Genomic DNA, 55,920 nt, shown 5'->3' with positions numbered 1-55,920 from the left:
GATACACGCTCTGACCCGCTTGTCGCAGCGGCCTGTGGTTGCCGAGTTCCCACAATATGGCTTTGCTTTGGAGCATGCCGGTCGGATCGTCGGCGTCGTGCTCACCCTTTATGCTCGCTATCACGGGTCGGAGAGCGAGGAAATTCGCTGCAATCTTTCAAGCTGGTCAGTCGATGCAGATTTCCGTCCCTATGGCGCCATGTTGGTTGCGGCGGTTCTCAAGCGGAAGGACGTGACCTACACGAACATTTCGCCTGCACAAGCGACATTGAAAGCCAACCGGGCGCTCGGCTTTCGGCTCTTCTCCAGCGGACAATTTACCTTCTTGCCGGCTTTAAGTTCGGCGCAGCGGTCATGTCGCGTGGTCGAAGTGCGTCCCGATCTCCCGGAATTGGCGATGCTGCCCGAGAGTGAGAGATACATACTGTCGGAACACGCCGCGCTGGGCTGCCTGTCGTTGATCTGCATTTGCGACGGAGTAGCGTTCCCCCTGGTGTTGATGCCGCGCCGAATGTTGCACGGTGTTATCCGATGCCACCAAGTCATCTATTGCCGCTCGCTTGCGGATTTGGGCCGCTGCGCCGGCGCGATGGGGCGCTTTCTCTTGCGAAGCGGAATCCTGGTTTGCTTTGTCGACGCCAAGGAGCGGATTCCAGGCTTGGTGGGATGGTACCGCCCCAACAAGGGGCTGAAATACTTCAAAGGTCCCAGACCACCCGCACCTGGAGATCTGACGTTCACCGAACTTGTGATCTTCGGTCCCTGAATCTGCGCTCGCAGATACGCCAAGCCAGGGGCAAAGTGCGCCACCAACGAGCGTTTCTGATCGATAAGCGATGATTTTCATGCCGATCAGCGAAGCGGTCCATGCCACAATCTCGCCCGGTTCCGACCACAATCGGTTAATACGGTGATAAACAATTCCTGCGCACAAAAAGGATTGGGGTAGGGCGTCGCCGGCGTTTCTGGAGTGGGTGCTTTGGCATCGCTGACGTTCATGCTGCGGTGCCTTCGTCGATGCTATAGGGGACAATCAAAATATGCAGACCACGGCGCGCCCGCGTCTTCGTCGCGCTTCCGCTTTCGCGCTGTTTGCCTTGTCGGCAGCCTTTCTTGCAGCATGTGCCGGGCCGCAGCAAAGGGCGATGGTCAACAAGAAACCTCGCTCCAAGGAATATTTTTCCGAAGCCGAATACGGCGTGAAAGCCAGCCCGCGCGTCATGTTCAAGACGTCTCGCGGACGCGACCAGCTCGGCAAGCCCTATCAGGTGCGCGGCAAGTGGTATTATCCGAAGGAAGACAAGCGTTACGCCAAGGTTGGCCTCGCATCCTGGTACGGTGAGGCCTTCCACGGCCGGTTGACGGCCAACGGCGAAGTCTACGACATGGCAGATCTGACGGCGGCGCATCCGACCATGCCGCTGCCGAGCTATGCGCGGGTCACCAACATGAAGACCGGCAGCTCGGTGATCGTGCGCGTCAACGACCGCGGGCCCTATCATGATGGACGCATCATCGATGTGTCGAAGCGCGCTGCTGAAATGCTCGACTATGCCAATGTCGGTACGGCCGAGGTGAAGGTTGAATATGTCGGCCGTGCGCCGCTCGAAGGCAATGACGGGCAGTATCTGGTGGCTTCGTATCGTCCAGGCAACAGGGCGCCGGATCCGTCGGACGGTCTGCCCAGCGGCGTCATGGTCGCGATGAATGGGCCGTCGCCAAGCCTGCCGGTGAGCGCTGCTGCCGTGCCATTCCCCGGTCAGCTGACGAATTCCGGGCAGGGATCCGATGCACGGCCTGTCATGGCGGTGCAAGCATCTGCTTCGGGAGACATTGTACTGCCCGATTTCGGCCCGATCGTGCCGGAGCGTCCGGAGATCAACCTGCCGGCGCAATCGCCGTTCACCATGGCGTCGCTGTCTTACGCCGACGAGCGCGTGCAGCGCGCCTCCAACGCGTTTGCCGGGCTGGATCGCACCGGCATGTCGTCCGCCGAGCTTCTTCAATCGTGGAAGCGGCAAGCCCCTCCAGCCGGGTCGCCCACCGCCTATGTCGCGGCGGGTTCATTCGAGAATGCCGCCGAAGCGGAGCGTGTGGCTGCCCAGCTTTCCAGCTTCGGCAAGACCGAAATCCAGCGCTCGGAACTTGAAGGCAAGGACTGGTACTCGGTCAACCTCTTTGCCAACGGTCGTGGCAGCCTGGACGAGATGCTGCAGGCAGCGTGGTCGCATGGTGCGCCGGATGCGCTTGCGGTACGCAACTGAGTTCGGGGCTGCCTGGTTTTTTCGCGCGCGATTGATCCGCCAGGCAAAAGCCTGATAGCTTCTGCCAACTTGCAAAAGCGCCGGCTCACTGGTCGAACCTGATGAAATCTTTTCACCCTTTCACCGGGCTTGTGGCGCTCGGCCTGCTGCTGCTCTCGCTTGCGCAGGCCTCAGCTCAGCTTTTCGAGACCAAGGCCGCCCAGGCCTTCATGATCGATGCCGAAACCGGAACCGTGCTGTTTTCCAAGGACGCCGACAGGTTGATCCCGCCGGCCTCGCTGGCCAAGCTGATGACGATGGAAGTGGCTTTCGACGCCATCAAATCAGGGCGCATGACGCTCGATGATACCTTCGTGGTGAGCGAGAACGCCTGGCGCAAAGGCGGCGCTCCTTCGGGGACATCGACCATGTTCGCCAAGCTCAAGTCGACGATCCGGCTGGAAGACCTGATCCAGGGCGTGACCGTGCAGGCGGCCAATGACGGCTGTATCGTCATCGCTGAAGGGATGGCCGGGTCCGAAGCAAACTTCGCGGCGCAGATGACCGAGCGTGCCCACCAGATCGGCTTGCAGAAATCGACTTTCGTCAATTCCACCGGTCTGCCGGCCGATGGGCAGCAAACGAGCGTTCGCGAACTCGCGCTTCTGGCGCTGCATATCTGGCGCAACTACCCGGATCTCTACCGCTATTACGGCCAGAAGGATTTTACCTGGAACAAGATTTCCCAGAGGAACCGCAATCCGCTACTGGCCATGGACATAGGCGCCGACGGGCTCGCGGTCGGTGCCAGCGAGCAATCCGGGTTCGGCATTGTCGGCTCGGTCAGCCACAACGGCACAAGGGTGATCGCGGCGATGAGCGGCCTGGCAAACGACCGTGAGCGGGCTGAGGAAGCGCGAAAGCTGCTCGATTGGGGCGTTCGCTCCTTCGAGAAGACTGAAGTATTCGCCAAGGACGAAGTGGTTGGCGAAGCCCAGGTCTTTGGCGGTGCCAAGTCCGGTGTCGCGTTAAAGGCAAAAGGACCGGTGCAGATCTTCCTGCCGATCACCAACCGCGACAAGCTCACCGCCAGGATCGTCTATGACGGACCGGTGGCAGCGCCGGTGGAGGAGGGGCAGCCGGTGGGTACGCTGCGCGTCTGGATCGGCGATACACTGAGCCAGGAGACGCCGCTGTTTGCCGCCGAGTCGATCGGTGTCGGTTCGCTGCCGCGGCGCGCGCTCGACGCCGCCAAGGAACTGGCCGTCGGCTGGCTGCGTTAGCACCGTCGCGGTGGACCTTTTTTCCCGCCGGGACTATACGGTCCCCGAAGTATGGACAAAGGCCTTGGCGCGCGGATTTTTCATCACTTTTGAAGGCGGCGAAGGAGCAGGCAAGTCGACGCAGATCGAGCGGCTGGCAAAGAAGATGCGCGCCAAGAAATACGATGTGCTGGTGACACGTGAGCCGGGTGGCTCGCCGGGCGCGGAGGCGGTCAGGCATGTCCTGCTTTCAGGCGCAGCCGAGCCGTTCGGCCCCAAGATGGAAGCTCTGCTTTTCGCCGCTGCGCGTTCCGACCATGTCGAACAGGTCATCCGGCCGGCAGTCGAGCGCGGTTCGGTCGTACTTTGCGATCGTTTCATGGATTCCTCGCGCGTCTACCAGGGCGTCACCGGCGGCCTCGACCCGGCATTCATGGACGCATTGGAGAAGGTCGCCATCAACGGCATGGTGCCGGACATGACACTGATCTTCGACATCGACCCCGCCGAGGGCCTGAGGCGCGCTACCGCCCGGCGGGGCAGCAGTGACGGACCGGACCGCTTCGAGAAAGAAACATTGGCCATCCACCAACGCCGGCGCGAGGCGTTTCTCGCGATCGCCTCAGCTGAACCCGAACGCTGCGTTGTCGTCGATGCCTCAGCCGACCTAGATGCGGTGGAGGATGTCGTTACCGCCGCGGTCTTCGCGGCTCTCGAGAGGATGATGCCGGCGCAAAGAAGGCAGGCGGCGCCAGCATGATTTTCGAACGCATCGCGCCCGAACAGCACGACACGCTGGACGGGGTGCCCGAGCCATCCGAGACGCCGCGTCTTGTCGGTCACCTGCAGGCGGCCAACATGCTCGCCACCGCTTACCGCTCGGGAAAGCTGCCGCACGCACTGATCTTTGCCGGACCGGTTGGCATCGGCAAGGCGACGCTGGCCTTTCACCTGGCGCATCATCTGTTGAAGCACCCGGCCTTCGAGCAGGCGCCGGAAAGCCTTGCCGTTCCAGATCCGGCTTCGTCGCTGTTTCGACAGATCGCCACCGGCGCGCATCCTTCGGTGCTGCATCTTACACGCCCGGTGAACGACAAGACCAAGAGCTTCAAGACAGTGGTCACGGTCGACGAAATCCGCAAGGTCAGCCGTTTTCTGTCGCTGACGTCGCATGACGGCAGCTACCGGGTGGTTATCGTCGATCCCGCCGACGACATGAACACCAATGCTGCCAATGCCTTGCTGAAGAATCTTGAAGAGCCACCCGCGCGCACCTTATTCATCCTCATCGTCCATGCGCCGGGCAGTCTGCTACCGACGATCAGGTCGCGCTGCCAGATGGTGCGGTTGGCGCCGCTCGATGCCGAGAGCTTGATGACGGTTCTGGAGGGCATCGAGCCGCCGCCACCGGAGGATCCTGCGGCGCGCGCGGCGCTGGCGGAGCGGTCTGGGGGCAGCGCGCGCAATGCGATCCTGTTGACGCAGTATGGCGGGCTCGAAATCGCCGCCACCCTCGACGCTCTGGTGATGTCCAAGAAGTTAGATGTCGCGGGCGCCTACCGTCTTGCCGAGGCGGTCGCCGGCCGCGACCAGGCGATCCCGTTCGAGATATTCAATCGCCGCGCGCTTGATCTGCTGTCGGCCGGCGCCAGCCAGGCCGCGCTCGCCAGCGATCTCGCGCGAGCCAAAACGCTGTCGGATACTTGGCACGCGGCTTTGAACGCTATATCTGAAACCGAGACCTACAACCTCGACAAAAAGCAGCACGCCCTGACCATGATCGACCGCCTGAATTCTGCAATGCGAATGTGACGGCCGCTGGCGTGGCTTTTGAAGCCCCTGAGTATTGATTCCCAATCAATCGCAGGAACTTCGAAGCCACCACATTGGCGTCGGATGGCAATTGCCGTTTCGATGCGATATCTCACCGCGACATCTTTCATTCAGACATTCATGACGGCTCATCCATGGCACGCGAAAAATACTACGTCACGACGCCGATTTTCTATCCGAACGGCAAGCCGCATATCGGCCATGCCTACAATGTCATCGCCAGCGACACGCTGGCCCGCTTCCAGCGGCTCGATGGCAAGGACGTCTTCTTCGTCTCGGGAACCGACGAGCACGGTTTGAAGATGCAGCAGACGGCGGACGCCGAAGGCCTGACGCCGAAAGCGCTTGCCGATCGCAACTCGGCGATCTTCCGCTCGATGCTCGAAGCGACCGGTTGCTCGAACGACGTTTTCATCCGCACCACCGAAGAGCGTCATTACAAGGCCTGCCAGGCGATCTGGACGCGCATGGCTGAGAATGGCGACATCTACCTCGACCGCTACAGTGGCTGGTATTCGGTGCGGCAGGAAGCCTATTTCGACGAGGCCGAAACCAAGGTCGGTGACGACGGCGTGCGCCGCGAACCGCTCGGCTCGCCTGTCGAATGGACCGAGGAAGAGAGCTATTTCTTCCGCCTTTCCGCCTATCAGGACAGACTGCTCGCGCTCTATGAGAACAGCCCCGAGTTCGTCGGACCGGCGGAGCGGCGCAATGAAATCATCAGCTTTGTCAAATCCGGCCTGAAGGATCTGTCGATCTCGCGCACCACATTCAAATGGGGCGTGCCGGTGCCCGGCGATGAGAAGCATGTGATGTATGTCTGGGTCGATGCCCTAACCAATTACATCACCGCCGCCGGTTATCCGGATCCGACCAATGAGAGATGGTCTTTCTGGCCGGCGAACGTCCACGTCATCGGCAAGGATATCATCCGCTTCCACGCGGTCTACTGGCCGGCATTCCTGATGTCGGCCGGCATCGAATTGCCGAAGCGCGTGTTTGCGCATGGTTTTCTGTTCAACCGTGGCGAGAAGATGTCGAAGTCGGTCGGCAATGTCGTCGACCCGTTCGCGATGATCGAGCACTACGGCCTCGACCAAGTGCGCTATTTCTTCATGCGCGAAGTGCCGTTCGGCCAGGACGGCAGCTACAGCCATGATGCGATCGTCAACCGCACCAATGCCGACCTTGCCAATGGCCTCGGCAATCTGGCGCAGCGCTCGCTGAAGATGGTCGCCAAGAACTGCAGCGGCGCGGTGCCAAAGCGCGGCGAACTGACCGAAGCCGACAGCGCCATCCTCGACCAAGCGGTGGGGGCACTCGCCGTCGCGCGAAAGGCGATGGCGGATCAGGGCATCCATTTGGCGCTGGCGGCGATCTTCGGAGTGGTGGCCGAAGCTGACCGCTATTTCGCCTCTCAGCAACCCTGGGCGCTAAGCAAAAGCGATCCAGAGCGTATGAAGACAGTTCTGTGGACGACGATCGAAGTCGTCCGGCGCGTGACGCTGCTCTGCCAGCCCTTTGTTCCGGGGTCGGCTGCTAAGCTGCTCGACCTGCTGGCGGTGCCGGCAGACAACCGTGACTTTGCGCATGTCCACGCCGACTATGCGCTGGTGCCTGGCACGGCATTGCCCGCGCCGGAGGCGGTCTTTCCGCGTTACGAAAAGCAGGACGCGAACGCCTGATGCTGGTCGACAGTCACTGCCATCTCGACTTTCCGGATTTCGCCGAAGAGCGGGCGGCCATCGTCGCCCGCGCCCTAGCGGCCGGCATCGGCCGAATGGTGACGATCTCGACGAGGGTGAAGCGATTTAACCAAGTGCTTGAGATTGCAGAGACTTTCGATGATGTCTATTGCTCGGTCGGCACCCATCCGCATAATGCGGCCGAAGAGCTTGACGTCACTGTCGATGATCTGGTGCGGCTCTCTGCTCATCGCAAAGTGGTGGCGATCGGCGAGGCCGGGCTCGACTATTTCTACGACCATGCGCCGCGCGACGCACAGGCGCGGGGCTTTCGCACCCACATCGCCGCGGCGCGCGTGACCGGTCTGCCGCTGGTCATCCATTCGCGCGACGCCGACGATGACATGGCTGATATCCTCGAAGAAGAAACAGGGAAGGGCGCCTTCCCCTTCATCCTGCACTGTTTTTCGTCGGGACGCCGGCTGGCCGAGATCGGCGTGGCGCTCGGCGGGTACGTCTCGTTTTCCGGAATCCTGACCTTCAAGAACTCCGCCGAGCTGCGCGCCGTCGCCGCCGATGTGCCGCGCGACCGTCTGCTGGTCGAAACCGACGCGCCATACCTGGCGCCGATCCCGTTTCGCGGCAAGCGCAATGAGCCCGCCTATGTCGCGCATACAGCCAAGGTGCTGGCCGAGACGATCGGCGTCAGCGATGCCGAGATCGCTGACATCACCACGGATAACTTCATCCGGCTGTTCGGGAAAATGCCGCGCCCGAGCGCGACGGGCGCCTGACGCATGAGCGACCGGTTACGTCTTACCGTCCTCGGCTGCGGCTCATCGCCGGGCACGCCACGCATCACCGGCGACTGGGGCAATTGCGATCCCGCAAATCCCCGGAACCGGCGCACGCGCACCGCAGCGCTTGTCGAGCGGATCGCGGCGAATGGCGCCCGGACCACGGTCGTCATCGACACCGGCCCGGATTTCCGCGAGCAGATGCTGCTGGCATCCGTCAAGCGCATCGATGCGGTGGTCTATACACATCCGCATGCCGACCATATCCACGGCATCGACGATCTGCGCGGCTTCGTGCTCGAGCAGCGCCACCGGATCGACATCCATGCGGATCAGGCTACCATGCTGCGCCTACGCGAGGCGTTCCGCTACTGTTTCGAAACACCGCAAGGCAGTTCGTATCCGCCGATCGTCAACGCCCATATCATCGACCACCACAGGCCGGTGGTGATCGCAGGCGAGGGCGGCGCCCTCACCCTCGAACCGCTGCTGCAGCTCCATGGCGACATCACCTCGCTGGGTTTCCGCATCGGCGGGCTGGCCTATTGCCCTGACGTCAGCGACTTTCCGGAGGCGACCGCCAAGCGTTTGCGCGGGCTGGACATGCTGGTCATCGACGCGCTGCAATACACCGTCCATCCGAGCCATCTGTCGCTTGGCCAGGCGCTTGGCTGGATCGAAGGACTGGCGCCGAAGAACGCGGTGCTGACGCATATGCATGTTCCGCTCGACTACGCCACGGTAATGGCCGAGACGCCGGCCAACGTCGAGCCTGCTTATGACGGCATGACGATCGAAATCCCTTACGAATCAGCGTGAAGGGCGAGGTTTTTACGGCTGGGTTCGCGGGTTTGGATCTCGCGGAGTGCTATCTTCACGCCACATCCAATCGGCTACGCCAGTTCCATAATCTATCTTATGCGACTAAAGGCTATAGCATCCGTTGGCGGCGAGATTAGACCGTTCACTCTTAGACATTCGCAACAGCGCTGTGGGGGCAACGGGCATGCTAGGATTGCGAATCATGAAGACGCTTCCGCTGCTTGCAGGTCTTGCCCTCACCCTCGCCTGCGCGCTCACCGATGCGCGAGCTCAGGATGTCAGTCGTACGCCAGGCGAGAACGACCTGGCTTTCGCCAAACGTGTTGTTGGGTTCGCCGACAATGCTGATCCGCACACCACAGCCGTGAGCTGGAACGGCCTCCAGACACTCTTCGTCGATTACCAGACCGCCGAGGAATATCCGGAACGCCCGCTCGTCGCGCTGCAACGGCTAGCTGACAACAGATATCGCGCAATCCAGGTCACGCTCGGTGAACAAGAGGGCGACACACCGGACATCGCGCTCGGCCTCGCCAACGCCGACCACGACCCGGCAAAGGAACTGATCGTGATACTTTCCTGGGCTCAGATGCACTACGATGTCGAAGGGACGCTCTACGAAGTTCGCATCTTCGATGGCCCCAAGCCAGGCCAGAAGGCGCTGACTCAATTGAAAGCGAGCCGGAAGTTCGACGCCACATGCGACTGCCATTGGCGCGACGGCACAACGAAGCACTTCCGCTTCAAGACGATCGCAGCGGTCAAGGCTGAACTGAAGCGCCTGGGTTATTAGCCGCCGGCGAGGGCTCGCTTCCCGGATGTTGCCCTCGCCATCTCGCCTATGCTTACCCGCAATCGTCCCCAGCGCCGGTACAGGCACAGTCTGGGTCGCTCATCAGAACTCCATATCACCGAAGTCACCGCCATTGTCGGAGCTGGCATCGCCTGCCTGATCGGCTTCGTCCGGCTGCGGCGTCGGCTGTTCAGCTGCCTTCGCTTCGCTGCCGCCAAACACGCCGGCGATCGCGTTGCCGAGCAGCACGCCGCCCGCCACGCCCATCGCGGTCTGCGCGGCGCCGGCAAGAAAACCGCCGCCTGCCCGCTGTGGCGTGTCCTGCGGCCCTTCAGTTGCAACGGAGGCGGTGCGCCCTACCCGCGGAACCGAGCCTGAGCGCCTGCCGTCGCTGCGGCCGAAGAAGCCGCTGAGCGGTCCACCGCCGGCCGGCTGCCGCGCCTGCTCCTCCAGTTCTTCTATGCGCGCCTGAGCTGCGTTCAGGGCCTGCTCCTGCACCACGATCGTCTGGGCCATGTAATATGGCGCCCCAGGCTGCTGGGTGATCTGGTCCTGGATGAAGCGCTCTGCTTCGGCATCGCGCGGGGGCGCCTGGCGCTCGGCGCTTGCCAACTTCTCGAAGAGCTGTCCGATCGCTTGCTGATCGTTTCTGTCCATGATGTCCAACTCCGGTCTTGGTTCAACGCCGGCTATTCGCGCTCGCCGGTGAAGTTCAACAGCAGTTGGAAGATGTTGATGAAGTTCAGATAGAGCGAGAATGCACCGAAGACAGCGAGTTTCTGCTGTGATTCCGCGCCGAAGTTTTCCGCATACTGCTCTTTGATCGTCTGGGTATCCCAGGCGGTGAGGCCTATGAAGACGGCGATGCCGATCACAGAGATCGCGAATTGGAGCGCGGTCGAGCCCAGGAAGATATTGACGATGCTGGCGATCACCACGCCGATCAGGCCCATGATCAGGAACGACGAAAACTGCGTCAGGTCGCGTTTGGTCGTGTACCCGTAAAGGCTGGTCGCGCCGAACATGGTGGCGGCGATGAAGAAGGTGCGTGCGATGCTGGTGCCGGTAAAGACCAGGAACACGGAAGCCAGCGACAGGCCCATGACCGCGCAGAATGCCCAGAACATCGCCTGGGCGCCGGCTGCCGACATCGCCTGCATCCGAAACGAGAACAAGAGCACAAAGGCCAGCGGGGCCAGCATCACCACCCATTTCAGCGGTGTGGAGAAGATCGGCACGTAAAGAGCGGGCGTGGAAGCCACCACGAACGCGATCACGCCCGTAACGACGAGGCCAAGGCCCATATAGTTATAGACGCGCAGCATGTGCCGGCGCAGGCCTTCATCGTAGACGGCTCCGGCTCGGGCTCCGGCCCCGATATATCCGAGATTGTTCATGTGGTTCTCCTTCTTGCAGGTCGATCAGTAAAGCGTTTTGGCGAGCGCTTCGGCCGTGCGATCGAGACCGCCGACATCGCTGCGTCCGACGACCGCGTAGGCGACCTCGCCGATCTGGAAATAAGCCGAGGAAACTTCGCCCGAGGGAACGACGGTCGGCTTGACGACGTCGAATGTTCCGGGCCTGATCGCGAACAACGAGACCAGCCCCATCTCTTTCGTCTCGACAGCCATCTCGACGCTCGGTCCGAATTGCGATGGATAGATCTGCACGTCACGGACCGTCCAGTCCGCCGGCAGCGATGGCATCACGATCGCCGTCGCGGCGCGGATTTCGTCGGCATTGTAGCCGGGTGCTTCGGGTTGCGACGACATCGCCTCGCGCACGAGCGTCGTGCGGTGCGCCCGGACCGCGTCCTCCACATAGGCCGGCGGATGGGTCGAAGCGACGACTTCCGTCACCGATATCGGTCCGATGAGCCCGTTCGCAAGCCAGCCGGCAGCGACGAAGACAGCAACTGCCGCAGCTCGCTGCAAAGCACCAAGGACGCGGCCGCGCGCCAATCCCCGCTCCAGCCGCCGTGCAGCATCGGCCGTCGCGGGCCGCGCCATGCCTTTCGATCCGGCAAGCGCCACGCGCAATTCGTCACGCATCCGTAAGTCGGACATCACCCGCGCGGCCGCGTCCGGGCGGGCCGAAAGGAACGCCTCGACCTCGATGCGACGAGCCACGTCCAGCTGATCGTCGACATAGGCGTCGAGATCGGTGTCGGTGACGGGATCGCGCAGTTGGTTCATGATCCACCTCCGACGATCTTCAGATGGCCTTTCGCGCGTGCCGGCACCGCGTCCTCCATCTCGCGCAGGGTCGCACGCGCCCTGCCGATGCGCGACATCAGCGTGCCAAGCGGCACGCCACTCACCTCAGCGGCCAGGCTGTAGCTAAGCCCCTCGATGGCGACGAGATGCAACGCCGAACGCTGCTCCTCCGGCAATTCGAAAAACGCTTCGCGCACCTGCGCCAGACGGACCGAATGTTCCTGCGGCGCCGGGACATTCGCCTCGGCGAGATAGCCGGCCTGTTCGATGCGCATTGCTTCGGATTTGCGGGACCGCAGACCGTCGATGAATGCATTATGGACGATCGACAGCAGCCATACGCGAAGGTTTCCGCCGGAGCGGAAGCTGCCGCGTCGCTCATAGGCACGCACCAGCGCATCATGCACCAGATCCTCTGCATCGGCGCTGTCGCGCGTCAGCGAGCGTGCATAGCGGCGCAGCGAACCGAGCTGTCCCAGAATATCGAAGCGTGGCATCGGCCGTTTCATGTCCTGTTTACGGAGCAGGTCGGGATGTTAATCCCGCTCTCCCCGAAATTTTCTTACGGCTCGCCGCGTTCTCGTCCTGGGAGATATCGGGCCCGCTCTCGCCCGCCAGATAGTATCGGCCGCCTTCGAGGCAAACCGGCGCCGAGTTGGCGCATATGAAACTGCTGGCAAAGCACGGCCGGTTTGCGTATCACTCCGCCGCCAACGGAACCTTATCGATGTTCGAAAATCTCCAGCCCGCGCCTGCCGACAAGATCCTGGCCTTGATCGGCCTCTATCGCGCCGACCCGCGTCCCGACAAGGTCGATCTTGGGGTCGGCGTCTATAAGGATCGCGACGGCAAGACGCCGGTGATGCGCGCGGTGCGCGAAGCCGAAAAGCGGCTGCTGCAGGGCCAGGATACCAAGACCTATCTCGGCCTTGCCGGCGATACCGCCTTCAACGCGGCGATGGCCAGGCTGGTGTTCGGCCCAGCCGCCGACATGACGCGCATTCGTGCGGCGCAGGCGCCAGGCGGCTCCGGCGCGCTGCGGCTGGTAGCAGAGCTGCTGAAAAGGACCCGCACCGACGCGATGGTCTGGCTGTCGGATCCGACCTGGCCGAACCACATGCCGGTGATGCGCGCCGCTGGCCTGCAGACACGCGAATATCCCTATTTCGACGCTGCTTCTGGTGCGGTTCGCTTCGACGACATGCTGAATGCATTGAGAACCGCGAATCCTGGCGACGTCGTATTGTTGCATGGCTGCTGCCATAACCCGACAGGCGCCAATCTAGACATCTCGCAATGGGCTGCCATTGCCGATCTTGTCGTTGAGCGCGGCCTGCTGCCCTTTGTCGACATCGCCTATCAGGGCTTTGGCGAGGGACTTGATGCGGATGCCGCCGGCTTGCGCCTTCTGGCGGCAAAAGTTCCGGAAATGGTCGTTGCCTCCAGCTGCTCGAAGAACTTTGCCGTCTATCGCGACCGAGTCGGTGCAGCGCTGATCATGGCGAAAGGTGGCGCGCAGGCGGATTTGGCGATGGGCCAGATGCTGTCGGCGGCGCGCGCCATGTATTCGATGCCGCCGGACCACGGCGCGGCGGCGGTGCGCATCGTGCTTGAAGACCCCGCATTGCGTTCCGACTGGGAGGCAGAGCTTGAAGAGATGCGGCTGCGCATGCTGCGGCTGCGCGTCCAGTTCGCCGAGGCGCTGCGGCGGCAGTCCAACTCCGACCGTTTCGATTTCGTCGCCAGCCATCGCGGCATGTTTTCCCGGCTTGGCCTGTCGGAAGCGCAAGTCGAGCGGCTGCGCGCCGAGCATGCCATCTATATGGTCGGCGACAGCCGCATCAACGTTGCCGGCCTGCCCGAGGACGGCATGGATGCGCTCGCCAAGGCGATAGTCTCCGTGCTCGACTGATGCTTTTGCTAACTAGGATCTTCCGGAAACCGGCTTCCACTTTCGTATCATGGTCTGGCGGCCCGTCTGTGGACAAGGCGCCCTCACCGGCTGAAGCCGTTGGCCGCACAGCCGTGTACAGGATAGCGTTTCCCAGATGAAACCCTCGAAAGACATTTCCCGACTGATCGAGATCATGGCAGCGCTGCGGGCGCCGGAAACCGGCTGCCCGTGGGATATCGAGCAGGACTTTTCGACAATCGCGCCGTACACGATCGAGGAAGCCTACGAAGTGGCGGACGCCATTGCGCGTGGCGATCTGGACGATCTGCGGGATGAACTCGGCGATCTCCTGCTGCAAGTGGTCTACCACGCGCAAATGGCCGAGGAGGCCGGCGAATTTTCATTCGGCGATGTGGTCCTGGCCATCACCACAAAAATGATCCGCCGCCACCCCCATGTCTTCGGCGACGACAAGGCGCGCAGCGCCGGCATGGCCAAGGGCATGTGGGAAAAGATCAAGGCAGAGGAAAAGGCGGAGAAGCGCAGTGCGCGCCTCGCCCGTGGGCTCGACCCGGAAGACCATGGCAAGGGCTTTCTCGACAGCGTGCCGGTCGCCCTGCCCGCGCTGACCCGGGCGCTCAAGCTGCAGGAAAAGGCCGCCCGCGTCGGCTTCGACTGGAGCGAGGCGGCGCCGATCCTCGACAAGATCGAGGAGGAGATCGGCGAACTACGCGAGGCGCTGGCCAAAGGCGACACTGCGCCGATCAAGGACGAGTTCGGCGACATGCTGTTTGCGGTCGTCAATCTCGGCCGGCACCTCAAAATTGATTCCGAAGCGGCACTCAGCGGCACCAACGAAAAATTCCGGTCGCGCTTCCACTATGTCGAGCGGACGCTGCAAGCGTCGGGAAACAGCCTCGAAGAGGCGACGCTGGACGAGATGGAAGCGCTCTGGCAGCAGGCAAAAAGCGCGAAGTAAACGCCTCTACCCGTTGTTTTGACGGCGCAATCGGCTTTCGATCTCCTGCCGAGCGCTGTGTGTAGCCTTGAGCGCGACGGTTACGCTGCCATCCTCATTGTCGTCGCGCGAGATGATGTCGCCGTTGCGGTAAAGCCAGTCGACGACGCCGAGTTGGTCGGGCTTGAGTGTGACGGTGAAGGTCTCCAGTTCGCCCGACATCATCGTCTCGATGATCGCCTTCAGCGCATCGATGCCCTCGCCGGTTACCGCCGATATGGCGATCGGCGGTGCCTTCTTGCCGTCAGCACCATCGGCAAGCAGCCGCGCCCGGTTGCCCTCGTCGAGCCGGTCGATCTTGTTCCATACTTCGATGACGCGCTTGCTATCGCGGGCATCGACGCCGAGATCGGCAAGGATGCGCTCGACATCTTCGGCCTGCGCGGCCGTATCGGGATCGGAGATGTCGCGCAGATGAATGACGAGGTCTGCCTCGACCACTTCCTCCAGCGTCGCCCTGAAGGCCGCGACCAGATGCGTTGGCAGGTCGGAAATGAAGCCGACCGTATCGGAAAGGATGATCGGCGTGCCGTGCGGCAGACGCACGCGGCGCAGCGTCGGGTCGAGCGTGGCAAACAGCATGTCTTCGGCCAGCACCCCTGCTCCGGTCAGCCGGTTGAACAGAGTCGACTTGCCGGCATTGGTGTAGCCGACGATCGCCACTACCGGAAATGGCACCTTCTTGCGCTTGGCGCGGTGCAGGTCGCGGGTGCGGCGCACAGTTTCGAGCTCGTGCTTCAGCTTGGTGATCTTGTCCTGCAGCACACGCCGATCCGACTCGATCTGGGTCTCGCCAGGGCCGCCGAGAAAGCCGGCGCCGCCACGCTGGCGCTCGAGGTGGGTCCAGCTCCGCACAAGGCGGCCTTTCTGGTAGTTGAGATGGGCAAGATCGACCTGCAGCGTGCCTTCCTTGGTGCGGGCGCGCTCGCCGAAAATCTCCAGGATCAGCCCGGTGCGGTCGAGCACCTTGGCGTTCAACTCTTTTTCGAGGTTGCGCTGCTGTACCGGGGTCAGCGGATGATCGACAATGACCACTTCCGCGTGGCCCTCTTTGACGATCTCAGCGAACTCCGCCACCTTGCCGCTGCCGAGCAAGGTCGCCGGGCGTGGATCGTTGACGGTCACCACCGCCGTGTGGACCAGGTCGAGGTCGATGGCGCTGGCGAGGCCGACGGCCTCGTCGCGACGAGCCTCGGCGGAACGGGTCAGGCGGGGGCGGTTGGTGTCGTCGTCGCCACGCGGCTGCCGGGTAAGCACCGGCACGATTACCACCGCCCGGGTCGGGCCGTTGGCCTCTGTCCCGGTCTGATGTGCTGGTTTTCCGCGAACGCGGCGGTCCGCGTCTTTCTCACGTGCCAATCAGGCGCCCTGGCTTTCCTCACCATCGAACATCTGAACCGGCTGGCTCGGCATGATCGTGGAAATAGCGTGCTTGTAGACAAGCTGGGAATGGCCGTCGCGACGCAGCAGAACGCAGAAATTGTCGAACGAAGTGACCACGCCGGTCAGCTTCACGCCGTTGATGAGAAAGATGGTGAGTGGATTTTTGCTCTTGCGAACTGAATTCAGGAACAGGTCCTGAAGATTTTGCGATCGTTCCGCCATTGTTCTTGTCTTTCGCCGATCCCCTTCGGTTTGCAGGCCAATGCGCCAAATTAGCCGGCACATGTCAAGCACGCAAACACCATCTTGCCGTCAGTAACGACAAGCAGAACGAGATATATTGATGTTCATTCCATCTGTGCGGTTATCAGGCTGGACTTTTTTCCGCAACGTCAAAAAAGGCCTGCCGTAATGAAACTGTTATCGAGCCCGGGTGGCCGTTGGCGACGGGAGCGCCATCGATCGCCACCACCGGCATGGCAATCGTGGTCGCGGAGCTGATGAAAACCTCGCGCGCGGCCTTGGCTTCGGCCACCGAAAAACCGCGCTCCTCGATCGTCAGGCCGAGCTTGGCGGCCACGTCGAACAGCGTCGTACGGGTGATGCCGCGCAGGATGCCGTGCTCGGCCGGCCGCGTCACCAGCACGCCATCCCCGGTGATGATCCAGGCGTTCGACGATCCACCTTCCTTGACGGTGCCGTCGACATCGACGAACCAGGCCTCCTGAGCGCCGGCTTCCTTGGCTTTCTGCTTGGCCAGCACGTTCGGCAGCAGGCCGACCGACTTGATATCGACCCGATCCCACCGGTTCTCCGGCACTGTGATAACCCGGATCCCGCTCTCGGCCCGCTTCGCGGCAGCTGCAGGATCGGCTTTTCTGGCAGTCACCACCAGCGCCGGCTTCGTCTCCGCCGGCGGGAAGAAAAACTCGCGGCTGGCGACGCCGCGTGTCACCTGGACATAGACCAGGCCGTCGACGACATGGTTGCGGCGCACCACCTCGCGCATGACGAGCGGCAGCACGCCGCGCGTGATCGGCCAATCGATCGAGAGTTCGGCAAGTGAGCGGTTCAATCGGGCGAGATGGCGGGGCATGTCGACGATGAAGCCTCGTGCCACCTCGCAGACCTCGTAGACGCCGTCGGCGAATTGATAGCCACGGTCCTCGATATGCACGGAAGCTTCGGCGTGAGCGACGTAGCGCCCGTTCACATACGCAATGCGCGGCATGGCTAACCCCTGAAAGAAGTCCAGCTTTCTTATGCGATTCCAAGACCGCCGTAACCGATAATTGCGTGGGCCACGACTGGTTTGGCTGTCAGACGCCCAGCGACTTCAGCTTGCGGTGCAATGCAGAGCGTTCCATGCCGATAAACTCTGCCGTCTTCGAGATATTGCCGCCAAAACGGTTGATCTGGGCGATCAGATAGTCCTTCTCGAATTGTTCGCGCGCTTCCCGCAGCGGCAGCGCCATTATGTGCTGATCGGATTTGTTTGGAGTGCGCGGCATGACGTCGCCGATCTCGGCAGGCAGGAGATCGGCGGTGATCGGCGCATCGACATCGTCGCCGCGCGCCAGGATCATCAGCCGCTCGACATTGTTGCGCAACTGGCGAACGTTGCCCGGCCAGTTATGCGCCTGCAGCACCGCCAGCGCGTCGTCGCCGATGCGGCGCGGCTTGATGCCGGCCTGGCGAGCGATCTGCTTCATGAAATTGTCGACCAGATAAGGAATGTCCTCGCGACGCTCGGCCAGTCCCGGCACCATGACCGGAACCACGGCCAGGCGATGATAAAGGTCCTCACGGAAACGGCCGTCGGCGATCATGGCTTCCAGGTTCTGCGAGGTCGACGAGACGATGCGCACGTCGACCTTGACCCGCTTGGTGCCCCCTACCCGCTCGAACTGCTGTTCGACCAGCACGCGCAGGATCTTGTTTTGCGTCTCACGCGGCATGTCGGCCACTTCATCGATGTAGAGAATGCCGCGATGGGCTTCCTCCAGCGCGCCGACCTTGCGTTCGACGCCGTTCGATTCGGTGCCGAACAACTCGATCTCCATACGCTCAGGCGTGATGTTGGCGGCGCTCAGCGTCACAAACGGTGCACTCTTGCGCGCCGACAGTGCGTGGATGGCGCGCGCCGCCAGTTCCTTGCCCGAGCCGGAGGGGCCGATAATCATGACGCGGCTGTTGGTCGGCGCGACGCGCTCGATGGTCTGGCGCAATTGGCTCATTGCCGACGACATGCCGATGAGGTCGAAAGTCTCGCCGCTGCGCAGCTTGAGATCCGAAACCTCGCGTCTCAATTTGGAGGTTTCGAGCGCCCGTTCGGCAATGAGGATCAGCCTGTCGGCCTTGAATGGCTTTTCGATGAAATCATAGGCGCCGCGGCGGATGGCCGAGACTGCCGTTTCGATGTTGCCGTGGCCCGAGATCATTACCACCGGCAGGTTCGGGTGCATCGTCTTGATCTCGTCCAGCAAGGCCAGGCCATCGAGCCGCGAGCCCTGCAGCCAGATGTCGAGGAAGATCAGCCTGGGTGCCCGGTCGGCGACCGCCGCCAGCGCGCTGTCGGCATCAAACGCCGTGCGTGTTTCGTGACCTTCGTCGCTCAGGATGCCGGCGACGAGTTCGCGGATGTCTTCCTCGTCATCGACGATGAGAATATCAGACGCCATTACCGACCTTTTCAGTTTCTTTTTCGTGTTCCGTCTTGCCCTCGCCGCGTACCGGAACGGTGGCGGCAACCGGCAGGATGATGCTGATCATTGCACCCCGCCCATCGTGGAAGTCCGCTGGTGCATCGTGCAATTCGAGTCGCCCGCCATGGTCCTCCACGATCTTCTTGACGATAGCGAGGCCAAGCCCGGTGCCTTTCTCGCGTGTCGTCATGTAAGGCTCGAGCAAGCGCTGCCGGTTCTCGCGCGGCAAGCCCCTGCCGTTGTCGATGACGTCGATTCGAATCGCGCCATTCTGACGCCCGGCTTGAATCCGGATTATGCCGTGCGGACGATCCTCTGCATCAAGTCCGTCGATGGCTTCGGCAGCATTCTTGATGACGTTGCCGAAAGCCTGCGCCATCAGCCGGCTGTCGAACGTGCCTTTGAGCGGCTCATTGCCGAAGACGCGCTCGAAGGTGATGTCGGCCCGGCTCACTTCGACCAGGAACGAGGCTTCGCGCAACGAATCGCGCAGATCGATGGCCTTCATTTCCGGTTTCGGCATGCGGGCGAACGCCGAGAACTCGTCGACCATGCGGCCGATGTCCTCCACTTGCCGGATGATGGTGTCGGTGCATTGATCGAAAACCTCACGGTCCTCGGTGATGACTTTGCCGTAACGCCGCTTGATACGCTCGGCCGAAAGCTGGATCGGCGTCAGTGGATTCTTGATCTCGTGGGCGATGCGTCGCGCCACGTCGGCCCATGCGGAGGAACGCTGTGCCTGGACCAGATCGGTAATGTCATCGACTGTAACGACGTAGGATTTATCCTCCGAACCGTCGTCGCCGGCTTCGATCGTGATCTGTACGTTGAAGGTCCGTTCAGTGCCGGCACGATAGAAGGTGACCTGTTCGCGATAGACCGGCTTGCCCGACTTGCGGCCGATCTCGAAGACGCGGCCGACATGCGGCAGCACGGCCGAAAGGTTCTGCCCAAGCGCTGCCGTGGCGGATATGGCCAGCATCGTTTCCGCCGAACGGTTGACGATGGTGACGATGCCATATGGATCGACGCCGATGACCCCGGCGGTGACGCCGGCAAGCACCGCCTCCGAAAAGCGCCGCCGCTCGTCGATCAAATCCTTGGCCGACAGGATCTCGTTGCGCTGCGATTTCAGCTCCATCAGCATCTTGTTGAAGGTGTCGCCGAGCGAGGCGACGTCACCGTCGGAGGGGCGGACAGGCACGGCTACGTCGAGATTGCCGGTGGCGACCTCATCGGCCGCGCCGATGAGCTGACGAATCGGCCGCACCAGGCGGTCGGCCACCGCAATGCCGGTCCAGATGGCAGACAGGATGATGATCAGCGTCAGCGACAGATAGGGAAGCGCGAAAGCCACTTGCGAGGTGCGGCGATTGTCTTCGAGACCGCGATATTCGGCGGTGTTGGATTTGACGATCTGCCGTGCCTTGATCACCTCGGGATCGACGAGGCGGATGGTGTAGAGATAGAGCCCGTCGATCTCGCGCAGCTTGACGATCGCACCCATGATGTTGCGGGTGCGCGGCTCTATCAGCACCGGCTTGCCGTCGGCAGCGCTTGCCACGGCGCCCTCAGGCGGCTCCGGCATGGCAAAGTCCGCGTCGGTCTTGGCGCTCATAACGAAGGAACCATCGGGCTTGATGAGTGCTGCGTGCGCCAGCGAGCGTCCCACCGCCTCCTTGTTCATGAGATCGAGGAACCCGGTGCGATCGAGACCGTAGAGCGTGCGCGAAGCGTCGAGGTCGTAAGCCATCGACAACGTCGTGCCCTGAAGATTTCGCGCGTTTTCCTGCACATAGGCGTCGGCGATCGACAACGACGAATTGACGATCGTCTTGGTGCGGATCTCGAACCAGCGGTCGAGGCCGATGTCGAGCGTGATCGACGCGATGATCGCCACCATGATCGCGGGGATGGCGGCGACCAGCGCAAACATCGCGACTATGCGGACATGCAGGCGCGACGCAGCCTTGCCGTGCCGGCGTGCCATCAGGATGCGATGCACCTCGCGGCCGACCAGCAAGATCAGAAACAGGACGAACGCCGCATTAAGCGCAATCAGCGCCAGCGTCGTCCTCGCGTCGGGCGTGATCGGCGTCGCGCCGACCAGAATGGCGAAGGAGATCGCCGCCGTCACCAGCGCACCGGCAACGGCGATCACGCCCGGCAGCGCAAGCAGCCGGCGACCGTCTCGCGCGCCGGTATTGCTGAAAAGCGATTTGCTCAGTGTCGGTGCGTGCAGGGCCATGTCGCCGTCTAGAGCCAGTGATTGCGTCGGATGTATGCAACGCATTGTGGCGATTATGCAACAAGTGTGGCCGAGACGGAAATCTTTCGGCAATCGATCCCCTGGAAAGCGCTCTTAAAGGGATCGTCTAGACCTGCCTGGACGACTTGTAGACGTTGACGCCGAGTTCGCGAATCTTCTTGCGCAGCGTGTTGCGGTTGAGCCCCAGCAATTCCGCAGCCTTGATCTGGTTACCGCGCGTTGCGGTCATCGAGGCGAGGACCAGCGGATATTCGACCTCGGAGAGGATTCGCTGATAGAGCCCGGCCGGGGGCAAGTCGCCGGCAAACGAGGCAAAATAGCGTTGCAGGAAATGCTCCACCGCCTGGCCGATGGAAAGGTCGTCGGGAATGAGGTTGCCGCCACCTGGAACGACAGGCCTTTCGCCGGTCTTCAACTCCGCCTCGATGATCTCCGCGGAGATCTCGTCCTGCGAATACAGTGCGGCCAGCCTGCGGATGAGATTTTCGAGTTCGCGCACATTACCGGGCCATGGGTAGCGCTTCATCAGCTCGATGCCGCCGGTGGAAATGCGCTTGGTCTGCAAGCCTTCACTGACGCCGAGCTTGAAGAAGTGGCGGACGAGGTCCGGAATGTCCTCCGAGCGCTCGCGCAGCGCCGGCAGCCTAAGCGGCACAACGTTCAAGCGGTAGAACAGGTCCTCGCGGAAAAGCCCCTGATTGATCAGCGTGCGCAGGTCCTTGTTGGTGGCAGCCACGATGCGCACGTCGGTCTTGATCGGCGTGCGGCCGCCGACCGTGGTGTATTCGCCCTGCTGCAGCACACGCAGCAGCCGCGTCTGCGCTTCCATCGGCATGTCGCCGATCTCGTCGAGGAAGAGCGTGCCGCCTTCGGCCTGCTCGAAACGGCCAGTGGAGCGGTTCTGTGCGCCAGTAAAGGCGCCCTTCTCGTGCCCGAATAGTTCCGATTCGATCAGGTCGCGTGGGATCGCCGCCATGTTGATGGCGACGAAGGGGCCACCACGACGACGGCCATATTCATGCAGCGCGCGCGCCACCAGTTCCTTGCCGGTACCCGATTCGCCCGAGATCATCACCGTCAGGTCGGTCTGCATCATGCGCGCCAGCATGCGGTAGATGTCCTGCATGGCCGCCGAGCGGCCGACCAGCGGCATCGTTTCAGGCGGCTCGTCGGCACGCGTATCGATCTTGGGCCGCCGCGGCTCGGAAAGCGCGCGGTTGACGATGTTGAGCAGTTCCGTCAGGTCGAACGGTTTCGGCAGATATTCATAGGCTCCGGTTTCGGAGGCCCGGATCGCGGTCATGAACGTGTTCTGCGCACTCATGACGATGACCGGCAGTTCCGGTCGCGCCTTCTTGATGCGCGGCAGCATGTCGAAGGCGTTCTCGTCGGGCATGACAACGTCGGTGATGACCAGATCGCCCTCGCCCGCCGCCACCCAGCGCCACAGCGTCGAGGCATTGGAGGTGACGCGCACGTCGTGACCGACGCGCGAAAGCGCCTGGTTGAGGACTGTGCGGATGGCCGCATCGTCGTCAGCGACGAGAATATTGCCGCGAACGGTCATTTGCGGTCTCCTTCACCGTCGTCGTCGGTGCCAAACTGGGTTTCTTTCCATGCCGGCATCAGGATACGGAAGGTGGTCCCGCGCGGCGTCGATTCGCATTCAATGATGCCGCCATGCTCGCCGACGATCTTTGCGACCAGCGCCAGACCGAGACCGGAGCCGTTCGGCTTGGTGGTGATGAAGGGATCGAACAGGATCGGCAGGATATCTTCGGAGACACCCGAACCGTTGTCACGCACGCAGAATTCCAATGGCAGCGACACGCGGTCCTGCGTTCCGGGCACAGAAACGCGAATGCCCGGGCGGAAGGCGGTCGACAGCATGATCTCGCCCTGTGGATCGCTGCCGATCGCCTCGGCGGCATTTTTTACCAGATTGAGGAAGACCTGGATGAGCTGGTCGCGATTGGCAAAAACCGGAGGCAATGATGGATCATAATCCTCCAATATCTTGATCCGCTTGGCAAAACCGTTCTTGGCGATTGCCTTGACATGGTCGAGCACGACATGGATGTTGACAGGGTAGCGGTCGATCGGCCGCTCGTCCGAAAACACCTCCATGCGGTCGACCAGCGAGACAATGCGGTCGGTCTCGTCGGTGATCAGCCTGGTCAGTGCGCGATCCTCGTCGGACGCCGACAGTTCAAGCAGCTGCGCGGCACCACGAATGCCGGACAGCGGGTTCTTGATCTCATGGGCAAGCATCGCGGCAAGGCCGGTAACCGAGCGCGCCGCACCGCGATGCGTCATCTGCCGGTCGATCTTGTCGGCCATTGAGCGTTCCTGGAACATTACCACGACGGAGCCTGGAAATTCCGTCACAGGCGCGACGTAGAGATCGACCACCTTCTCGATGCCGAGCCGCGGCGACGACACGTCCACCCGGTATTCGTTGACTGGCGCCCGGCGCTCGCGCACCTGGTCGACAAGCGTCAGCAGCGGGCTGCCGAAAGGAATGAGCTTGTGCAGCGTGTTGCGGGCGAGCATCGTGGCGCTCGAACGGAAAAAATCCTCGGCATCGGCATTGGCGAAGGTGATGAAGCCTTGCGGATCGACCATGATCACCGGCCGACGAATGGTGTTGAGCACAATATGCGCGGCGTCCGCCATATCCGTGCTCTGTGTGACGGTGGCGTTCATGCCGCACTCCGCAGGTTCGCTGCTTCGGGAGCGCTTGAAAATACGTCGCGCAGCAAGGAAATGACGCGCCCAGGCTCGAAAGACGTGAGTATGGCCTTGCGCCGGTCGTCGCTTGTGGCGGCGTGGCGGTCGAGATACCAGCCGAGATGCTTGCGCGCCTGGCGCAATCCGCTTTCCACGCCATAGAGCGTCAGCATGTCTTCGTAATGGGCAATGACGTAATCGGTCAGCGCTTGCGGGCTTTCCGGCATGCCGGATACTGGCTCGGCCAGCGCGGCCGCTACAATGCTGCCGGCGGTCCACGGCGCGCCATAGTGCGCACGGCCGATCATCACCGCGTCGGCGCCGGATTGGTCAAGGATCGACGCAGCCTCTGCCGGCGAGCCGACATCGCCATTGGCAACCACAGGGATCGAGACGGCCTGCTTGACGCGTGCGATGGCACGCCAGTCGGCCGTGCCCTGATAGAACTGGCAACGTGTGCGGCCATGCACCGTCACCATCATCACCCCGGCCTGCTCGGCGCGTCGCGCCAGCATCGGCGCGTTGAGCGCGCCTTCGTCCCAGCCGAGCCGCATTTTGACCGTGACCGGCACGTCGACCGCGCCGACTACCGCTTCGATCAGCGACAGCGCGTGGTCGAGGTCTCGCATCAGTGCCGAACCGGCATAGCCGCCCGTCACCTTTTTGGCCGGACAGCCCATGTTGATGTCGATGATGTCGGCGCCTTCGCCGACCGCGATTCGCGCGCCCTCGGCCATGTGCATCGCCTCGCGGCCGGCAAGCTGGACCATGTGGACAGGCAGCCCGGAATGACGGATGCGCAGGCCCGAGCCAGCCCTGCCCTTTGCAAGCTCGCCGCTCGCCACCATTTCCGATACGACCAGCCCGGCGCCATGCGCATGGGCGCGTTGCCGGAACGGTTCGTCGGTGATGCCCGACATGGGCGCGAGAAATACGCGATTGCGGATTCTCACGCCACCCACATCCAGCGGCGAAGCCAATTTGGTCACATCAGGCATGCACAAAAACCAAGCACCTTCGGTTGCTGCACATTCTCTAGCCAGAACGGCGGCAATGTGCAACGCGCAATGTCGTGACATTAAGGCGCATTTGGGAAAAATACGGATCGCCGCACCGCATCAATCCTGGGTCTTCCAAAAGCGATACCACTTTTCGGGATCATGCGTTAAGCGTCTCGGCATGAGAGATGCGAGCGAAAAGCAAGCTGCGGACGACAAGGTCGCCGTGGTCATCGTTGCTGCCGGCCGCGGCGCGCGCGCCGGACAGGCCAAGGGGCCGAAGCAGTACCAGCAAATCGGCGGCGGCGCCGTTATCGCACGCACGCTCGGCGCCTTTCTGACGCATCCGAAGATTGGACCTGTCGTCGTTGCTATCCATGCCGACGACGGCGCGCTTTTCCGCCGTGCGGCCGGTGCGAACGCCGACCGTGTCGTCGCGGTGACCGGCGGTACGTCACGGCAGGAGTCCGTCCGCCTTGGACTGCTGGCGTTGAGAAGCAATGCGCCGGGCCGGGTCTTGATCCATGATGCGGCCCGGCCGTTTGTCGATGCGGAACTGATAGACCGCACGATCGCCGCCATTGGCGAGCGCCAGGGGGCACTGCCTGCCTTGCCGGTTGCCGATACGCTCAAGCGCGAAACGGCCGAAGGCATGATCGGCGAAACCGTGTCCAGGGCCGGGCTTCATGCCGCACAGACACCGCAAGGCTTTCCGTTCTGGCCGATCCTGGCTGCGCACGAAAAGGCTCATCATCTGGGCAAAGCGGATTTCACCGACGATGCGGCAATCGCCGAATGGGCGCATATTCCGGTGAAGATCGTTCCCGGCTCGCCGGACAACGTCAAACTGACCTGGGCACGGGATATTGCAATGGCGGATCAGCGGCTTTCCAGCGCCCCGCGTTTTCCCGACATCCGAACCGGCAATGGCTATGACGTCCATGCGTTCGTGCCCGGCGACCATGTCACACTGTGCGGTGTAGCTATTCCGCACGGCAAGAAGTTGTCCGGCCATTCGGATGCCGATGTCGGTCTCCATGCCTTGACCGACGCCCTGCTGGCCACCTGCGGCGCCGGTGACATCGGCACGCATTTCCCGCCCTCCGACCCGCAGTGGAAAGGGGCCGCTTCACGCATCTTCGTCGAACACGCGGTGAAGCTGGTGCGCGCGCGCGGCGGACGCATCGCCAACGCCGATATCACCCTGATCTGCGAGGCGCCGCGCGTCGGCCCGCATCGCGAGGCCATGACCGAAGCGCTTTCGGCAATGCTGCGAATTTCGCGCGATCGCATCTCGATCAAGGCGACAACCAATGAGAAGCTCGGCTTCGTCGGCCGTGAGGAAGGCATAGCGGCCATCGCGACTGCCAGCGTTGTGTTTCCAGGGGATGTCCCTGAATGAGCAATAGCGGTCTCGCAGATGCCCTGCTTAAGGCCTGCCAGCAGCGCGGCATGATGCTGGCGACGGCGGAGAGCTGCACCGGCGGCATGATCATCGCCGCGCTGACCGACATCGCCGGCTCTTCCGCGGTGGTCGATCGCGGCTTCATCACCTATTCCAACCAGGCCAAGACCGAGATGCTCGGCGTCTCGGCCGCTACGCTCGAGGCGCACGGCGCGGTCTCGCGCGAGACTGCGGTGGAGATGGCGGCCGGAGCCTTGGCGCATTCGCCGGCCGGGCTCGCCCTGGCGGTGACCGGCATCGCCGGTCCGGACGGCGGCTCTCCGGAAAAACCTGTCGGCCTGGTCTGGTTCGGCGTTGCCGTGGCTGGCCGGCCGGTAGTCAGCGAATGCCAGCTGTTCGCCGACAAGGGCCGCGATTACATCCGCAGGGAGACGGTCCGTCATGCGCTTGAACTGGGTCTGCGCGCGCTCGCTGCGGATCAGGCCGTCGATGGCGCGCCGTAGATGATTTCGGCCCGTTTCTCGAACGCCTCGGAGAACATGCGGAAGGCGCGGTCGAACATGGTTCCCATCAACGCACCCAAAATGCGGCTCTTGAACTCGTAGTCGATAAAGAAGCAGACGTTGCAACCGCCGCCGTCCGCCGGGTCGAAGCGCCAGACATTGCTCAGATATTTGAACGGGCCGTCGATGTATTTGACATCGATGGCGTTCTCGTCCGGCTTCAGCAGCACCTGCGTGGTAAAGGTCTCGCGGATCGCCTTGTAGCCGATGCTCATGTCGGCGATGAGCAAGGTGCGCCCGTCGCGTTCCTTGCGTGAGCGAACCGTCAGTGCCTCGCAAAGCGGCAGGAATTGCGGATAGGATTCGACATCGGCGACCAGAGCGAACATCTGCTCCGGCGTATGCGCAACGCGGCGATGAGCTTCGAATTGTGGCATGAAACCAGTGTGTTAGGCGGACTTCCTGAGAAACGCTTCGCGCGCCGCGCGCAACCTGGCAAAGTCGTCCCCGGCATGGTGCGACGAGCGCGTCAGCGGGCTCGACGCTACCAGCAGGAAGCCCTTGGTCCTGCCGATCGTCTCAAAGGACTTGAATTCCTCCGGCGTGACGAAGCGGATCACCGGATGGTGCTTCTTCGACGGCTGCAGATATTGGCCGATGGTCATGAAGTCGACATTGGCCGAACGCAAATCGTCCATCAGCTGCAGGATTTCGTTCCGCTCCTCGCCAAGGCCGACCATGATGCCGGACTTGGTGAAGATCGAGGGGTCGAGTTCCTTGACCCGCTGCAAGAGCCTGATCGAGTGGAAATAGCGCGCACCCGGCCGAACAGTCAGATAGTTCGACGGCACGGTCTCGAGATTATGGTTGAAAACGTCCGGCTTGGCCGCCACGACGATCTCCAGCGCACCGTCCTTGCGCAGGAAGTCGGGCGTCAGGATTTCGATCGTCGTCGATGGGGTCGCTGCCCTGATCGCACGGATGACATCGGCAAAATGCTGGGCCCCGCCGTCGGCGAGATCGTCGCGATCGACGGAAGTGATGACGACATGGCTCAAGCCCATTTGCTTGACCGCATGCGCGACGCGCGCCGGCTCGTCGGGATCGAGTGCGGTCGGGATGCCGGTGGCGACATTGCAAAAGGCGCAGGCCCGCGTGCAGATCTCGCCCATGATCATGAAGGTGGCGTGCTTCTTCTCCCAGCACTCGCCGATATTGGGGCAGCCCGCCTCTTCGCAAACCGTCACCAGTTTGTGAGACTTCACGATTTCGCGCGTCTCGGCATAGCCTTTCGACATCGGCGCCTTGACGCGGATCCAGTCAGGCTTGCGCAGTACGTCCTGATCCGGCTTGTGCGCCTTTTCGGGATGCCGCAGGCGCGGCGCATTGGCAATCGTGTCGAGGACGGTGACCATGTGAAACCCGGCTCATTGGCAAGCGCTTGTCCAGCGCTCGCTCTACCCACGTCATCTAGGACTTTTCGGCGAAAAGAAAAAGGCCGCGATCACGCATGCCGCGGTGGCCTTTTTCGCATAGCAAGTGCCGACAGAGGTTAGCGGCGCACCAGTCGTCCGACCGCAATCAGAATGCAGGCACCGATGAAGCCGGTGATCAGATAGGCTATCCAGCCGACGCCGAAGACGCCGATGTTCAGGGCCTGCAAGATGGCATTCAACACGATTGCGCCGACAATGCCGAGAACGATGTTCATGAGGATGCCGGTATTGCTCTTCATGACCATCTCGGCGAGCCATCCCGCCAGGCCGCCGATGATGATGGCTGCAACCCAGCCCACGCCGTTCATTTCCATATGCCCTCTCCTTGTATGACGGATGATGCCTGCGAAACGAATTGCTCTGCCGTCGAGTTCCTTTGTGTCTTCTGTGTGAGACTCGCCCAACTAATTTATCATGCATTCAGTGCGCGGCCATAGGCGTCGAGTACACTCTCCTTCATCATCTCCGACAGCGTCGGGTGCGGGAAGATCGTGTGCATCAGCTCTTCCTCGGTCGTCTCCAGATTCATCGCCACGACGAAGCCCTGGATCAGTTCGGTTACTTCTGCGCCGACCATGTGGGCACCCAGCAACTGGCCGGTCTTCTTGTCGAAAATGGTCTTGACGAAGCCTTGGTCCTCGCCCAGCGCAATCGCCTTGCCGTTTGCGGCGAACTGGAAGCGGCCGACGCGGATGTCCTTGCCATCGGCTTTCGCTTTGGCTTCCGTCAGTCCGACCGAGGCGACTTGCGGATTGCAATAGGTGCAGCCCGGGATCTTCAGCTTGTCGATGGCATGCACGCCGGGGAAATTGGCGATCTTTTCCACACAGACCACGCCCTCATGCTCGGCCTTGTGGGCGAGCATCGGCGGTCCGGCAACGTCGCCGATGGCGTAGACGCCCGGCACATTGGTCTTGCCGTAGCCGTCGACAACGACGCAACCGCGGTCCGTCTTCACGCCGAGCGTCTCGAGGCCGAGGTTTTCGATGTTACCCTGTACGCCGACGGCCGAGATCATACGATCGGCGGTGATCTTCTCGACCTTGCCGTCCTTCATCTCGACATGCGCGGTGACCGAGTTAGTGCCCTTCTCGACCTTGGTCACCTTGGCTTCTAGGATGATCTTCATGCCCTGCTTCTCGAACTGCTTCTGCGCGAATTTCGAGACCTCGGCGTCCTCGACCGGCATCACAGCCGGCAGCAGTTCGACCACCGTCACCTCGGCGCCCATGGTGCGGTAGAACGAGGCGAACTCGATGCCGATGGCGCCCGAGCCCATCACCAGCAGCGATTTCGGCATCTCTTTCGGCACCATCGCCTCGAAATAGGTCCAGATCAACTTGCCGTCCGGCTCGATGCCGGGCAATGCGCGCGGCCTGGCTCCGGTCGCCAGGATGATGTGCTTGGCGCTGTAGGTGCCCTCGCCCTTGACGCCCTTGGGCGCCGGCGGCTGCGGCTCCATCGGCTTCTTCGACGATTTCGACACGACGATCTCGCCAGGTTTGGTCAGCTTGGCTTCGCCCCAGATGACGTCGACCTTGTTCTTCTTCATCAGGAAGCCGACGCCGCCGTTGAGCCGCAGCGAGACCTTTCGCGAGCGATCGACGACGGCGGCTGTGTCGACGCTGACCTTGCCATCGATCTTCAGGCCGTAGTCCTTCAGATGATCCGAATAGTGCATGATCTCGGCGGAGCGCAGCAGCGCTTTGGTCGGAATGCAGCCCCAGTTGAGGCAGATGCCGCCCAAGTGCTCGCGCTCGACGATCGCCGTCTTGAAGCCAAGCTGGGCCGAACGCACTGCAGTGACATAACCGCCGGGGCCGGAGCCGATGATGATGACGTCGTAGTTCTCAGCCACGGCTTTCTCCTTCACAATTCCAACATGAGGCGCACGAGCGGCGCCAGCGCTTGCCCGACGTTCCGCGTGTTTTCTGCGTCGAGGTGGACGCCGTCGAGCGGCGTGGTTTTGGCTACCGTGCCGGCATCGAAGAAGCCGCAGCCGGCCTCGTCGGCAAGGGCGGAATATTGCGGCGCCAGCCGCTTTGACGCGTCATCGCCGCCGGCGAACATTTCCTTGAACTCGGCGTTTTCCGTGCGGCTGACTACGGGCGGCGCGACGATCAGGATCTGCGGAGCCGGCCAATCGAACGGGTAATCGTGACCGCGCACGATATCGATCAGGCGTTGCATGCCTTGCTTGGCCGCGACCGGATTACCATGAATCCACGGCTTCATATCGTTGGCGCCGAGCATGATGACGATCAAGTTGATCGGTGCGTGCGTCGTCAGGATTGTTGGCAACAGCCTTGCGCCATTGCGGTCCGCCCCGGCCAAGTGATCGTCGAAGGCGGTGGTTCGGCCATTCAGGCCTTCGGCGATGACCTCGACGCCGCTGCCCAATGCTGCCTGCAGCACGCTCGGCCAGCGATCTTCCAGCGGATGCCGGCCGAGGTTTGCCGCGTCATAGCCCCAGGTAAGCGAATCGCCGTAGCAGAGGACCGTCTTCATGTGCCTGTCCCGGCGAAACCTGGTTGCGAGCGCGCTAGTCGCCAGCGCACGAACAGCCACTGGACCAGCACCGTAGCGATGCCCGGCAGGACGAGACCGGCGACTACGGGAAGATCGCCCGACCACTGGCTCTTGCCTGGGGGCTGGGAGAAAGTCCAGCCGATCAGGGAAACTCCAACGAGCACAAAAAACGCTACCCCTATGGTCGCCGTCAGCTTTGTTGCCCGTCGTGGGTCCGACATGAATTGTGCGATGAAGAACGCGACCGTCACGAGGATGGTGACGAGAGCCGAGATCATGGATACAAGGATGTACTCCACGTCGGCATTGGTGGCGACGGCGAGCCACTGCACCACCAATCCGCCGGCCAAACCGGAAAGAAAGAAGGCAAAAAGGCTGGTGAAGAATTTCCGCACCGCCCTGTTCCCCTCTCTTAAACCAGCATGCCCATCGGGTTTTCGACCATGCGTTTGAAGGCGACGAGCAGCTCGGCGCCGAGCGCACCGTCGACTGCGCGGTGATCGGTCGACAGCGTCACCGACATGATCGTGGCGATCTTGATCTCGCCGTTCTTGACCACTGCGCGTTGCTCGCCGGCGCCGACCGCAAGGATCGTCGCATGCGGCGGGTTGATGACGGCAGAAAAATCCTTGATGCCGAACATGCCGAGATTGGACACCGCCGTGGTGCCGCCCTGATATTCTTCCGGCTTCAGCTTGCGGCTGCGGGCGCGGCCGGCAAGATCCTTCATCTCGTTGGAGATGACGGACAGCGTCTTTTCGTCAGCACGCCGGATGATCGGGGTGATCAGGCCGCCGGGGATCGATACGGCAACGCCGACATCGGCGTGCTTGTGCTTGATCATGGCGTTTTCTGTCCACGACGCATTGGCATCCGGAACCGCCATCAGCGCCATGGCAAGAGCCTTGATGACCATGTCGTTGACCGACAGCTTGTACGCCGGCGTTTCGCCCTTCTCGGTCTTCTTCACCGGCGCGGCCGCATTGATCTGCGTGCGCAGGGCCAGAAGTGCGTCGAGCTCGCAGTCGAGCGTCAGATAGAAATGCGGGATGGTGGTCTTGGCTTCGACCAGCCGCCTCGCAATGGTCTTGCGCATATTGTCGTGCGGGATCAGTTCGTAGGAGCCTTCGGCAAACAGTTTGAGCACCTGCTCGTCCGACATCGCCTTGGGTGCTGCGGCCGCAGGTGCCGGAGCGCCGGCGGGCGCTGCTTTTGCTGCTGGCGCTGCCTTGGCGCCGCCACTGGAAATTGCGACCTCGACATCGGCCTTGACCACGCGACCATGCGGGCCGGAGCCCGTCACCGCCGACACATCGACACCGGCTTCCCTGGCGATGCGCCGGGCCAGCGGCGACACGAAGATGCGCTCACCGCTTGCGTGGCCGTTGGCGACCGGCACCGCTTCCGCCTTAGGCGCAGGTGCGGCAGGCTCCTGCTTCGACGCTTCGGGCTTTGATGTTTCAGCTTTGGGGGCTTCCGCTTTCGGAGCCTCAGCCTTGGCCGGCGCAGCGCCATCACCGCTTTTGGCGGCAGAAGCAGCATCCTCGCCCTCGGCAGCCAGCACCGCGATCAGCGCATTGACCTTGACGCCTTCTGTGCCGGCCGGAACCACCAGCTTGGCGACCGTGCCTTCGTCGACGGCCTCGACTTCCATCGTCGCCTTGTCGGTCTCGATCTCGGCAATCACGTCGCCGGGCGAAACCTTATCGCCTTCCTTGACCAGCCACTTGGAAAGATTGCCCTCTTCCATTGTGGGCGACAGCGCCGGCATGGTGATGTTGATCGGCATTTTGTCCTCCCGCCCTGCTCAGCGATACGTGACGGCTTTGACCGCCTCGACGACCTCGCCGACATTGGGCAGCGCCAGCTTTTCGAGGTTCGCCGCATAGGGCATCGGCACGTCCTTGCCGGCAATTGTAATGACCGGTGCATCTAGGAAATCGAAGGCGCGCTGCGAGACCTGATTGGCGACATGGTCGCCGACCGAGTTCTGCGGAAAGCCTTCCTCGACCACTACCAGGCGATTGGTCTTTTTGACCGAGGCGATGATCGTGTCGAAGTCGAGCGGGCGGATTGTGCGCAAGTCGATTATCTCGGCATCGATGCCCATGCCGCGCAACTCCGCCTCGGCCTTGATCACGTAGGTCATGCCGATGCCGAACGAGACGATGGTCACGTCCTTGCCGGATTTGTGAATGCGCGCCTTGCCGATCGGCAGCACGAAATCGTCCATCTTCGGCACGTCGAAGGAGTGGCCGTAAAGGATTTCGTTCTCGAGGAAGATGACCGGGTTCGGGTCACGGATCGCCGCCTTGAGCAGACCCTTGGCGTCGGCGGCGGTATAGGGCATCACCACCTTCAACCCGGGAACATGGCTGTACCAGGCGGCATAGCATTGCGAATGCTGCGCGGCGACGCGGGCAGCCGCGCCGTTCGGGCCGCGAAAGACGATCGGGGCGCCCATCTGGCCGCCGGACATGTAGAGCGTCTTGGCGGCTGAATTGATGATCTGGTCGATCGCCTGCATGGCGAAGTTGAAGGTCATGAATTCGACGATCGGCTTCAGGCCGGCCATCGCCGCGCCAACACCAACGCCGGCAAAGCCGTGCTCGGTGATCGGCGTGTCGACTACGCGCCGCGGACCGAATTCCTGCAACAGGCCTTGTGTGATCTTGTAGGCGCCCTGGTACTCGGCGACTTCCTCGCCCATGACGAAGACGTCGCCGTCGCGGCGCATTTCCTCAGCCATTGCGTCGCGCAACGCTTCACGCACCGTGGTCGAGACCATTTCGGTGCCGGCCGGGATGTCCGGATCGGCGGCAATTTCCAGCCTGGGTGCGGCGGCAACAGGTGCTGCCGCTTCGCTCTTGGCCGGAGCAGCAACGGGGGGCGGAGCAGCCGCGGGCGCTGCCGCTTGCGACACGACAGCCTCCTCGCCAATGCCTTCGCCCGCCTCGTCGATGTCTTCGCCATCGACGGCCAGCACAGCGATCAGTGTGTTGACCTTGACGCCTTCGGTGCCGGCAGGAACCACGATCTTGGCAAGCGTGCCGTCGTCGACGGCTTCGACTTCCATCGTTGCCTTGTCGGTCTCGATTTCGGCAATGGCGTCACCGGCCGCGACCTTGTCGCCTTCTTTCTTCAACCACTTCGAAACATTACCCTCTTCCATGGTCGGCGAGAGGGCGGGCATGAGAATTTCGATCGGCATGTCCTTGCCCTCTCGTTAAAGTACGATGTCGGTCCAGAGCTCGGACGGATCTGGCTCCGCGTCGTTCTGGGCAAATTCTGCGGCGTCGGCGACAACGTCGCGAACTTCCTTGTCGATGGCCTTGAGTTCGTCCTCGCTTGCCCATTTCTTATCGAGCAGCCGCGCCTTGACCTGCTCGATCGGGTCACGTTCGGAACGCATTTTCTGCACTTCTTCCTTGGAGCGGTATTTTGCCGGATCCGACATCGAATGGCCGCGGTAACGATAGGTCTGCATTTCGAGAATGAGCGGCCCGTTGCCGGCGCGGCACCATTCGGCGGCGAGGTCGCCGGCTGCCTTTACAGCGCGCACATCCATGCCGTCGACCTGGATGCCTGGAATCTTGAAGGACGCGCCGCGGTGCGAGAAATCCGTCTCGGCCGACGAGCGCGAAACCGAGGTGCCCATGGCGTAGCGGTTGTTCTCGATGATGTAGATCACCGGAAGCTTCCACAGCGAGGCCATGTTGAAGCTTTCGTAGACCTGGCCCTGGTTCGCCGCGCCATCGCCGAAATAGGTCAGCGTCACATTGTTGTTGCCGCGATAGCGATTGGCAAAGGCAATGCCGGTGCCGAGCGACACTTGCGCGCCGACGATGCCGTGGCCGCCGTAAAAATGCTTCTCCTTGGAGAACATGTGCATGGAGCCGCCCTTGCCTCTCGACAGGCCGCTACGGCGCCCGGTCAGTTCGGCCATGACGCCGCGCGGTGACAACTCCATGGCCAGCATATGACCATGGTCGCGATAGGCGGTGATCATCTGGTCGCCGTCGATCAGCGCCATCTTCATGCCGGTAACGACCGCTTCCTGGCCGATGTAGAGGTGGCAGAAACCGCCGATGAAGCCCATGCCGTAAAGCTGGCCGGCCTTTTCCTCGAAGCGGCGGATGAGCAGCATGTGCCGGTAGGCGGCAAGCTCCTGGTCTTTGGTGAATTCAACAGGCTTCGGGGTGGAAAGGCCCGGCATCTTGCCGTCTGATTTGGATTTGGCAGGCGCTTTTCTGGCGGCGGTGGCCATGCATCACTCCCTGTTGGCGTCTCTTGGCGGACAGCGAGGGAGATCAGTTCTCCCACCGATTTGAGGCAGGCTAACATGCAGGGAAGGCTTTCGCCATGCCGAAAACGCATGGCTGTCATGCATCTAAGCAATTAAAATCATTGCAAATATCACCGATTAACTGAAATTCGGTTATCTTGCAACCGGCAGCATGATGGTGATCTCGTCCGCGTGGGACAGATTAAGCGCCTTGCGCGCCTGCTCGTCCAGCATGTCCTTCTCCAGGGTGCCCTCATGCATCAGCTGAACGCGGCGCTCGAGATCGATCCGGCGCGCCCTGACGGCATCGAGCCTGCCCTGCAATTCGGCAGTCTCAGCTTCGAGCTGATACTTGGAATAGATGCCGAACTCGCCATGATAGGCGTGGAAGCCGAAATAAGTCAGGAACACCACGCAGAGCGAGGGGATGATCAGCCGGCCGGTGTTTCTTTGCTTGTGCTGGCGTGTCCACATGGTCCGAATCCTCTACGCCGCCTTTGTCGCCCGATTGTGCTTAATGGACGGTTACAGCCTGTTGGATTCAGAGCCAGGAAGCAAAAAAGGGCGGGAATGTCCCCGCCCTCGCCGCCACGGATTTTCTCTCGAAATCAGCTTTTCACGATCGACTTGCCGGCATATCGCGCCTGCTTGCCGAGCTCCTCCTCAATGCGGATGAGCTGGTTGTACTTGGCCATGCGATCCGAGCGTGACAGCGAGCCCGTCTTGATCTGCCCGCAATTGGTGGCAACGGCGAGGTCGGCGATGGTCGAATCCTCGGTCTCGCCCGAGCGGTGCGACATCACCGCGGTATAGCCGGCCTTGTGCGCGGTCTCGACGGCGTCGAGCGTTTCGGTAAGCGAGCCGATCTGGTTGACCTTGACCAGGATCGAATTGGCGACACCCATGCGGATGCCGTCGCGCAGCCGCGCCGTGTTGGTGACGAACAGATCGTCGCCAACCAGCTGCGTTTGCTTGCCGATGAGATCGGTCAGTATTTTCCAACCGTCCCAGTCATCCTCCGCCAGGCCGTCCTCAATGGTGATGATCGGGTAGTCGGCAGCAAGTTTGGCCAGATATCTGGCCTGCACCTTCGGGTCGCGGGTTTTCCTCTCGCCTTCATAGACGTAGTTGCCATCCTTGAAGAATTCGGTCGCCGCGCAGTCGAGGCCTAGCGCAACCTCCTCGCCGGGCTTGAAGCCAGCCTGCTCGATCGATTCCATGATGAAGTCGAGCGCGGCCGGCGCGCTCTTCAGGTTGGGGGCAAAGCCGCCCTCGTCGCCGACATTGGTGTTATGGCCGGCGTCCTTCAGCTTCTTTCGCAGCGTATGAAAGATCTCCGAGCCCCAGCGCACGCCGTCGCGCAGCGTCGGCGCGCCGATCGGCAGGATCATGAATTCCTGGAAATCGATCGGGTTGTCGGCATGCGCGCCGCCATTGATGATGTTCATCATAGGCACCGGCAGCACATGGGCCTTGGTGCCGCCGACATAACGATAGAGCGGCAGGTCGGCGGCTTCGGCCGCAGCCTTGGCCACAGCCAGCGACACGCCGAGGATGGCATTGGCGCCGAGCCGGCTCTTATTGGGCGTACCATCGAGCTCGATCATGGTCTGGTCGATATGAATCTGATTCTCTGCCTCCATGCCGCCGATCGCCTCGAACAGCTCGCCGTTCACCGCCTCGACCGCAGTGAGCACGCCCTTGCCGAGATAGCGGGGGCCGCCATCGCGCAGTTCGACCGCCTCATGCGCGCCGGTCGAGGCGCCGGACGGCACCGCGGCGCGACCCATCGAGCCGTCTTCGAGCACGACGTCGACCTCGACGGTCGGATTTCCGCGGCTGTCCAGGATTTCACGCCCGACAATGTCGATGATGGCCGTCATTGCGATGTCCCCGATTGATCGATTGAAGCGTCGCGCACCTCTTAGCCAAAGCGCCGCAAAACGCAATCGGGGCACTTGCAAATATTGCCCGTGCGCTACGGATTCACGAAGCACGAAGCGCTGTCATCATTTGTCATACGCGGCATGCCGGTTTCTGGTTTATGGCTGTTGTCGCGCGGGGCGAAACAGGAGGAGTTTCGCCATGTCCCAGTTGAGCGGTATTGTGAGTTTGTTCCTGATCGCGGCTGCGTTCCTGACGTCGTGCGACAATCAGCAACCCCCGCAGGGATCGTCGCCTTTGCCGGCCCTGCAGATTGCGCAGTAGCATCCCGCCACATCGAAAGGCCCCCGATTTCCCGGGGGCCTTTTTGATTCCAGGAGACTTAGTCAGTGCCAGTAAGGTCAGTGCCAGTAAGGCTCGACCTTGTAGTAGTTGTATGAGGCATCACGCGCGGCCTCGCCGTCGGCGCCGGTCAACTCGTTGATCGAATAGGAAGGAGCGGTCATCAGCTGGTCTTTGGTGAACGGCACGACATAGCCGCCCTTGTTCTCGTCATAGTCAAGGCTCGCCCACGGAATGGCGTGGTATTTCTCGCCGATGCCGAGAAATCCACCAAAACCGATCACGGCAAACATGATTCCGTTCGACAGTTTGTCGAGCATGACGTCCTCGATGTCGCCGATATGAGTGCCTTCCGTATTGTAGACCGATGTGCCGATAACCCGCGAAGCGGCGATGGCTTCGGTGTGTCCCGTCTGGGTCGTCATGGTGTGCTCCTCGTCGTCGTTGACATTAGATTTTGACAATGAGGGCCGCGGGCTAAGGTTCCAGGCGGGTTCGAAATTCTTCAAAGTTTCCTGGCGGCGCTGCTGTGGCGCAACTGCTGGTTCAACCCACGCTTTTGGCAACGCGATCGAACGCCATCAGCCGTTCAAGCAATGCGGGAAGATCCTTTAGCGGCACCATGTTGGGACCGTCGGAAGGCGCGTTGTCGGGGTCCTGGTGCGTCTCGATGAAGACGCCGGCGACGCCAACCGCGACGGCCGCGCGCGCCAGCGTCTCGACAAAGCGCCGGTCGCCTCCAGACGAACCGCCCTGCCCACCCGGCTGCTGCACGGAATGGGTGGCATCGAAAATCACCGGCGCGCCGATCTCGGCCATGATCGGCAGCGCCCGCATGTCGGACACCAGGGTGTTGTAACCAAAGGATGCGCCGCGCTCGGTGACCAAGACATTGGCGTTGCCGGAGCCGATGATTTTGGCGACGACGTTCTTCATGTCCCACGGCGCGAGGAATTGCCCCTTCTTCACATTGACCACCTTGCCGGTTTTTGCCGCAGCAATCAGCAAATCGGTCTGGCGGCTGAGGAAGGCAGGAATCTGCAGGATATCGGCATGAGGCGCGACGATCGCGCATTGTTCCTCAGTGTGGACGTCGGTCAGGATCGGCAAGGCAAAATTCTTGCGCAAGTCGTCGAAGATCGGCATTGCCGCTTCAAGTCCCGCGCCGCGCGTGCCGCCAAGCGAGGTGCGATTGGCCTTGTCGTAGCTGGTCTTGTAGACGAGCCCAATGCCGAGCCTGTCGGTCAATTCCTTTAGCGCACCGGCCATGTCGAAAGCGTGCTGCCGCGATTCCAGCTGGCATGGACCAGCGATCAGCGATAGGGGCGCGCTGTTGCCGAAAATGACTTTGCCGACCGCAACGGAAGAGTTCGGCATCAGTGGATTGAGCTTGTTCATGCGATCTCCCGGAAAATGAAGGCTGCGCCCTGCCCTGGCGCCGGCGGCACGATGGTATCACCGCCGCGCATGTGGTGTTCCACAGAATTGGCTGCAAGCAGCTTGGCGACGGCATCGCCGTGCCTAATCGAAAAGACGATCCCAGCAAAGCGGAGTTCAGATGGTGCGCCGGCAGGAATGCCGAAGCGTGCCGAATAGGCTGCAGGATCCAGAACGGTCACGACGGCATTCGGCAGCTCATAGACAGTGCCGCCGCCCTGCGCCTCGATTCCGGCTGCGATCGAAATCAAACGGCCTTGTTCGAAAGGTTCGCCAGTGACTGCCACGACTTCGACAATGCCGGTTGCGCCATTAGCGTGGGCCTGCAACGCAGTGCGGTCGACGTTCGGCGCATTGATCCGCTCGCAGGCGAAGAGAAAAGCGTCCGCTGTCTTGCCTGTAGCCGCGAAGGCCAGTTTGAACGATGCGGTATCGCTCTTTCCCGCCGCATCGGTGAAGGCGCGCGAAAAGCTTAGCGCGTCTCCCGCCGACAGACCGGCTTCCATGTAGCGCGCGTGGTCCGCGGCGGCGCTTTCGGTGCCCAGCGCCACGGCAGAAAATCCTTCATCGCCGTTTTCTTCGCGATACGTGCGATCACGCACGACAAAGACATTGCGGTTCGCGATCGCCGTTGCCACGGCCTGCCGGTCAGCGACCGCGAGCGGCTCGAGATAGGTGCCGTCGGTGAGAAAGACACAGCAGTTTTGCGTTCCGAAAGGGTGGATACCTGTCGGCGCAACGGTAAAGCCGAGCAGGGCCAAGCGCGCCCGCGCAACATCGAGGCTTGCTGTCGGCAGCACCAGGTGATCGAGCGGATGAGGCCTTGCGGGGGTGTTTTCGGTCATGTCCCGCGCGATGTGCCTCATTCCTGAAAATGGTTCAAGGGCTTAGCCGGTGCCTCAGCGGCGATCGCAGGCCTCGGCCGCGAGGAGCCGACTTGCCGCCCGCAAAAATCATCCTAGCTCATTGCTATGGGAAGAGACCTTTTCATCGCCCTAGCCGTTATTGCGATAGCAGTTATCGCCGTGCTGATCTGGAACGCGCCAAAGCGGCCGGGCGTCGATCCGACCGAAACCTCCGCGGCTCAGACGGAGTGAAGCGGGCTACGGCGCGGAGCCCCTCCGCGACGTCAAATCTGCCTTGGGAGGCGGTCAACTTGCAACGATGTCGGCCGAATAGCGTAATTCGCGCAGAGGTTTGACCCGGCTGGTCGTCTCTGCATAGAGCGGATGCGCCTTGTAGGCGGCGAGCGCCGCTTCGTCCTCGAACTCGGCGTAGACGACCACATCGATCTCATCCGAGAGCGGGTCGACCTTGGTGTTGAGCGTTACCTCGAAATGACGCGAATGAGGTATCTTGCCAAGCGCCAGGAGGCCCGTGCGCACTGCCTCGACATCCGCTTTATGCCGTGCGCTGAAGAAAACGATATGCCGGATCAACCCAGCCTCCTCGACCGTTGGACCGGCGTTCTTTTGTGTCAGCGGCAGCGTGCCGTCAATCGGCAGGTTTGTCGCGTCTGCGAACCGTAGGTGCGAAGAGAAACTACACCATGCTCGTTACATAGTGCACGATGCGGGTCACCTCCCTGACCGTCCTGTCGAGGTAGCGGCCTTGGTTGTAAATGCCGTCCCAGATCAGGAAAAAGGTGACAGTCGTGATGACGATGACATAACGCATGACTAAAACTAGCGCATATGGACGGTTGCAACCATAGCGATTCCAACGCTGCTGGGGACCCTTCCCCGAATTTAATGGCCTTTGTGGTCTGTCTGCTGCGATGCTTGCTGGCCAGAATGGCGCTACCGCCACAGGGCGCCTTGGAAAGATAACCCCGCTCGGCTTCGACGACCGCTTCTCGCCTCGATCGACCGACTGCCACACCATTATTCCGGCGGGATTTCGACGGACGCGCTGGACCCGGTCATGCCGCCGTCAAGCGGCGTTTCGCACCACCTGCTTGAAGAGGCCCCCTGTCTCAAACGGATTGGCCGTATCGGGGCAGTATCTTAACGCTGAGACAGTTTCGAGCCGACGTTCAAATCCTCGCCTCAAAGAGTGATGCGGTATTTTGCAAAGCCCGCTTCGCCCTCGCCCGCCGGCTCGATCTTCAGCGACTTCACTTGCGCAATAAACTCCTTCGCCTTGGCGCCGGTCTCGAATACGACGCGGGTTCCCGGCAGTGGCGCAAACGACCAGTTGGCGTCCGCCGACGGGTTGATGGTGCCTTTGCTGACGATATAGCGCACGATCACATCGCGGTTGGTGTCGGGCGCTTCGTAGATGATCTTCGAGGCATTGATCTCCGGGAAATTGCCCCCGCCGCCGGCTCGGTAGTTGTTGGTGGCGACGACGAATTTCCGCTTGGGGTCAATCGGTTTGCCGTCGAACATCAAGTCAATGATGCGGGTCGAGCCAGCATTCACCAGCCCGCCCTTCGAATCATATTTCGGTGGCTGCGACAGATCGATCTTGTATGTGACGCCGTCGATCACGTCGAAATTATAGGATGGGAAGTCAGTGTTGATGAGCGCCTGGTCGGCTTTGCCCGGTTCGATCCGGTTGAAGATGCCGGCCGACATTTCCAGCCATTCCTTCACCTCTGCCCCGGTGATTTCAACGGCGCGCACCGTGTTTGGATAGAGGTAGAGATCGGCGACGTTCTTGATGGCGATATCGCCCACCGCCACGTCGGTGTAATAGTCGGCGCCGTTGCGCCCGCCGGCCTTGAACGGTGCCGCCGCCGACAACAGCGGCATATCCTTCCACTCTGTGTTCTTCAGGATGTCCTTCAAATACCAGGTCTGCGCCTGGCTGACGATCTGCACCGATGGATCATCGGCGACCAGCGCAAAATAGGAATAGAGCGGCGCCGAGGTTTTGCCGACCGGCCGGCGCACATAGGCAAGCGTCGCCTCGTGGTCCTGTTTGAGCGCGTCGATGATGCGCTGGTCGTCCGCGACGGTCGGCTTGTTCGTTTTGTCGACCCGCTCAAAGATCGGCCTGGCCTCAGAGGTCGCCGAGACGATTTTCCACGTCGATCCGTCGCGCTCCAGCAACAGATCGATCAGCCCCATGTGCGAGCCCCAGAAGCCGGCCATGACGGCGGGCTTGCCTTGCAACGTGCCTTTCGCCGTATCGACGGCTTCCAGCGACTGAAAGTCCTTCTTGCCGGGGAAGACCAGATGCTGGTGACCGGTGAACACCGCATCGATACCTTCGACACCGGCAACGAAGAAGGAGGCGTTCTCCATCATGTCACTTTGCTTCACGTCGATGCCGGAATGGGAGAGCGCAATGACGATGTCGGCGCCTTCTTCCTTCATTTGCGGCACCCACGCCTTGGCCGCCTCGACGATGTCGCGTGTTTTGACGCTGCCCTCGAGATTTTTCAGGTCCCAGACCATGATCTGCGGCGGCACGAAGCCGATGATGCCGATCCTGATCGGTTGCTCGGCGCCCGACCCGTCTTTGATCTTCCTGTCGAGGATGACGTAAGGCTTGAGATAAAGCCTGTCGTCGCGCGGGTTCGCGGCGAGCTCCGTGCCGCGGATCAAATTCGCGCAGACAAACGGGAAGTTGGCACCGGCCAGCACCTTGTCCATGAACGACAGGCCGTAGTTGAACTCGTGGTTGCCGAGGGTCGAGCATTCGTAGCCGAGCAGGTTCATGCCCTTCATGACCGGATGCAGATCGCCATCCTTCATCCCCCTCTCGTAGGCGATGTAGTCGCCCATCGGGTTGCCTTGCAGAAGGTCGCCATTATCGATCAGCATCGCGTTGGTTGCTTCCTTGCGCACGGCTTCAATCAACGATGCCGTTCGCGACAGCCCCATCGTGTCGTTAGCTTTGTCGGCGTAGTAGTCGTAAGGCAGCACATTCACGTGGATGTCGGTCGTCTCCATAATCCTCAGATGCGCCTGATTGGCTTGAGCCCGGGCGGAGAACGGGTGCAGCATGATCAGCGCTCCGCTGGCGGCGACGCCGGCGAGGAAATCGCGGCGTGAGACGAGGTGGCGCAATTGGGACATTCGTTTTCTCTTTCTTCCACGACGTGACAAGTCCTGCCCGAAGCAAAGCTTCGCGCCGAAATCCAGTCGAGTCCAGAAGCCGATTCCATCAAGAGGAGGTGACGCGCCGATAAATGTCCGGCAGCGAACAATCAGCCCTTGTCGTCGTCGCCCTGCGTGATCAGCCGCGCGCTGCGCTGACCGGTGAAGTAGATCCATAGCCAACTCAGGGAAACCGCAAGCCGGTTACGAAAGCCGATCAGGAAGTAGATATGCGCCAAGCCCCATAGCCACCAGGCAAGCCGGCCGGTAAGCTTGATCCAGCCGAAATCGATGGCCGCGGCGCGCTTGCCGATCGTCGCCAGGTCGCCGTCATGCCTGTAGCTGAAAGGACGCGGTGTCGTGTCACCGGTAAGCCTTGCCTTGATCGTCGCGGCGACATGCCGTCCCTGCTGCTTGGCGGCGGGCGCGACGCCCGGCACCAGCCGGCCATCCGGCCGCAGGACGTGCGCTGCGTCACCGATGACGAAAATCTCCGGGTTTCCCGGCACACTCAAGTCGGGCTCGACAAGCACCCTGCCCGCGCGGTCCGCTGCCGCGCCGAGCCATTCGGCGGCCGGCGAAGCGGCGACGCCCGCCGCCCACAGGATTGTCCTGGCCGGCAAATGTGTGTCGCCGAAGACGACACCCTCGGCATCGCAGCGCGTAACCGCCCGGCCGAGTTCGACGGTCACGCCGAGCCGTTCGAGCGCCTTCGTTGCATAATCGGAGAGTTCGGGAGCGAAATTGGTGAGGATGCGGTCACCGGCCTCAATCAGCACCACACGCGTCTGCCGCGTGTCGATGTTGCGGAACTCGCCGCGCAGCGTGTCGTGCGCCAGCTCGGCAATGGTGCCGGCCAGTTCCACGCCGGTCGGCCCGCCGCCGACGATCGCCAGGGTCAGCAATGCCTGGCGCTGGGCGGGATCGGTTTCCCGCTCGGCCTGCTCGAAAGCCAAAAGAATACGCCGTCGAATGGTGGTGGCGTCCTCCAGCGTCTTCAGGCCAGGGGCGAACGGTTCCCATTCGTCATGGCCGAAATAGGCGTGCCGCGCGCCGGTGGCCAGCACCAGCGTGTCGTAAGCGACCGTGCCGCCGTCCTGCAGCAGCACGCGCTTGCCGGTGCGGTCGATGCCGGTAACGGTGGCGAGCAGCGTCGTCACGTCCTTGCGCCTGCGCAGAAGATGGCGGATCGGCCAGGCGACTTCGGAGGTGGCCAGCGCCGTCGTCGCCACCTGGTAGAGCAGCGGCTGAAAAAGGTGATGATTGCGCCTGTCGATCATCGTGATGCGCACCGGCGAGCCGGCTAGTGCGCGGGTGAACTCGAGGCCGCCGAAACCGGCACCTACGACGACGACGTGATGGTTGGCTGTGTTCATCTCGCTCATCCCTCTCGCCAAGGCTGATGTAAGTATCGTTGTGCAGTGCAGCAATGCCTGCGCTGCAACTACCTGGGAGTCGTCGCTTGATGTCGTGAATACGCATGCTGCGGACTCGTTCCCGGATATAGCCTGCGTCCAGGATACTACTTGGTTGGAACTGTATATTGCAGGTGAAGCATGGCTAGCGATGAAGACGAAGGCTCAGCGCAGTACGCCTCGCCGCCTTGTTTTATGCACGAGCTCGATCCGGAGTTCCAAGCGCCGCTATCCGACTGGACCGACGTAAGGCGCTGGCGCAAGGCCGAGCGCGAGCGGTTGATCGCATCCCGCCTTGCCGTTTCAGCCGACACGCGCGCAGCTATGTCGCAGCGTATTGCCGAAGGGCTCGACGCGGTGATCGGCGACATCGCCGGCCGTTTGGTCAGCCTCTACTGGCCGTTTCGCGGCGAGCCGGACCTGCGCCCTTGGATGGAAACCGTTAACGCGCGAGGCGGGCGCACGGCGTTGCCCGTCGTCGTCGAGAAAGACCGGCCGCTTGTCTTTCGCGCCTATGCCCACGGAGACCGGCTGGAGAAGGGCGTCTGGAATATCCCGATACCGGCTGACGGTGATCCGGTGTTGCCCGACGTCGTCATTTCGCCGATCGTCGGCATCGATCCCGGGCAGTTCCGCTTGGGTTATGGCGGCGGCTTCTTCGATCGCACGCTTGCCGCGATGCCGTTCAAGCCGCTGGTCATCGGCGTCGGCTACGAGTTGCAGCGCATCACCACCATCTACCCGCAGCCGCACGATATTCCGATGGACCGTGTGGTGACTGAGGCATCCAAGGCCTAGGCGAGTTCGGGGCCTAGGCGAGTTCAGGCTTCATTCCCACGGCTGTGCGATCGACGATTTCGCGCAAGGCAAAGGACGAATTGATCTTCGTCACATGCGGCATTGCCGACAGCCACTCCTTGTGGATACGTTCGTAGTCGACGAGATCCTTTGCCGCTATGCGCAGGATGTAGTCATATTCGCCCGACATCAAATGGCAGGACAAGACGTTCGGGCAGCGCTTTATCGCTGCCTCGAAATCCGACAACGTCTTCTCGAATTGCCCGGACAGCGATATATGCACGATCGCCGTCATCTGGTGCCCAAGTGCAGCGTTGGACAGCCGGGCGTGATAGCCGCGGATGGTTCCGGATTTCTCCAGATTGTCCAGCCGCCGCGAGCAGGCCGACTGGGACAGGCCGACCTTCTCGGCGAGCGCTGCGTTGGGTATCCGCCCATCCTTCTGCAACGTCTCGAGAATGGCGATATCAATCCTGTCGAGCGGCATTTTTGCGGGTTCCTGCGACAATTCTAATGTTTCGCGCAACGATTATCGAACAGTGGCTTCTCAGGCAAGCGCATTCGCAAACACTTACCGAACGATTCGTGGTTCACTATCTCTAGACAGGGAACGAGCCCCAAAGGGCCGGATCAGGAGAAGAACGATGCGCATCGGCTGCCCCCGGGAAATCAAGAATCACGAATATCGCGTCGGCCTGACGCCGGGTTCGGTCCGCGAATATGTCGCGCATGGCCATGAAGTGCTGATCGAGACCGGCGCCGGCGCCGGCATCGGCGCCGACGACAACGCGTATCGTGCCGCCGGCGCCACGATCGCCAAGACGGCAGCCGACGTTTTTGCCAAGTCCGACATGATCGTGAAGGTCAAGGAGCCGCAGCCCAACGAATGGGTTCAGCTCCGCGACGGCCAGATCCTCTATACCTATCTGCATCTTGCCCCGGATCCGGAGCAGACCAAGGGCCTGCTGGCCTCCGGCGTGACCGCGATAGCCTACGAGACCGTCACCGACGAGCGCGGCGGTCTGCCGCTCTTGGCGCCGATGTCGGAAGTTGCCGGCCGCCTGTCGATCCAGGCGGGTGCAACGGCGCTGCAAAAGGCCAATGGCGGCCGCGGGGTGCTGCTTGGCGGCGTGCCCGGCGTGCTCCCCGGCAAGGTAACCGTGCTCGGCGGCGGCGTCGTCGGCCTGCATGCTGCACGGATGGCCGCCGGCCTTGGCGCCGACGTCACCATCATTGACCGCTCGATCCCGCGCCTGCGTCAGCTCGACGACATCTTTGGCGGCCGCGTCCACACCCGCTACTCGACCGTCGAGGCGCTGGAAGAAGAATGTTTTTCGGCTGACATCGTCGTCGGCGCCGTGCTGATCCCGGGGGCAGCAGCGCCCAAGCTGGTGACGCGCGAGATGCTGTCGGGCATGAAGAAAGGCGCCGTGCTGGTCGACGTCGCCATCGACCAGGGCGGCTGCTTCGAGACCTCGCACGCCACCACCCATGCCGAGCCGACCTATGAGGTCGACGGCGTCATCCACTATTGCGTCGCCAACATGCCGGGTGCGGTGCCGGTCACCTCGGCCCACGCGCTCAATAATGCGACGCTGCATTATGGCCTGCAGCTCGCCGACAAGGGCCTCAAGGCGCTGGTAGACGACCACCATCTGCGCAACGGGCTGAACGTCCACAAGGGCAAGATCACGAATCGCGCGGTGGCCGAAGCGCTCGGTTACGAGCTGGTCGAGCCGAAGGCCGTTCTCGCCGCCTGAGCTTCCGAATCTGCCTCTCCAGTGCCCGTCGGATTCGTCCGACGGGTTTTTCTTATGTCGAAAAACTGAAAAGTGTCGGGCGCGCAGAATAACCGGACAACAAAAAAGTGGAGCCAAAGCCCCGCTTCCTCGGTTGTCGAAAATTCCCGCCGGTTCATCCGCGGTCGGCAAATCGATCGACAGTCTCTTTCTACCGCTGGTATGCGACGGGAGTACGACAGCCAAGCCGGTGCAGCCTGTCCGGTTACGCGCGGTCGATCCGGCACTGATAGCAATTGTTGCGCGCCGAGCGGATGTGGACGTAAGCGATGTCGTCGCGTTCGAACAACGTCTCTGCCCGTGCGGCAATGGCGTCGGTCGGAATGACGCCGCCGCTGCCGTAAACGATGCGGTCGTCCTTGCCATAACCGCGCACAATGTAATCGCTGCTTTCGAGCATTTCGGGAAGCATTTTCCCCTCGGCGGCGCATTCGCATTCTTTCGCATGCAGAAAGATCGGCCCCGTTTCGGCATAAGGCTGCAGCTCCGGAAAAGGTCGATAGGCCAAAACAAGATAGGCTTCTCCCAAAGCAATATTTTTCAAGCAATGACGGCAAGGCACGCCGTCGCCATCCGAAATTTGCCGCTCTGGCTTCAAGCCATAAGCATCCGGCCCGCCGCGCTGAAGTGCCCGGACAGCATTGGTTGGCAAGGCTTTGAATTTTAGCGTCATGGCAAAATCTCCGGTGTCGTCGACCGGAAATTATGCTCGCAAGACAGCGTTTCCCACCCGATTCCTGCCGAAATGGATCAATCCATCAGCGCGTCGAGACCACGAACCAGACCTTTGATCTGCTGTACCCGTCTGATGGCGAGCAGCGTGCCCGCCACGTAAGGCGCCGCGGACGAGCCGGCGTCGTGGCGTATGGTCAGCCGCTCGTCTGGCAGACCGAACAGCGCCTCGCAGGACAGGATGTAGGACGGCAGGCGAAGCGCGTGCACTTGCACCCCCTCGCCTGCGCCGACCGCACCACCGCGTGTGGCCGGCACGCCGGAGACCTCGGAGACCGGCTTTGCCGTTGAGGCCTTGCGGATGTCGGCCAGCGCTTCAGCAAGCTCTCGTGCGGTTCCGGAGGGCGCGTCGGGCTTCTTTGCACTAGCATAATCGATGACCTCGACATCCGGCACGTATTTTGCCGCCATAAGTGCAAACCGCTTCATCAGCGTGGCGGTGATGGAAAAGTTGCCGGCGGCAACGACGCCGACGCCATTAGCGCGCGCCGCGGCGTCGATCTCGGCATAATCGGCAGCTCCCAGTCCCGACGTGCCGATCACCGTATGCCGTCCGTTGTCGATGGCGAGCAGCACATGGTCTTTCACGACATGCGGCTTGGTGAAGTCGACCAGCACGTCCGACGGCGCCTCCAGCGCCTCGGCCAGCGAGGCCGAAACGGCAATACCATTAGCCGGCATACCAACCAGCAGACCGGAATCCTGCCCCGCGCCGCTGCGTGATACAGCCCCGGCCAGCGCCATGTCGCCTTGCGCCCCGATCGCCGGAACCAGCGCTTTGCCGACCCAGCCGGTCGCGCCGGCCATTACCACGCGTATTGCCATCGTGCGATCCTCCATCACCCATCGGGTTTTTAGACGATAGCGATATGGAAAGAGCCAAGCTCATTCAAGTCGGGCTCGCCTTTGAGTGTTGATCCAGAGACTCTGGGACATTGCAAGACAAGCTGAAGCTCGGATGAACGGGCCTGAAAATCAGGGCCGCATGACGCTGGCCGCGCGCTCGGCAAAAGACATCGGATGTACGACCTCCTTTTTTTGCGCCACTGGCGTAAAGCCGAGTTTTTGATAGAGCGGCAGTGCTGCTGGGTGATCGAGGGTGCAGGTCTGCACCGTCACCCGCTTTGGCCCGTGCGACCATGCCGCGGCGATTGCCGCACCAAGGAACCAGCGGCCGATGCCTTGCCCGGTCGCGTGCTCCATCATTCCGAAATAAGCGAGTTCCACTTCCTCCGGCAAATGCGGCTTGAGGTCGAAGAAGCCGGCCGGCGCACCATCCAGATAAAGCACCCTGATGTCGCGGTCCTCGCGGTGGATGCCCGCCGCAAGCTCCTCGTCGCTCAGCCTCAGCACATTGACCCAGTGCCATTTGCGGCCCACCCGATCCATCAAATAGCGGTAGAAATGCAGCGGAATGTCTTTGGTCTTGAGCAGCGCGATCTGGCGGTTGTACGGCAGCGGCGGCGAATACGCAGGCGGCACATGCATTTCGAGAAACGTCACGGTGACGTCGATGTCTTCCAGCGATCCGTCTTCCATCCCCGTCAGTCCTTGCCCGTCACGACGGGCGTGTCGGAAAGCCCGCCCCATTCGGTCCATGAACCGTCATAAAGCCTGTTGTCGGCATGGCCAAGCGTCTCCAAAGCCAGCGTGACAGCTGCCGCGGTGACGCCCGACCCGCAGGAGGTGACGACCGGCTTCGACAGGTCGATGCCGGCTCCTTCGATCACTTTGCGCAGCCTGTCCTTCGGCAACAATTCGCCGTTTTCCGAAAGCGCCGAAAATGGCACGTTGTGCGCGCCCGGCATATGGCCGGAGCGGATGCCGGGGCGCGGCTCCGGCTCGGTGCCGGCAAAACGGCCAGGCGAGCGCGCGTCGGCGATCTGGCTCTCCCCCGTCTCGACGATCCGGCGCATGTCGGCAAGGCTGGCGACGCGGGCGGCATCGAAGTTGGCATAAAACACGCAAGGCGCGATCTTCGTCGGCTCCGCCGTCACCGGCCGTCCGGCGGCTTTCCAACGATCGAACCCGCCGTCGAGTATATAGACCTGGAACACGCCCATGACGCGAAACAACCACCAGGCGCGCGGTGCAGAAAAGAACCCTGGCCCGTCATAGACAACAATCGTGTCATCGGCCGAAATACCCATCGCGCCGACATATTGCGCGAAATGCTGCGGCGACGGCAGCGTGTGCGGCAGAGCCGCGTCGGGGTCCGAAACCGCATCCTGGTCGAGGAAGCGGGCGCCTGGAATATGCGCTACGTCGTACTCGGCGCGCGCGTCACGCTTTTGCGCCGGCAGATACCAGGACGCGTCGACAATCGTCAGGCCGGGTTCGCCGAGCCGCTTCTGTAACCAATCGGCATCGATGGTGAAAGGACTGTCGTCGGCCATCTTTTCTCTCCTGTCCCGCCCGTTGCAGTCCTATATCAGGCTGGCGGCATAGGACCAAAGCGAATGCGGAAGCGCCGGTTCTCGCGGCCCTTCTTCTCGATCTTGCCGATATGGATCTCGCCGATTTCGCTGGTGCTCTTTACATGGGTGCCGCCGCAAGGCTGGCTGTCGATCGAGGCGTTCTCGCCGATGCAGACCAATCGGATCCTTCCCGTGCCGGCCGGGGGCCGCACATTCTTGGATTTCACCAAGCCCGGATTGGATGCCAGTTCCTCGTCGGAAATGAGCCGGGTGAAGATCGGGTGGTCGGCTCGCACCAGTTCCATCAGTCTGGCCGTCACGTCTTCCTTGGTAAAGCCGGCATCCGGGATGTCGAAATCGATACGGCTGTCGTCCTCGGAAACCGCGGCGCCGGTGATCGGGAACGGACAGACGACGGTAAGCAGGTGGCAGGCAGAATGCATGCGCATCAGCAACTGCCGCCGCGGCCAGTCGATGGCGAGCCTCATGCGCTCGCCCACCTTTGGAACTGCCTGCTCCGGCGCCGGCACATGGATGATCTCGTCCTTGGTTTCGCCGGTGATCGTAGCGGCAATCGCTATGCCGGTGCCGTCGGCGCGTTCGAGGCTGCCGGTGTCGCCCGGCTGCCCGCCCGATGTGGCGTAAAACACCGTCCGGTCCAGAATGATGCCGCCGCGATCATTGACTGCGACGACGGTGGCGTCGGCCGTCCCCAGATAGGCGTCGTCACGAAACAGCGCTTCGGTCTTGTGCGCCATCACGCAACCCTTTCGAACGGTACTGAAATCGTGCTCTGTTGCTCCATCCACCCCGGCACCGGCAGCTTCTTTTCGCGCAGGAATTCAGGATTGAACAGCTTCGACTGGTAGCGCGTGCCGTAGTCGCAAAGCATGGTCACGATAGTGTGGCCGGGGCCTAGCTCGCGCGCCAGGCGAATGGCGCCGGCAATGTTGATGCCCGTCGAACCGCCAACGCAAAGCCCCTCCTCCTGGATCAGGTCGAATACGATCGGCAGCGCGTCCTCGTCGGGGATCTGGAAGGCAAAATCGGGTGTAAAGCCTTGGAGGTTGGCGGTGATCCGCCCCTGCCCGATGCCTTCGGTGATCGAACTGCCCTCGGATTTCAGCTCGCCGCTGGTGTAGAAGGAATAGAGCGCTGCCCCCAGCGGATCGGCCAGCGCGATCTTGACCTGGTTGTTTTTGGCCTTCAGCCCGAAACCGACGCCTGCCAGAGTGCCGCCGGAACCGACCGCCGACACGAAACCATCCACCTTGCCGTCGGTCTGGTTCCAGATTTCTTCGGCCGTGGTGCGGATATGGCCGTCACGGTTGGCGACATTGTCGAACTGGTTGGCCCAGATCGCGCCGTTCGGCTCGCTCTTGGCCATCTGCTCGGCCAGCCGGCCCGACAGCTTCACGTAGTTGTTCGGGTTCTTGTAAGGCACGGCCGGCACTTCGATCAACTCGGCGCCGAGCAGTTTGATGGTATCCTTCTTCTCCTGGCTCTGGGTGTCGGGAATGACGATCACCGTGCGGTAGCCGAGCGCCTTGGCAACCAGTGTCAATCCGATGCCGGTATTTCCGGCCGTCCCCTCGACGATGACTCCGCCGGGCCGCAGCAGCCTGCGCTGCTCCGCGTCGCGGATGATAAACAGGCCGGCGCGGTCCTTTACCGACTGCCCGGGATTCATGAATTCGGCCTTGCCCAGGATCTCGCAGCCGGTTGCTTCCGAGGCCTTGTTGAGGCGGATCAGGGGCGTGTTGCCGATCACGTCGATCACAGAACGGGGCATGGAGATTCCTTTGTGGGTGCGGCGAAACCCTAGAAACCCGAAGCTTCGGTTTCAAGGCAAGAATTTGCCTGGTCCAGTCGCATTTCGCACACTGCAATTGCTGCAGCCAGGAGCGCCCGATCGGTATTCATTTCAACCATGTACCGAAAAGCACTCTTTTCATTCGATTTCTTCACCGGTAGAGCACAGGCTAAGAAGAGCCGGCGGGGCGCAACATGACACTCTATCGGGCCAATCCGAAGCATGGCGTCGCCTGGATTACGGGCGGCAGCAGCGGTATCGGCCGTTCGCTGGCCAAGGATCTTGCCGCTCGGGGCTATGTCGTCGCGGTGACTGCGCCAGATGACCATCCGATCGATACGCTCATCGTCGAAACGGCGCAGATGGCGGGCCGTGTCGCAGCCTTTCCCTGCGACGTGACCGACGAAAAACGCATGGCAAAGACGGTTGCGGCGATCGAGAAAGATCTCGGTCCGATCGTGTTGGCAGTGTTCAACGCGGGAAGCTATATCGCAACGCCGGGCGAGGATCTTGTGGCGCGCAATTTTCGTCGGTCTTTCGAAGTCAATTATTTCGGCATCATCAACGGCCTGCTGCCGGTCATCGAACGCATGCGCGTGCGCTCGCGCGGCCACGTCGTGCTGATCGGTTCGGTCACCGCCTATTTCGGCTGGCCCACCACCGCCGCCTATGGCGGCACCAAGGCGGCCGTCAATATCCTGGCCGAGTCGCTGAAATACGATTTTGACAAGATGAACGTCCGCATCCAGGTGATTAATCCGGGCTTTGTCGACACGCGGCTGACCGAAAAGAACTTCCTGCCGATGCCGGGCTTGATGCCTGTCAATCTGGCCTCGCGCCGCATCGCGCAAGGCATCGAATACGGCGGCTTCGAAGTCACTTTCCCACGCCGCCTGAGTTGGACGCTGAAGCTGCTCAGGATGCTGCCGAGGCCGTTCTGCCGATGGGTGATCAGCACGGTCACCCGCTGGAATGCGCGGCCGCTGAATTTCGACCGCAAGCCGCCAGTCGAGTAGGATCGGTGATGGGCGAGCGATCGTGTTTGCGGGTCGCTGGGGCGCTGGACATGAATTGGTGCCGGTCGACGATACCGGCGACCCGGACAACCACGTCATTGCCGGCGACGCGCTGTCGCCATCGACCACGGCTTTCCTCGCGCAGCGGATCCTCGTGTGGGTCGAGGCGGTGGTAAAGTGAACCAAAGGCCCCAAGCAAGAGGGCGACCGAAGCATCGCTCCGGTCGCCCTCTTCAATCGTATTCTACCAAGCCACGCTTGGCCGACCGCAACACGGTCAGATTATGCGGCCCGCGCTGCTGGCCGCTTACCGCCGAAGCGGCGCTTGTTATTGCCCTTGAAGGGCTTGGCGCCTTCCGGCTTGCGCTCGCCCGCAAAGGCCGGCTTGTCGCCGAACCGCTTCTTGCCGAAGCCGTTGTTTGCGCCGCCGGGCCGCCTGCCGTCGCGACGGCCATTGTGGTCGTTGCGATCATTGGCCGGTTCGAAGCTGCGCTCGTGCTTCTCGGCGGGATTGCGCTGCGGATCGGGGCTGCCGAGATGGTCGGCAACGATCGGCAGCTTGGTGCGGATGATGCGCTCGACCTGACGCAGCTTGCTGTTTTCAGACGGGTCGCAGAGTGTGATGGCGATGCCGTCCATGCCGTTGCGGCCGGTGCGGCCGATGCGGTGGACATAGCTCTCCGCCTCGTCCGGCAGGTCGAAATTCACCACATGGCTGATGCCGGGCACGTCGATGCCGCGTGCCGCAATGTCGGTCGCCACGAGAATGCGCACCGAACCCTCACGGAAATCGTTGAGTGCCTTCTGACGGGCATTCTGCGACTTGTTGCCGTGGATGACGGCGGCCTTGAAGCCGTCGCGCTCGAGATCCTTGGTCACCCTGTCGGCGCCATGCTTGGTGCGCGAGAAGATGATGACGGACTTCATCGCCTCATCGGCAAGCATGTTGGCCAGCACCTGGCGCTTCTGCTTGGTGCGGGCAAAGACGACGCCCTGCACGATCTCGGCGGCCGCGGTGCTGTGAGGAGCGACTTCGACGCGAATCGGGTTCTTCAGCAGGCCTTTCGCCAGTTCGGCGATTTCGGCCGGCATGGTCGCCGAGAACAGCACCGTCTGACGGTCCGGCGCCGTCGCCTTTGCGATGCGCTTCACGTCGTTGATGAAGCCCATGTCGAGCATGCGGTCGCCTTCGTCGAGCACCAGCCATTTGGTGTCGGCAAGCATCAGGTCGCCTTCACGCACAAGGTCGGTCAGCCGACCGGGCGTTGCGATCAGGATGTCGACGCCGGGCGCAACCTTCTTCACCTGGCTGAAGCGCGAGACGCCGCCCAGCACGAGCGCGGTCGAGACATGCGCGCCCTTGGCGAGCAGCTTGATCATCTCCTCGATCTGCACCGCGAGTTCACGTGTCGGCGCCAGGATCAGCGCTCGGGCCGTCTTCGGCCGGCGCTTGGTACCAAGTGCGATGATCTTCGACAGGATCGGCAGCGCGAACGCCGCCGTCTTGCCCGAGCCGGTCTGGGCGATGCCGAAAATGTCGCGGCCTTCGAGCTGCGGCGGGATCGCCTGGGCCTGGATCGGCTTCGGATCGGTAAAGCCGGCGGCATTGGTGGCCTTGAGCAGTGCGCCGGTGATTCCAAGTGCGGCGAAACCGTTCAGTTCCGCAGTGTCCTTACCGGTCAAAGTGTTTTCATTGGTCAAAATATTCTTCTTTCATGCGGCTCCTGGCCGCAAACATCGATGGCGGCAGGGCGCAACCTGCCGTCGAAAATTGTCATGAAACGACAAGGCGGGCGGACGTCATCGTCCGCACGGCTGCGCTGTCGTGCCCGCAGGCTTCATGCCACGGGGCTTTTTCGCCACCTTGCCGATATGTCGGGAAGAGGGAAAACAGACGCAACCAGTCTCATTCATCGAGAAGGCCGGAGTGTCCCGGCCCAAGCGCCTATGCCGCCGCATATGGCCCAGTTCGCATCGAAATGCAAGGGGCCTGATGTTGCAGCGCAGCAAAAGCCATGAGGAAGCGGCGCTTGCGCTCTCTCGCGGGCATGATTACCACAATGCAGCTTTCCGTTTCGGGGACCGGTCATGAAGGACGTGCTGAAGGAACTAGAGCGCCGCCGCGAGATCGCCCGCATGGGCGGCGGCCAGGCCCGCATCGACGCCCAGCACAAGAAGGGCAAGCTGACCGCCCGCGAACGCATAGACGTCTTTCTCGACGAGGGCTCGTTCGAGGAGTTCGACATGTATGTCGAGCACCGCTCGACCGATTTCGGCATGGAGAAAACCAGGATCGCCGGCGACGGCGTCGTTACCGGCTGGGGCACCGTCAACGGTCGCCCGGTCTATCTTTTCGCCAAGGATTTCACCGTGTTCGGCGGCTCGCTGTCCGAGGCCCATGCCGAAAAGGTGGTCAAGGTCCAGGAGATGGCGCTGCGCAACCGCGCGCCGATCATCGGCCTTTACGACGCCGGCGGCGCCCGCATCCAGGAAGGCGTGGCGGCGCTCGGCGGCTATGCCGAGATCTTCCAGCGCAATGTACTGGCCTCCGGCGTCATCCCGCAGATCTCACTGATCATGGGCCCTTGCGCCGGCGGCGACGTCTATTCGCCGGCGATGACCGACTTCATCTTCATGGTCCGCGACACCTCCTACATGTTCGTCACCGGGCCGGATGTAGTGAAGACCGTCACCAACGAGACGGTCACCGCCGAAAGCCTCGGCGGCGCTTCCGTCCACACAACGAAGTCCTCAATCGCCGACGGAGCCTACGACAATGACGTCGAGGCGCTGCTGCAGATGCGCCGGCTGGTCGATCTGCTGCCCGCATCCAACACGGCGGAAATTCCCGAGATCGAATGTTACCAATCGGTCACCGATCACGATCTGTCGCTCGACCGGCTGATCCCCGACAACGCCAACAAACCCTACGACATCAAAGAGTTGATCCTTAAAGTTGCCGACGAGGGTGACTTCTTCGAGATCCAGCAGAATTTTGCGAAAAACATCGTCACCGGCTTCGGCCGTATCGAGGGCCGCAGCGTCGGCTTCGTCGCCAACCAGCCGATGGTGCTGGCCGGCGTGCTCGATTCGGATGCCAGCCGCAAGGCGGCTCGTTTCGTGCGATTCTGCGACTGCTTCTCGATCCCGATCGTCACCTTCGTCGACGTGGGGGGGGGGGGGGGGCGGCGCCCCCCCGGCAAAGGGGAAGGGGGCGGCCGCAGGGGCCGTGTGGGCCCCCCCCCCCCCCCCCCCCCCCGCCCGCGCCCCCACCCCCCCCCCCCGCCCCCCCCCCCCCCCCCCCCCCCCCTCCCCCCCCCCGCCCACCCCCCCCCCCCCCCCCCCAACC

The 55,920-nt window shown here is 62.1% G+C and carries 56 protein-coding genes and 1 pseudogene; 19 read left to right on the top strand and 38 right to left on the bottom strand.

Annotated features, from left to right (window positions below; translation table 11 throughout):
- Nucleotides 1-34 precede the first annotated feature (34 nt).
- The 9 genes from NKH30_RS28040 (at nt 35) to NKH30_RS28000 (ending at nt 9,435) form a co-directional block, all read left to right on the top strand.
- Nucleotides 35-766, top strand: coding sequence for a hypothetical protein (locus NKH30_RS28040; protein ID WP_352997580.1), 732 nt, complete (start codon nt 35-37; stop codon nt 764-766).
- A gap of 274 nt (nt 767-1,040) precedes the next feature.
- Nucleotides 1,041-2,264 (top strand): septal ring lytic transglycosylase RlpA family protein, encoded by a 1,224-nt coding sequence (locus tag NKH30_RS28035; protein ID WP_352613614.1) that lies wholly within the window; start codon nt 1,041-1,043, stop codon nt 2,262-2,264.
- A 101-nt stretch (nt 2,265-2,365) separates the two neighbouring features.
- Nucleotides 2,366-3,526, top strand: coding sequence for a D-alanyl-D-alanine carboxypeptidase family protein (locus NKH30_RS28030; RefSeq protein WP_352997579.1), 1,161 nt, complete (start codon nt 2,366-2,368; stop codon nt 3,524-3,526).
- A gap of 64 nt (nt 3,527-3,590) precedes the next feature.
- Nucleotides 3,591-4,265 (top strand): dTMP kinase, encoded by a 675-nt coding sequence (tmk, locus tag NKH30_RS28025; protein ID WP_352448921.1) that lies wholly within the window; start codon nt 3,591-3,593, stop codon nt 4,263-4,265.
- Entirely contained in the window at nt 4,262-5,317 is a 1,056-nt protein-coding gene (locus tag NKH30_RS28020) for a DNA polymerase III subunit delta' (RefSeq protein WP_352997578.1), read from the top strand. Before tmk ends, NKH30_RS28020 begins: the two co-directional genes overlap by 4 nt.
- Before the next feature lie 122 nt (nt 5,318-5,439).
- Complete coding sequence (metG, locus tag NKH30_RS28015; RefSeq protein ID WP_352772954.1) at nt 5,440-7,023, top strand: methionine--tRNA ligase; 1,584 nt, start codon at nt 5,440-5,442, stop codon at nt 7,021-7,023.
- Nucleotides 7,023-7,817, top strand: coding sequence for a TatD family hydrolase (locus NKH30_RS28010; RefSeq protein ID WP_352997577.1), 795 nt, complete (start codon nt 7,023-7,025; stop codon nt 7,815-7,817). The genes metG and NKH30_RS28010 overlap by 1 nt, the downstream gene beginning before the upstream one ends.
- Nucleotides 7,818-7,820: 3 nt before the next feature.
- On the top strand, nt 7,821-8,639 hold the full coding sequence (locus NKH30_RS28005; RefSeq protein ID WP_352542013.1) for an MBL fold metallo-hydrolase: 819 nt from the start codon (nt 7,821-7,823) through the stop codon (nt 8,637-8,639).
- A gap of 205 nt (nt 8,640-8,844) precedes the next feature.
- The gene (locus NKH30_RS28000) at nt 8,845-9,435 is read left to right on the top strand and encodes a hypothetical protein (RefSeq protein ID WP_352471855.1); all 591 of its coding nucleotides are present in this window, start codon (nt 8,845-8,847) and stop codon (nt 9,433-9,435) included.
- A 102-nt stretch (nt 9,436-9,537) separates the two neighbouring features.
- On the opposite strand, the gene NKH30_RS27995 is transcribed toward NKH30_RS28000, so the two are convergent.
- Genes NKH30_RS27995 through NKH30_RS27980 form a run of 4 tightly spaced genes read right to left on the bottom strand, consistent with a single transcriptional unit; the run spans nt 9,538 to nt 12,160 of the window.
- Nucleotides 9,538-10,092, bottom strand: coding sequence for a DUF2076 domain-containing protein (locus tag NKH30_RS27995; RefSeq protein WP_352682718.1), 555 nt, complete (start codon nt 10,090-10,092; stop codon nt 9,538-9,540).
- 32 nt (nt 10,093-10,124) lie between these two features.
- Nucleotides 10,125-10,832, bottom strand: a complete 708-nt coding sequence (locus NKH30_RS27990) for a Bax inhibitor-1/YccA family protein (protein WP_352448927.1) — start codon at nt 10,830-10,832, stop codon at nt 10,125-10,127.
- A 24-nt stretch (nt 10,833-10,856) separates the two neighbouring features.
- The gene (locus NKH30_RS27985) at nt 10,857-11,630 is read right to left on the bottom strand and encodes an anti-sigma factor family protein (protein ID WP_352471852.1); all 774 of its coding nucleotides are present in this window, start codon (nt 11,628-11,630) and stop codon (nt 10,857-10,859) included.
- Nucleotides 11,627-12,160 carry a sigma-70 family RNA polymerase sigma factor gene (locus tag NKH30_RS27980; RefSeq protein WP_502911532.1) on the bottom strand — a complete coding sequence of 178 codons (534 nt, stop codon included), beginning with the start codon at nt 12,158-12,160 and terminating at the stop codon, nt 11,627-11,629. Before NKH30_RS27980 ends, NKH30_RS27985 begins: the two co-directional genes overlap by 4 nt.
- A gap of 218 nt (nt 12,161-12,378) precedes the next feature.
- Here NKH30_RS27980 and NKH30_RS27975 point away from each other — a divergent pair, with 218 nt between their 5' ends.
- Nucleotides 12,379-13,563: an amino acid aminotransferase gene (locus tag NKH30_RS27975; protein WP_352928686.1), complete on the top strand. Its 1,185-nt coding sequence runs from the start codon at nt 12,379-12,381 to the stop codon at nt 13,561-13,563.
- Nucleotides 13,564-13,699: 136 nt separating this feature from the next.
- Nucleotides 13,700-14,524 carry a nucleoside triphosphate pyrophosphohydrolase gene (gene mazG / locus NKH30_RS27970; protein ID WP_352471848.1) on the top strand — a complete coding sequence of 275 codons (825 nt, stop codon included), beginning with the start codon at nt 13,700-13,702 and terminating at the stop codon, nt 14,522-14,524.
- 6 nt (nt 14,525-14,530) lie between these two features.
- Here mazG and hflX read toward each other — a convergent pair whose 3' ends face one another.
- The 8 genes from hflX to dusB form a co-directional block, all read right to left on the bottom strand.
- A complete protein-coding gene (gene hflX / locus NKH30_RS27965) occupies nt 14,531-15,922 on the bottom strand; it encodes a GTPase HflX (RefSeq protein ID WP_352502925.1) in 1,392 nt (463 codons plus the stop codon).
- Nucleotides 15,923-16,168 carry an RNA chaperone Hfq gene (gene hfq / locus NKH30_RS27960; RefSeq protein WP_006202172.1) on the bottom strand — a complete coding sequence of 82 codons (246 nt, stop codon included), beginning with the start codon at nt 16,166-16,168 and terminating at the stop codon, nt 15,923-15,925.
- Nucleotides 16,169-16,313: 145 nt separating this feature from the next.
- Nucleotides 16,314-17,177, bottom strand: coding sequence for a D-amino-acid transaminase (locus NKH30_RS27955; RefSeq protein WP_352997575.1), 864 nt, complete (start codon nt 17,175-17,177; stop codon nt 16,314-16,316).
- 88 nt (nt 17,178-17,265) lie between these two features.
- The gene (gene ntrX, locus NKH30_RS27950; RefSeq protein WP_352471845.1) at nt 17,266-18,627 is read right to left on the bottom strand and encodes a nitrogen assimilation response regulator NtrX; all 1,362 of its coding nucleotides are present in this window, start codon (nt 18,625-18,627) and stop codon (nt 17,266-17,268) included.
- Nucleotides 18,617-20,902, bottom strand: coding sequence for a sensor histidine kinase NtrY-like (locus NKH30_RS27945; RefSeq protein WP_352502927.1), 2,286 nt, complete (start codon nt 20,900-20,902; stop codon nt 18,617-18,619). The genes ntrX and NKH30_RS27945 overlap by 11 nt, the downstream gene beginning before the upstream one ends.
- A 127-nt stretch (nt 20,903-21,029) precedes the next feature.
- Complete coding sequence (gene ntrC, locus NKH30_RS27940; RefSeq protein ID WP_254817199.1) at nt 21,030-22,490, bottom strand: nitrogen regulation protein NR(I); 1,461 nt, start codon at nt 22,488-22,490, stop codon at nt 21,030-21,032.
- Complete coding sequence (locus tag NKH30_RS27935) at nt 22,487-23,629, bottom strand: two-component system sensor histidine kinase NtrB (protein WP_023675075.1); 1,143 nt, start codon at nt 23,627-23,629, stop codon at nt 22,487-22,489. The genes ntrC and NKH30_RS27935 overlap by 4 nt, the downstream gene beginning before the upstream one ends.
- Nucleotides 23,626-24,651: a tRNA dihydrouridine synthase DusB gene (gene dusB / locus NKH30_RS27930; RefSeq protein WP_352997574.1), complete on the bottom strand. Its 1,026-nt coding sequence runs from the start codon at nt 24,649-24,651 to the stop codon at nt 23,626-23,628. The genes NKH30_RS27935 and dusB overlap by 4 nt, the downstream gene beginning before the upstream one ends.
- Before the next feature lie 181 nt (nt 24,652-24,832).
- Here dusB and NKH30_RS27925 point away from each other — a divergent pair, with 181 nt between their 5' ends.
- Both NKH30_RS27925 and NKH30_RS27920 read left to right on the top strand, forming a co-directional pair.
- Nucleotides 24,833-26,053: a bifunctional 2-C-methyl-D-erythritol 4-phosphate cytidylyltransferase/2-C-methyl-D-erythritol 2,4-cyclodiphosphate synthase gene (locus tag NKH30_RS27925; RefSeq protein ID WP_352997573.1), complete on the top strand. Its 1,221-nt coding sequence runs from the start codon at nt 24,833-24,835 to the stop codon at nt 26,051-26,053.
- Nucleotides 26,050-26,559, top strand: a complete 510-nt coding sequence (locus NKH30_RS27920; protein ID WP_352997572.1) for a CinA family protein — start codon at nt 26,050-26,052, stop codon at nt 26,557-26,559. The genes NKH30_RS27925 and NKH30_RS27920 overlap by 4 nt, the downstream gene beginning before the upstream one ends.
- Here the strand turns inward: NKH30_RS27920 and NKH30_RS27915 are convergent.
- From NKH30_RS27915 to eno, 11 genes are all read right to left on the bottom strand, one after another.
- The gene (locus tag NKH30_RS27915; protein ID WP_352997571.1) at nt 26,535-26,996 is read right to left on the bottom strand and encodes a type II toxin-antitoxin system RatA family toxin; all 462 of its coding nucleotides are present in this window, start codon (nt 26,994-26,996) and stop codon (nt 26,535-26,537) included. The genes NKH30_RS27920 and NKH30_RS27915 overlap by 25 nt on opposite strands.
- Before the next feature lie 12 nt (nt 26,997-27,008).
- Nucleotides 27,009-27,974, bottom strand: coding sequence for a lipoyl synthase (lipA, locus tag NKH30_RS27910; protein ID WP_352457494.1), 966 nt, complete (start codon nt 27,972-27,974; stop codon nt 27,009-27,011).
- A 137-nt stretch (nt 27,975-28,111) separates the two neighbouring features.
- The gene (locus NKH30_RS27905) at nt 28,112-28,369 is read right to left on the bottom strand and encodes a GlsB/YeaQ/YmgE family stress response membrane protein (RefSeq protein ID WP_352997570.1); all 258 of its coding nucleotides are present in this window, start codon (nt 28,367-28,369) and stop codon (nt 28,112-28,114) included.
- 98 nt (nt 28,370-28,467) lie between these two features.
- A complete protein-coding gene (gene lpdA / locus NKH30_RS27900; RefSeq protein WP_352997569.1) occupies nt 28,468-29,913 on the bottom strand; it encodes a dihydrolipoyl dehydrogenase in 1,446 nt (481 codons plus the stop codon).
- An 11-nt stretch (nt 29,914-29,924) separates the two neighbouring features.
- Nucleotides 29,925-30,563 (bottom strand): SGNH/GDSL hydrolase family protein, encoded by a 639-nt coding sequence (locus NKH30_RS27895; protein WP_352980626.1) that lies wholly within the window; start codon nt 30,561-30,563, stop codon nt 29,925-29,927.
- Entirely contained in the window at nt 30,560-30,979 is a 420-nt protein-coding gene (locus NKH30_RS27890; protein WP_352980625.1) for a hypothetical protein, read from the bottom strand. The genes NKH30_RS27895 and NKH30_RS27890 overlap by 4 nt, the downstream gene beginning before the upstream one ends.
- 17 nt (nt 30,980-30,996) lie before the next feature.
- Nucleotides 30,997-32,373, bottom strand: coding sequence for a pyruvate dehydrogenase complex dihydrolipoamide acetyltransferase (locus NKH30_RS27885; protein WP_352980624.1), 1,377 nt, complete (start codon nt 32,371-32,373; stop codon nt 30,997-30,999).
- An 18-nt stretch (nt 32,374-32,391) separates the two neighbouring features.
- Nucleotides 32,392-33,795: a pyruvate dehydrogenase complex E1 component subunit beta gene (locus NKH30_RS27880; RefSeq protein ID WP_352542001.1), complete on the bottom strand. Its 1,404-nt coding sequence runs from the start codon at nt 33,793-33,795 to the stop codon at nt 32,392-32,394.
- Nucleotides 33,796-33,810: 15 nt separating this feature from the next.
- A complete protein-coding gene (gene pdhA, locus NKH30_RS27875; protein WP_502900026.1) occupies nt 33,811-34,851 on the bottom strand; it encodes a pyruvate dehydrogenase (acetyl-transferring) E1 component subunit alpha in 1,041 nt (346 codons plus the stop codon).
- Nucleotides 34,852-35,022: 171 nt separating this feature from the next.
- The gene (locus NKH30_RS27870; protein ID WP_023675088.1) at nt 35,023-35,343 is read right to left on the bottom strand and encodes an FtsB family cell division protein; all 321 of its coding nucleotides are present in this window, start codon (nt 35,341-35,343) and stop codon (nt 35,023-35,025) included.
- 134 nt (nt 35,344-35,477) lie between these two features.
- Nucleotides 35,478-36,752, bottom strand: coding sequence for a phosphopyruvate hydratase (eno, locus tag NKH30_RS27865; protein WP_352471834.1), 1,275 nt, complete (start codon nt 36,750-36,752; stop codon nt 35,478-35,480).
- A gap of 202 nt (nt 36,753-36,954) precedes the next feature.
- Here eno and NKH30_RS27860 point away from each other — a divergent pair, with 202 nt between their 5' ends.
- Nucleotides 36,955-37,077 (top strand): hypothetical protein, encoded by a 123-nt coding sequence (locus NKH30_RS27860; RefSeq protein ID WP_084642452.1) that lies wholly within the window; start codon nt 36,955-36,957, stop codon nt 37,075-37,077.
- A 77-nt stretch (nt 37,078-37,154) separates the two neighbouring features.
- Here NKH30_RS27860 and NKH30_RS27855 read toward each other — a convergent pair whose 3' ends face one another.
- From NKH30_RS27855 to NKH30_RS27825, 7 genes are all read right to left on the bottom strand, one after another.
- Nucleotides 37,155-37,520 (bottom strand): PRC-barrel domain-containing protein, encoded by a 366-nt coding sequence (locus tag NKH30_RS27855; RefSeq protein WP_352997568.1) that lies wholly within the window; start codon nt 37,518-37,520, stop codon nt 37,155-37,157.
- A 121-nt stretch (nt 37,521-37,641) separates the two neighbouring features.
- A complete protein-coding gene (gene kdsA / locus NKH30_RS27850) occupies nt 37,642-38,493 on the bottom strand; it encodes a 3-deoxy-8-phosphooctulonate synthase (RefSeq protein WP_352997567.1) in 852 nt (283 codons plus the stop codon).
- A complete protein-coding gene (locus NKH30_RS27845) occupies nt 38,490-39,377 on the bottom strand; it encodes a VOC family protein (RefSeq protein WP_352541999.1) in 888 nt (295 codons plus the stop codon). Before NKH30_RS27845 ends, kdsA begins: the two co-directional genes overlap by 4 nt.
- 306 nt (nt 39,378-39,683) lie before the next feature.
- Entirely contained in the window at nt 39,684-39,971 is a 288-nt protein-coding gene (locus NKH30_RS27840; protein WP_254817185.1) for a Dabb family protein, read from the bottom strand.
- Nucleotides 39,972-40,074: 103 nt separating this feature from the next.
- Nucleotides 40,075-40,209 carry a hypothetical protein gene (locus NKH30_RS27835; protein ID WP_292655342.1) on the bottom strand — a complete coding sequence of 45 codons (135 nt, stop codon included), beginning with the start codon at nt 40,207-40,209 and terminating at the stop codon, nt 40,075-40,077.
- A gap of 371 nt (nt 40,210-40,580) precedes the next feature.
- A complete protein-coding gene (locus NKH30_RS27830; protein ID WP_352471831.1) occupies nt 40,581-42,560 on the bottom strand; it encodes a bifunctional 2',3'-cyclic-nucleotide 2'-phosphodiesterase/3'-nucleotidase in 1,980 nt (659 codons plus the stop codon).
- Nucleotides 42,561-42,691: 131 nt separating this feature from the next.
- Complete coding sequence (locus NKH30_RS27825; RefSeq protein WP_352613578.1) at nt 42,692-43,957, bottom strand: NAD(P)/FAD-dependent oxidoreductase; 1,266 nt, start codon at nt 43,955-43,957, stop codon at nt 42,692-42,694.
- 180 nt (nt 43,958-44,137) lie between these two features.
- Here NKH30_RS27825 and NKH30_RS27820 point away from each other — a divergent pair, with 180 nt between their 5' ends.
- Nucleotides 44,138-44,794 carry a 5-formyltetrahydrofolate cyclo-ligase gene (locus NKH30_RS27820; protein WP_352471829.1) on the top strand — a complete coding sequence of 219 codons (657 nt, stop codon included), beginning with the start codon at nt 44,138-44,140 and terminating at the stop codon, nt 44,792-44,794.
- A 13-nt stretch (nt 44,795-44,807) separates the two neighbouring features.
- Here the strand turns inward: NKH30_RS27820 and NKH30_RS27815 are convergent, their stop codons facing one another.
- Nucleotides 44,808-45,281: an Lrp/AsnC family transcriptional regulator gene (locus NKH30_RS27815; protein ID WP_023675099.1), complete on the bottom strand. Its 474-nt coding sequence runs from the start codon at nt 45,279-45,281 to the stop codon at nt 44,808-44,810.
- 157 nt (nt 45,282-45,438) lie between these two features.
- Here NKH30_RS27815 and ald point away from each other — a divergent pair, with 157 nt between their 5' ends.
- Nucleotides 45,439-46,554 (top strand): alanine dehydrogenase, encoded by a 1,116-nt coding sequence (gene ald / locus NKH30_RS27810; RefSeq protein ID WP_352502940.1) that lies wholly within the window; start codon nt 45,439-45,441, stop codon nt 46,552-46,554.
- 244 nt (nt 46,555-46,798) lie between these two features.
- Here ald and NKH30_RS27805 read toward each other — a convergent pair whose 3' ends face one another.
- From NKH30_RS27805 to NKH30_RS27780, 6 genes are all read right to left on the bottom strand, one after another.
- The gene (locus tag NKH30_RS27805) at nt 46,799-47,266 is read right to left on the bottom strand and encodes a DUF1203 domain-containing protein (protein WP_352997566.1); all 468 of its coding nucleotides are present in this window, start codon (nt 47,264-47,266) and stop codon (nt 46,799-46,801) included.
- 77 nt (nt 47,267-47,343) lie between these two features.
- Entirely contained in the window at nt 47,344-48,150 is an 807-nt protein-coding gene (gene dapB, locus NKH30_RS27800; protein WP_352448952.1) for a 4-hydroxy-tetrahydrodipicolinate reductase, read from the bottom strand.
- A 150-nt stretch (nt 48,151-48,300) separates the two neighbouring features.
- Entirely contained in the window at nt 48,301-48,864 is a 564-nt protein-coding gene (locus NKH30_RS27795) for a GNAT family N-acetyltransferase (protein WP_352448953.1), read from the bottom strand.
- A gap of 5 nt (nt 48,865-48,869) precedes the next feature.
- A complete protein-coding gene (gene sseA / locus NKH30_RS27790) occupies nt 48,870-49,721 on the bottom strand; it encodes a 3-mercaptopyruvate sulfurtransferase (RefSeq protein ID WP_023675104.1) in 852 nt (283 codons plus the stop codon).
- A gap of 35 nt (nt 49,722-49,756) precedes the next feature.
- The gene (locus NKH30_RS27785; RefSeq protein WP_023675105.1) at nt 49,757-50,500 is read right to left on the bottom strand and encodes an alanyl-tRNA editing protein; all 744 of its coding nucleotides are present in this window, start codon (nt 50,498-50,500) and stop codon (nt 49,757-49,759) included.
- The gene (locus tag NKH30_RS27780; RefSeq protein WP_352457507.1) at nt 50,500-51,534 is read right to left on the bottom strand and encodes a cysteine synthase A; all 1,035 of its coding nucleotides are present in this window, start codon (nt 51,532-51,534) and stop codon (nt 50,500-50,502) included. Before NKH30_RS27780 ends, NKH30_RS27785 begins: the two co-directional genes overlap by 1 nt.
- Before the next feature lie 215 nt (nt 51,535-51,749).
- Between NKH30_RS27780 and NKH30_RS27775 the strand changes: the two genes are divergently transcribed.
- Both NKH30_RS27775 and NKH30_RS27770 read left to right on the top strand, forming a co-directional pair.
- A complete protein-coding gene (locus NKH30_RS27775) occupies nt 51,750-52,571 on the top strand; it encodes an SDR family oxidoreductase (protein ID WP_352502944.1) in 822 nt (273 codons plus the stop codon).
- Between the two features lie 28 nt (nt 52,572-52,599).
- Nucleotides 52,600-52,752, top strand: a pseudogene (locus tag NKH30_RS27770) (alpha/beta hydrolase); the annotation flags it as partial.
- Nucleotides 52,753-52,853: 101 nt separating this feature from the next.
- Here the strand turns inward: NKH30_RS27770 and NKH30_RS27765 are convergent.
- Nucleotides 52,854-54,272, bottom strand: a complete 1,419-nt coding sequence (locus NKH30_RS27765; RefSeq protein WP_352997565.1) for a DEAD/DEAH box helicase — start codon at nt 54,270-54,272, stop codon at nt 52,854-52,856.
- Between the two features lie 387 nt (nt 54,273-54,659).
- On the opposite strand from NKH30_RS27765, the gene NKH30_RS27760 reads away from it, so the two are divergent.
- A partial coding sequence (locus NKH30_RS27760; protein WP_352997564.1) for an acyl-CoA carboxylase subunit beta occupies nt 54,660-55,920 on the top strand: 1,261 nt, incomplete at its 3' end.

It is taken from the genome of Mesorhizobium sp. M1273, from assembly GCF_040318195.1.
Taxonomy (GTDB): Bacteria; Pseudomonadota; Alphaproteobacteria; order Rhizobiales; family Rhizobiaceae; genus Mesorhizobium.
Note: the sequence above shows the minus strand (reverse complement) of the source record. Positions and strands in the feature narration are given on the sequence as shown.

What these genes read in the sequence shown, in the direction of transcription:
- NKH30_RS28035 (WP_352613614.1), top strand. Translation starts at nt 1,041, where the DNA reads ATGCAGACCACGGCGCGCCCGCGTCTTCGTCGCGCTTCCGCTTTCGCG.
- NKH30_RS28030 (WP_352997579.1), top strand. Translation starts at nt 2,366, where the DNA reads ATGAAATCTTTTCACCCTTTCACCGGGCTTGTGGCGCTCGGCCTGCTG.
- NKH30_RS28020 (WP_352997578.1), top strand. Translation starts at nt 4,262, where the DNA reads ATGATTTTCGAACGCATCGCGCCCGAACAGCACGACACGCTGGACGGG.
- NKH30_RS28010 (WP_352997577.1), top strand. Translation starts at nt 7,023, where the DNA reads ATGCTGGTCGACAGTCACTGCCATCTCGACTTTCCGGATTTCGCCGAA.
- NKH30_RS28005 (WP_352542013.1), top strand. Translation starts at nt 7,821, where the DNA reads ATGAGCGACCGGTTACGTCTTACCGTCCTCGGCTGCGGCTCATCGCCG.
- NKH30_RS28000 (WP_352471855.1), top strand. Translation starts at nt 8,845, where the DNA reads ATGAAGACGCTTCCGCTGCTTGCAGGTCTTGCCCTCACCCTCGCCTGC.
- NKH30_RS27995 (WP_352682718.1), bottom strand. Translation starts at nt 10,092, where the DNA reads ATGGACAGAAACGATCAGCAAGCGATCGGACAGCTCTTCGAGAAGTTG.
- NKH30_RS27990 (WP_352448927.1), bottom strand. Translation starts at nt 10,832, where the DNA reads ATGAACAATCTCGGATATATCGGGGCCGGAGCCCGAGCCGGAGCCGTC.
- NKH30_RS27985 (WP_352471852.1), bottom strand. Translation starts at nt 11,630, where the DNA reads ATGAACCAACTGCGCGATCCCGTCACCGACACCGATCTCGACGCCTAT.
- NKH30_RS27980 (WP_502911532.1), bottom strand. Translation starts at nt 12,160, where the DNA reads ATGAAACGGCCGATGCCACGCTTCGATATTCTGGGACAGCTCGGTTCG.
- NKH30_RS27975 (WP_352928686.1), top strand. Translation starts at nt 12,379, where the DNA reads ATGTTCGAAAATCTCCAGCCCGCGCCTGCCGACAAGATCCTGGCCTTG.
- mazG (WP_352471848.1), top strand. Translation starts at nt 13,700, where the DNA reads ATGAAACCCTCGAAAGACATTTCCCGACTGATCGAGATCATGGCAGCG.
- hfq (WP_006202172.1), bottom strand. Translation starts at nt 16,168, where the DNA reads ATGGCGGAACGATCGCAAAATCTTCAGGACCTGTTCCTGAATTCAGTT.
- NKH30_RS27955 (WP_352997575.1), bottom strand. Translation starts at nt 17,177, where the DNA reads ATGCCGCGCATTGCGTATGTGAACGGGCGCTACGTCGCTCACGCCGAA.
- ntrX (WP_352471845.1), bottom strand. Translation starts at nt 18,627, where the DNA reads ATGGCGTCTGATATTCTCATCGTCGATGACGAGGAAGACATCCGCGAA.
- NKH30_RS27945 (WP_352502927.1), bottom strand. Translation starts at nt 20,902, where the DNA reads ATGGCCCTGCACGCACCGACACTGAGCAAATCGCTTTTCAGCAATACC.
- ntrC (WP_254817199.1), bottom strand. Translation starts at nt 22,490, where the DNA reads ATGACCGTTCGCGGCAATATTCTCGTCGCTGACGACGATGCGGCCATC.
- NKH30_RS27935 (WP_023675075.1), bottom strand. Translation starts at nt 23,629, where the DNA reads ATGAACGCCACCGTCACACAGAGCACGGATATGGCGGACGCCGCGCAT.
- dusB (WP_352997574.1), bottom strand. Translation starts at nt 24,651, where the DNA reads ATGCCTGATGTGACCAAATTGGCTTCGCCGCTGGATGTGGGTGGCGTG.
- NKH30_RS27925 (WP_352997573.1), top strand. Translation starts at nt 24,833, where the DNA reads ATGAGAGATGCGAGCGAAAAGCAAGCTGCGGACGACAAGGTCGCCGTG.
- NKH30_RS27920 (WP_352997572.1), top strand. Translation starts at nt 26,050, where the DNA reads ATGAGCAATAGCGGTCTCGCAGATGCCCTGCTTAAGGCCTGCCAGCAG.
- NKH30_RS27915 (WP_352997571.1), bottom strand. Translation starts at nt 26,996, where the DNA reads ATGCCACAATTCGAAGCTCATCGCCGCGTTGCGCATACGCCGGAGCAG.
- lipA (WP_352457494.1), bottom strand. Translation starts at nt 27,974, where the DNA reads ATGGTCACCGTCCTCGACACGATTGCCAATGCGCCGCGCCTGCGGCAT.
- NKH30_RS27905 (WP_352997570.1), bottom strand. Translation starts at nt 28,369, where the DNA reads ATGGAAATGAACGGCGTGGGCTGGGTTGCAGCCATCATCATCGGCGGC.
- NKH30_RS27895 (WP_352980626.1), bottom strand. Translation starts at nt 30,563, where the DNA reads ATGAAGACGGTCCTCTGCTACGGCGATTCGCTTACCTGGGGCTATGAC.
- NKH30_RS27885 (WP_352980624.1), bottom strand. Translation starts at nt 32,373, where the DNA reads ATGCCGATCAACATCACCATGCCGGCGCTGTCGCCCACAATGGAAGAG.
- NKH30_RS27880 (WP_352542001.1), bottom strand. Translation starts at nt 33,795, where the DNA reads ATGCCGATCGAAATTCTCATGCCCGCCCTCTCGCCGACCATGGAAGAG.
- pdhA (WP_502900026.1), bottom strand. Translation starts at nt 34,851, where the DNA reads ATGGCCACCGCCGCCAGAAAAGCGCCTGCCAAATCCAAATCAGACGGC.
- NKH30_RS27870 (WP_023675088.1), bottom strand. Translation starts at nt 35,343, where the DNA reads ATGTGGACACGCCAGCACAAGCAAAGAAACACCGGCCGGCTGATCATC.
- eno (WP_352471834.1), bottom strand. Translation starts at nt 36,752, where the DNA reads ATGACGGCCATCATCGACATTGTCGGGCGTGAAATCCTGGACAGCCGC.
- NKH30_RS27860 (WP_084642452.1), top strand. Translation starts at nt 36,955, where the DNA reads ATGTCCCAGTTGAGCGGTATTGTGAGTTTGTTCCTGATCGCGGCTGCG.
- NKH30_RS27855 (WP_352997568.1), bottom strand. Translation starts at nt 37,520, where the DNA reads ATGACGACCCAGACGGGACACACCGAAGCCATCGCCGCTTCGCGGGTT.
- kdsA (WP_352997567.1), bottom strand. Translation starts at nt 38,493, where the DNA reads ATGAACAAGCTCAATCCACTGATGCCGAACTCTTCCGTTGCGGTCGGC.
- NKH30_RS27845 (WP_352541999.1), bottom strand. Translation starts at nt 39,377, where the DNA reads ATGACCGAAAACACCCCCGCAAGGCCTCATCCGCTCGATCACCTGGTG.
- NKH30_RS27835 (WP_292655342.1), bottom strand. Translation starts at nt 40,209, where the DNA reads ATGCGTTATGTCATCGTCATCACGACTGTCACCTTTTTCCTGATCTGG.
- NKH30_RS27830 (WP_352471831.1), bottom strand. Translation starts at nt 42,560, where the DNA reads ATGTCCCAATTGCGCCACCTCGTCTCACGCCGCGATTTCCTCGCCGGC.
- NKH30_RS27825 (WP_352613578.1), bottom strand. Translation starts at nt 43,957, where the DNA reads ATGAACACAGCCAACCATCACGTCGTCGTCGTAGGTGCCGGTTTCGGC.
- NKH30_RS27820 (WP_352471829.1), top strand. Translation starts at nt 44,138, where the DNA reads ATGGCTAGCGATGAAGACGAAGGCTCAGCGCAGTACGCCTCGCCGCCT.
- NKH30_RS27815 (WP_023675099.1), bottom strand. Translation starts at nt 45,281, where the DNA reads ATGCCGCTCGACAGGATTGATATCGCCATTCTCGAGACGTTGCAGAAG.
- ald (WP_352502940.1), top strand. Translation starts at nt 45,439, where the DNA reads ATGCGCATCGGCTGCCCCCGGGAAATCAAGAATCACGAATATCGCGTC.
- NKH30_RS27805 (WP_352997566.1), bottom strand. Translation starts at nt 47,266, where the DNA reads ATGACGCTAAAATTCAAAGCCTTGCCAACCAATGCTGTCCGGGCACTT.
- dapB (WP_352448952.1), bottom strand. Translation starts at nt 48,150, where the DNA reads ATGGCAATACGCGTGGTAATGGCCGGCGCGACCGGCTGGGTCGGCAAA.
- NKH30_RS27795 (WP_352448953.1), bottom strand. Translation starts at nt 48,864, where the DNA reads ATGGAAGACGGATCGCTGGAAGACATCGACGTCACCGTGACGTTTCTC.
- sseA (WP_023675104.1), bottom strand. Translation starts at nt 49,721, where the DNA reads ATGGCCGACGACAGTCCTTTCACCATCGATGCCGATTGGTTACAGAAG.
- NKH30_RS27785 (WP_023675105.1), bottom strand. Translation starts at nt 50,500, where the DNA reads ATGGCGCACAAGACCGAAGCGCTGTTTCGTGACGACGCCTATCTGGGG.
- NKH30_RS27780 (WP_352457507.1), bottom strand. Translation starts at nt 51,534, where the DNA reads ATGCCCCGTTCTGTGATCGACGTGATCGGCAACACGCCCCTGATCCGC.
- NKH30_RS27775 (WP_352502944.1), top strand. Translation starts at nt 51,750, where the DNA reads ATGACACTCTATCGGGCCAATCCGAAGCATGGCGTCGCCTGGATTACG.